At 59.4% G+C, this 57671-nt stretch carries 47 protein-coding genes and 5 tRNA genes (1 of these 52 running past the window's edge); 45 read left to right on the top strand and 7 right to left on the bottom strand.

Annotated elements, in window-relative coordinates:
- From ABG996_RS03365 to proC, 9 genes are all read left to right on the top strand, one after another.
- Nucleotides 1-349: the final stretch of a glycoside hydrolase family 5 protein gene (locus tag ABG996_RS03365; RefSeq protein WP_347478069.1), read on the top strand. 713 nt of this gene lie to the left of the window's left edge; the window shows 349 of its 1062 coding nt (coding positions 714-1062); its start codon lies off the left edge, out of view; the stop codon is at nt 347-349.
- Nucleotides 350-355: 6 nt separating this feature from the next.
- Nucleotides 356-1234, top strand: coding sequence for a 16S rRNA (cytidine(1402)-2'-O)-methyltransferase (gene rsmI / locus ABG996_RS03360; RefSeq protein WP_347478070.1), 879 nt, complete (start codon nt 356-358; stop codon nt 1232-1234).
- Nucleotides 1235-1303: 69 nt separating this feature from the next.
- Nucleotides 1304-2905 carry a methionine--tRNA ligase gene (gene metG, locus ABG996_RS03355; RefSeq protein WP_347478071.1) on the top strand — a complete coding sequence of 534 codons (1602 nt, stop codon included), beginning with the start codon at nt 1304-1306 and terminating at the stop codon, nt 2903-2905.
- A 105-nt stretch (nt 2906-3010) separates the two neighbouring features.
- Nucleotides 3011-3871, top strand: a complete 861-nt coding sequence (rsmA, locus tag ABG996_RS03350; RefSeq protein WP_347478072.1) for a 16S rRNA (adenine(1518)-N(6)/adenine(1519)-N(6))-dimethyltransferase RsmA — start codon at nt 3011-3013, stop codon at nt 3869-3871.
- Nucleotides 3861-4778 (top strand): TatD family hydrolase, encoded by a 918-nt coding sequence (locus ABG996_RS03345; RefSeq protein ID WP_347478073.1) that lies wholly within the window; start codon nt 3861-3863, stop codon nt 4776-4778. Before rsmA ends, ABG996_RS03345 begins: the two co-directional genes overlap by 11 nt.
- 43 nt (nt 4779-4821) lie before the next feature.
- A tRNA-Leu gene (locus tag ABG996_RS03340) sits at nt 4822-4908 on the top strand.
- A 288-nt stretch (nt 4909-5196) separates the two neighbouring features.
- Nucleotides 5197-6135 carry an SPFH domain-containing protein gene (locus ABG996_RS03335; RefSeq protein WP_161115708.1) on the top strand — a complete coding sequence of 313 codons (939 nt, stop codon included), beginning with the start codon at nt 5197-5199 and terminating at the stop codon, nt 6133-6135.
- Nucleotides 6136-6141: 6 nt separating this feature from the next.
- Nucleotides 6142-6612 (top strand): 23S rRNA (pseudouridine(1915)-N(3))-methyltransferase RlmH, encoded by a 471-nt coding sequence (gene rlmH, locus ABG996_RS03330; protein WP_035136824.1) that lies wholly within the window; start codon nt 6142-6144, stop codon nt 6610-6612.
- Between the two features lie 73 nt (nt 6613-6685).
- Nucleotides 6686-7456: a pyrroline-5-carboxylate reductase gene (gene proC / locus ABG996_RS03325; RefSeq protein ID WP_055285927.1), complete on the top strand. Its 771-nt coding sequence runs from the start codon at nt 6686-6688 to the stop codon at nt 7454-7456.
- Nucleotides 7457-7615: 159 nt separating this feature from the next.
- On the opposite strand, the gene ABG996_RS03320 is transcribed toward proC, so the two are convergent.
- Entirely contained in the window at nt 7616-7789 is a 174-nt protein-coding gene (locus tag ABG996_RS03320; protein ID WP_006235069.1) for a DUF6724 family protein, read from the bottom strand.
- 111 nt (nt 7790-7900) lie between these two features.
- On the opposite strand from ABG996_RS03320, the gene serS reads away from it, so the two are divergent.
- From serS to ABG996_RS03285, 7 genes are all read left to right on the top strand, one after another.
- A complete protein-coding gene (serS, locus tag ABG996_RS03315) occupies nt 7901-9184 on the top strand; it encodes a serine--tRNA ligase (protein ID WP_148345518.1) in 1284 nt (427 codons plus the stop codon).
- A 173-nt stretch (nt 9185-9357) separates the two neighbouring features.
- A complete protein-coding gene (locus ABG996_RS03310; RefSeq protein ID WP_347478074.1) occupies nt 9358-9735 on the top strand; it encodes a hypothetical protein in 378 nt (125 codons plus the stop codon).
- Between the two features lie 77 nt (nt 9736-9812).
- A tRNA-Arg gene (locus tag ABG996_RS03305) sits at nt 9813-9889 on the top strand.
- A 353-nt stretch (nt 9890-10242) separates the two neighbouring features.
- A tRNA-Arg gene (locus ABG996_RS03300) sits at nt 10243-10319 on the top strand.
- Between the two features lie 348 nt (nt 10320-10667).
- Nucleotides 10668-10744 (top strand) — tRNA-Arg (locus ABG996_RS03295).
- A gap of 185 nt (nt 10745-10929) precedes the next feature.
- A complete protein-coding gene (locus tag ABG996_RS03290; RefSeq protein ID WP_347478075.1) occupies nt 10930-13371 on the top strand; it encodes a tetratricopeptide repeat protein in 2442 nt (813 codons plus the stop codon).
- A gap of 92 nt (nt 13372-13463) precedes the next feature.
- Nucleotides 13464-13554 (top strand) — tRNA-Ser (locus ABG996_RS03285).
- 133 nt (nt 13555-13687) lie between these two features.
- On the opposite strand, the gene ABG996_RS03280 is transcribed toward ABG996_RS03285, so the two are convergent.
- Nucleotides 13688-15028, bottom strand: coding sequence for a D-alanyl-D-alanine carboxypeptidase family protein (locus ABG996_RS03280; RefSeq protein ID WP_347478076.1), 1341 nt, complete (start codon nt 15026-15028; stop codon nt 13688-13690).
- Between the two features lie 197 nt (nt 15029-15225).
- Between ABG996_RS03280 and ABG996_RS03275 the strand changes: the two genes are divergently transcribed.
- The 19 genes from ABG996_RS03275 (at nt 15226) to larD (ending at nt 40915) form a co-directional block, all read left to right on the top strand.
- Entirely contained in the window at nt 15226-15921 is a 696-nt protein-coding gene (locus tag ABG996_RS03275; protein WP_055285941.1) for a response regulator transcription factor, read from the top strand.
- Between the two features lie 26 nt (nt 15922-15947).
- Complete coding sequence (locus ABG996_RS03270; RefSeq protein WP_195503859.1) at nt 15948-17186, top strand: sensor histidine kinase; 1239 nt, start codon at nt 15948-15950, stop codon at nt 17184-17186.
- A 103-nt stretch (nt 17187-17289) separates the two neighbouring features.
- Complete coding sequence (pstB, locus tag ABG996_RS03265) at nt 17290-18165, top strand: phosphate ABC transporter ATP-binding protein PstB (RefSeq protein WP_347478077.1); 876 nt, start codon at nt 17290-17292, stop codon at nt 18163-18165.
- Nucleotides 18166-18229: 64 nt separating this feature from the next.
- Nucleotides 18230-18958, top strand: coding sequence for a response regulator transcription factor (locus ABG996_RS03260; RefSeq protein WP_089572665.1), 729 nt, complete (start codon nt 18230-18232; stop codon nt 18956-18958).
- A 3-nt stretch (nt 18959-18961) separates the two neighbouring features.
- Nucleotides 18962-20386 carry a sensor histidine kinase gene (locus ABG996_RS03255; RefSeq protein WP_347478078.1) on the top strand — a complete coding sequence of 475 codons (1425 nt, stop codon included), beginning with the start codon at nt 18962-18964 and terminating at the stop codon, nt 20384-20386.
- A gap of 195 nt (nt 20387-20581) precedes the next feature.
- Nucleotides 20582-21238: a YveK family protein gene (locus tag ABG996_RS03250; protein ID WP_055309656.1), complete on the top strand. Its 657-nt coding sequence runs from the start codon at nt 20582-20584 to the stop codon at nt 21236-21238.
- 2 nt (nt 21239-21240) lie between these two features.
- Nucleotides 21241-21978 (top strand): CpsD/CapB family tyrosine-protein kinase, encoded by a 738-nt coding sequence (locus ABG996_RS03245; protein WP_055309657.1) that lies wholly within the window; start codon nt 21241-21243, stop codon nt 21976-21978.
- A gap of 17 nt (nt 21979-21995) precedes the next feature.
- Nucleotides 21996-22646 carry a tyrosine-protein phosphatase gene (locus tag ABG996_RS03240; RefSeq protein ID WP_022094060.1) on the top strand — a complete coding sequence of 217 codons (651 nt, stop codon included), beginning with the start codon at nt 21996-21998 and terminating at the stop codon, nt 22644-22646.
- 39 nt (nt 22647-22685) lie between these two features.
- Nucleotides 22686-23186 (top strand): GNAT family N-acetyltransferase, encoded by a 501-nt coding sequence (locus tag ABG996_RS03235; protein ID WP_099432637.1) that lies wholly within the window; start codon nt 22686-22688, stop codon nt 23184-23186.
- Nucleotides 23187-23388: 202 nt separating this feature from the next.
- Nucleotides 23389-25413, top strand: a complete 2025-nt coding sequence (gene htpG, locus ABG996_RS03230) for a molecular chaperone HtpG (RefSeq protein ID WP_347478079.1) — start codon at nt 23389-23391, stop codon at nt 25411-25413.
- 345 nt (nt 25414-25758) lie between these two features.
- Complete coding sequence (locus tag ABG996_RS03225) at nt 25759-28533, top strand: YhgE/Pip family protein (protein ID WP_347478080.1); 2775 nt, start codon at nt 25759-25761, stop codon at nt 28531-28533.
- Nucleotides 28534-30723, top strand: coding sequence for a YhgE/Pip domain-containing protein (locus ABG996_RS03220; RefSeq protein WP_347478081.1), 2190 nt, complete (start codon nt 28534-28536; stop codon nt 30721-30723).
- Between the two features lie 200 nt (nt 30724-30923).
- Complete coding sequence (locus tag ABG996_RS03215; protein ID WP_195362011.1) at nt 30924-31907, top strand: DMT family transporter; 984 nt, start codon at nt 30924-30926, stop codon at nt 31905-31907.
- A gap of 115 nt (nt 31908-32022) precedes the next feature.
- A complete protein-coding gene (locus tag ABG996_RS03210) occupies nt 32023-33318 on the top strand; it encodes a M20 family metallopeptidase (protein ID WP_347478082.1) in 1296 nt (431 codons plus the stop codon).
- 122 nt (nt 33319-33440) lie between these two features.
- Nucleotides 33441-33860: a hypothetical protein gene (locus ABG996_RS03205; RefSeq protein ID WP_347478083.1), complete on the top strand. Its 420-nt coding sequence runs from the start codon at nt 33441-33443 to the stop codon at nt 33858-33860.
- A 192-nt stretch (nt 33861-34052) separates the two neighbouring features.
- Nucleotides 34053-35366: a histidine--tRNA ligase gene (gene hisS, locus ABG996_RS03200; RefSeq protein ID WP_035136843.1), complete on the top strand. Its 1314-nt coding sequence runs from the start codon at nt 34053-34055 to the stop codon at nt 35364-35366.
- Between the two features lie 258 nt (nt 35367-35624).
- Complete coding sequence (locus ABG996_RS03195; protein ID WP_430733180.1) at nt 35625-38438, top strand: phosphoenolpyruvate carboxylase; 2814 nt, start codon at nt 35625-35627, stop codon at nt 38436-38438.
- Nucleotides 38439-38856: 418 nt separating this feature from the next.
- The gene (gene larA, locus ABG996_RS03190; RefSeq protein ID WP_117647964.1) at nt 38857-40134 is read left to right on the top strand and encodes a nickel-dependent lactate racemase; all 1278 of its coding nucleotides are present in this window, start codon (nt 38857-38859) and stop codon (nt 40132-40134) included.
- 49 nt (nt 40135-40183) lie between these two features.
- Nucleotides 40184-40915, top strand: coding sequence for a D/L-lactic acid transporter LarD (gene larD, locus ABG996_RS03185; protein WP_195362315.1), 732 nt, complete (start codon nt 40184-40186; stop codon nt 40913-40915).
- Between the two features lie 278 nt (nt 40916-41193).
- Here the strand turns inward: larD and ABG996_RS03180 are convergent, their stop codons facing one another.
- The 4 genes from ABG996_RS03180 to serB form a co-directional block, all read right to left on the bottom strand.
- Nucleotides 41194-41733, bottom strand: a complete 540-nt coding sequence (locus ABG996_RS03180; RefSeq protein ID WP_347478084.1) for a TetR/AcrR family transcriptional regulator — start codon at nt 41731-41733, stop codon at nt 41194-41196.
- Nucleotides 41734-41735: 2 nt separating this feature from the next.
- Nucleotides 41736-42647 (bottom strand): nickel pincer cofactor biosynthesis protein LarC, encoded by a 912-nt coding sequence (gene larC / locus ABG996_RS03175; RefSeq protein ID WP_347478085.1) that lies wholly within the window; start codon nt 42645-42647, stop codon nt 41736-41738.
- Nucleotides 42648-42657: 10 nt separating this feature from the next.
- A complete protein-coding gene (gene larB, locus ABG996_RS03170; RefSeq protein WP_347478086.1) occupies nt 42658-43440 on the bottom strand; it encodes a nickel pincer cofactor biosynthesis protein LarB in 783 nt (260 codons plus the stop codon).
- A gap of 114 nt (nt 43441-43554) precedes the next feature.
- Nucleotides 43555-44190, bottom strand: coding sequence for a phosphoserine phosphatase SerB (gene serB / locus ABG996_RS03165; protein ID WP_347478087.1), 636 nt, complete (start codon nt 44188-44190; stop codon nt 43555-43557).
- Nucleotides 44191-44446: 256 nt separating this feature from the next.
- On the opposite strand from serB, the gene aspS reads away from it, so the two are divergent.
- Entirely contained in the window at nt 44447-46234 is a 1788-nt protein-coding gene (aspS, locus tag ABG996_RS03160; protein WP_347478088.1) for an aspartate--tRNA ligase, read from the top strand.
- A 307-nt stretch (nt 46235-46541) separates the two neighbouring features.
- On the opposite strand, the gene ABG996_RS03155 is transcribed toward aspS, so the two are convergent.
- Nucleotides 46542-47558, bottom strand: coding sequence for a LacI family DNA-binding transcriptional regulator (locus tag ABG996_RS03155; protein ID WP_347478089.1), 1017 nt, complete (start codon nt 47556-47558; stop codon nt 46542-46544).
- A gap of 376 nt (nt 47559-47934) precedes the next feature.
- On the opposite strand from ABG996_RS03155, the gene ABG996_RS03150 reads away from it, so the two are divergent.
- The 9 genes from ABG996_RS03150 to ABG996_RS03110 all read left to right on the top strand — a co-directional run.
- The gene (locus ABG996_RS03150; RefSeq protein ID WP_347478090.1) at nt 47935-50943 is read left to right on the top strand and encodes a glycoside hydrolase family 2 TIM barrel-domain containing protein; all 3009 of its coding nucleotides are present in this window, start codon (nt 47935-47937) and stop codon (nt 50941-50943) included.
- Nucleotides 50944-50946: 3 nt separating this feature from the next.
- The gene (locus ABG996_RS03145) at nt 50947-51402 is read left to right on the top strand and encodes a NanQ anomerase/TabA/YiaL family protein (RefSeq protein WP_161145099.1); all 456 of its coding nucleotides are present in this window, start codon (nt 50947-50949) and stop codon (nt 51400-51402) included.
- Between the two features lie 153 nt (nt 51403-51555).
- On the top strand, nt 51556-53019 hold the full coding sequence (locus tag ABG996_RS03140; protein WP_196031474.1) for an amino acid permease: 1464 nt from the start codon (nt 51556-51558) through the stop codon (nt 53017-53019).
- Between the two features lie 422 nt (nt 53020-53441).
- The gene (locus ABG996_RS03135; RefSeq protein ID WP_022094361.1) at nt 53442-53690 is read left to right on the top strand and encodes an HPr family phosphocarrier protein; all 249 of its coding nucleotides are present in this window, start codon (nt 53442-53444) and stop codon (nt 53688-53690) included.
- A 186-nt stretch (nt 53691-53876) separates the two neighbouring features.
- Nucleotides 53877-54119, top strand: coding sequence for a FeoA family protein (locus tag ABG996_RS03130; RefSeq protein WP_022094360.1), 243 nt, complete (start codon nt 53877-53879; stop codon nt 54117-54119).
- Nucleotides 54120-54159: 40 nt separating this feature from the next.
- Nucleotides 54160-54381 (top strand): FeoA family protein, encoded by a 222-nt coding sequence (locus tag ABG996_RS03125; protein ID WP_006234774.1) that lies wholly within the window; start codon nt 54160-54162, stop codon nt 54379-54381.
- 123 nt (nt 54382-54504) lie between these two features.
- Nucleotides 54505-56832 carry a ferrous iron transporter B gene (gene feoB, locus ABG996_RS03120; RefSeq protein WP_347478091.1) on the top strand — a complete coding sequence of 776 codons (2328 nt, stop codon included), beginning with the start codon at nt 54505-54507 and terminating at the stop codon, nt 56830-56832.
- A gap of 202 nt (nt 56833-57034) precedes the next feature.
- The gene (locus ABG996_RS03115; protein ID WP_035136858.1) at nt 57035-57235 is read left to right on the top strand and encodes a hypothetical protein; all 201 of its coding nucleotides are present in this window, start codon (nt 57035-57037) and stop codon (nt 57233-57235) included.
- Nucleotides 57236-57379: 144 nt separating this feature from the next.
- Nucleotides 57380-57671 (top strand): LacI family DNA-binding transcriptional regulator (locus ABG996_RS03110; protein WP_347500967.1); only part of this gene is annotated, 292 nt, incomplete at its 3' end.

The following is a 57671-nucleotide window of genomic DNA, read 5'->3' as shown; positions in this document are numbered from 1 at the left end:
CTACATGGACCTTCACCTGTACCATTACCGTGACGAGCATGCGCTCGATATCACGAGCCCCCGCGGGCTGACGACGGCGATTTCGCGCAACAAGCGCGAGCTCAAAGAAGCGATTTCGACTGGGTTCCCCGTGCTGGTGGGCGAATGGTCGGGCGCGGCGATCTTTGCCAACTCGTCGGTTACGCCCGAGGGCCGCAATGCCTACGAGCGCGTGTTTATCGCCAATCAGCTGGCTTCGTTTGCGCCGGCTGCCGGTTGGTTCTTCCAAACGTGGAAGACCGAGAAGCGCATTGCAGCATGGGACGCCCGCGCGGCGCTCGGTACGCTCGAGCGCGGCATGATTGAATAGGTTGATATGACGCAAAACAGCGCCCATACGGGCAAACTCTATGTGGTCGGCACGCCCATCGGCAACCTGGGCGACCTGTCCCCGCGCGTTGGCGAGGCGTTTGCCGCCGCCGATGCCATCTGCTGCGAAGACACGCGTGTGACGTCAAAGCTGCTGATGCACCTGGGCATTTCCAAGCCGCTTGTCCGTTGCGACGAGAATGTGATCGCCAGCCGCGCCGCCGGCCTAGTCGACCGTCTGCTGGCGGGGGAGACCCTCGCCTTTGCCTCGGACGCCGGCATGCCGAGCGTGTCCGATCCCGGCCAGGCGCTAGTTGAGGCGGCGCGTGAGGCCGATGTGCCCGTCGAAGTTATTCCCGGGCCCTCCGCTTGCGTCACGGCGCTCGTTTCGTCCGGCATTCCCTGTGAGCATTTTTTCTTTGAGGGCTTTTTGGGCCGAAAGCACGGCGACCGCGTGCGTCGTTTGCAGCGCCTTGCCGTGGTTCCCGGCGCACTCATCTTCTACGAGTCTCCACATCGCATCGTGGCGACGCTCGAGGCCGTGGCAGAGGTTTTTCCCCAGCGTGAGGTTGCCGTCTGCCGCGAGCTCACCAAGCTGCACGAGGAAGTCTTGCGCGGGCCCGCTGCCCAGCTTGCTGAGGAGCTGCGTGCTCGCGGCGAGGTAAAGGGCGAGATTGCGCTGGTCATCGCGCCGCCGAGCGAGGATGAGGAGGCCGGTATCGTGCCGGTTGGCGCCGCGGCAGCGGATTCCGACGAGGCCCTGCGCGAGGATATCCGCGCCGCGCTCGAGGAGGGGGAGCCCGCGTCTGCGGTGGCCAAGCGCCTGTCTCAGAAGTATTCGCGCCGCAAGCGCGATGTCTATGCCATGGTGCTCGATATGCAATAGATGGAGGATATCCAGCCCTTGCGCTAGAATCATCCTCTGTATGCAACGTTTTTCTGGAGGACAAACCCCATGGATCAAAGCAAGCCTTCGTTCTTTATCACGACGCCCATCTACTACGTCAACGCCGATCCGCACCTGGGCACGGCTTATTCCACCATCATCGCCGACGTTCAGGCTCGCTATCGCCGCTCCGCCGGCTATAACGTCAAGTTCCTGACCGGCATGGACGAGCACGGCGAGAAGGTCGCCGAGGCCGCAGCCAAGCACAACATGACGCCTCAGGAGTGGACCGACAGCCAGGCTCCGCACTTCAAGGAGCTTTGGAACAAGCTCGAGATCTCCAACGACGACTTCATCCGCACCACCGAGCCGCGCCAGCATCATGCCGTGCAGTACCTGTGGGAGCGCATGAAGGAGTCCGGTTACCTGTATAAGGGCAGCTACGACGGCTGGTATTGCGTGCCTGATGAGACCTACTTCACCGATACGCAGGTCCAGAAGGGCGACGAGGAGTACGACAGCGTCGGCCAGCACCTGTGCCCCGACTGCCACCGTCCGCTTGAGCGCGTGCAGGAGGAGTCCTACTTCTTTAAGCTTTCCGCCTTCCAGGACAAGCTGCTCAAGCTCTATGACGAGCACCCCGACTTTGTCGAGCCTGCGTTCCGCATGAACGAGGTTCGCAGCTTTGTCGAGGGCGGCCTTAACGACCTATCCGTGAGCCGTACGAGCTTTGACTGGGGCATTCAGGTCCCGTTTGACGAGGGCCACGTGACGTATGTGTGGTTCGATGCACTGCTCAACTATATGACGGCCGTCGGCTACGGTGTCGACACCGACGAGGCGCGTGCCGAGCTGGCCTATCGCTGGCCCGCGCAGTTCCACATCGTGGGCAAGGACATCATCCGCTTCCACTGCGTCATTTGGCCCGCCATGCTCATGGCCATCGGCGAGGCCCTGCCCGAGCACGTTTTTGCCCACGGCTTCCTGACCGTGCGCAATGCCGAGACCGGCAAGGCTGAGAAGATGTCCAAGAGCCGCGGCAACGCCATCGCTCCGCAGGACGTTATCGACATGTTGGGCGTCGAGGGCTATCGCTACTACTTCATGACCGACGTCGTCCCCGGTACCGACGGCGCCATCAGCTTCGATCGCATGGAGCAGGTCTACAACGCCGACCTGGCCAACAGCTGGGGCAACCTCATCTCGCGTTCGCTCAACATGAGCGCAAAGTACTTTGATGGTTGCGCGCCCGCCAAGCCCGCGTCGTTCGATGCGTTCGACAACCCGCTGGCAAAGATCGCCGATGGCCTGGTCGAGCGCTACATGGCCAAGATGGACGTGCTCGATTACGGCGGAGCCAAGGATGAGGTCATGGAGCTCATCCATGCTGCCAACCACTACATCGAGGACTCCGAGCCCTGGGCACTTGCCAAGGACGAGGCCAAGGCTGACGAGCTGGCGTTTGTGATCTACAACCTGCTCGAGGCCATCCGCATTGCCGCTCACCTGCTGATGCCGCTCATGCCCCAGACTTCTGTCGAGGCCCTGCGCCGCCTGTCCTGTGAGGGCGAGGCCGCGAGCGACGACCTCAAGGGCATTTGCGCTTGGGGCCTGCTTGCCGGTGGTCAGCCCGTTGAGAAGGGTGAGCCGCTGTTCCCGCGTCTGGGCTAAGACGCCGCGCCATATCGGCAATTTGCTGTTTAGATGTAAGGGCATGGCCGCAACGGTCCATGCCCTTTTGTTTCAAGACGCCGCCATCATGCTAAGGAGGCAACTATGACAACTTCGCCTTTGGCAAACCCCACGGCAACAAGGGAGCTGCTGGAGGAGTTTGGCCTTGCGACCAAGCATCGCCTGGGCCAGAACTTTCTGATCGACAACCATGTGATTGAGCGTATCTGCGAGCTTGCCGAGCTTGCAGGTGACGAGCGCGTACTCGAGGTGGGTCCGGGTTGCGGTACTTTGACGCTTGCACTGCTGCAGGAAGCGGCGTGCGTCACGTCGATCGAGGCCGACCCCGAGCTCGAGCCGGTGCTCGACGCCCACGCCGCCGACTATGCCAACTTCCGCTTTATCATGGGCGACGCGCTCAAAGTGACGCCGGAGCAGATTGAGCAGGCCGCCGGTGGTGAACCCACGGTGTTTGTCGCGAATCTGCCCTATAACGTGGCAGCGACGATCATCCTTCAGTTCTTCCAGATGATGCCCGCGCTTAAGCGTGCTGTCGTCATGGTGCAAAAGGAAGTTGCAGATCGTATTGCCGCAACGCCGGGCAACAAGACCTATGGCGGCTACACGACAAAGCTCGGCCTGTATGCGCAGGTTACGGGTCGCTTTGAGGTGCCGCCGCGTTGCTTTATGCCGGCGCCGCACGTGGACTCGGCCGTCGTGCGTATCGACCGTGTTGACGGCGTGGTGCCCGAAGGACTCGACCGCGAGTTTGTGGCCCGCGTGATTGATGCTGCATTTGCTCAGCGTCGCAAGACCATTCGCAACTCCATGAGCGCCAACGGCTTTGCCAAGGACGTGCTCGATGCCGCCTTTGAGGCTTGCGGTATCGCATCCACCACGCGCGCCGAAACGCTTGATGTTGCCGACTTTGTCCGCCTGGCCCAGGAGCTAATCCATGACGCTTAATGCCGAACGCGTGACGTTTACCAAGAAAAAGAAGACGGTTGCTTGTCCCGTGCCCTTGGCGCCGCTTGCCGACACGCATGCGCATCTGCTTTCGTTTTGGGGCAAAGAAGTGCCCGAGACGCTCGTGCGCGCCAAAGCTGCGGGCGTCGACCTGTTGGTGACGATGTTCGACCCCATCGCTGACAAACGCAGCGTGGCGGACTATAGCGACTGGCTGGTGCGCGAGATTCTTCCGATGCAGGATATCCCGCAGATCAAGTATCTTGCCGGCGTGCATCCGTATGGCGCGCCGGACTATACCGACGACGTTCATGCACAGGTCGTTGCGGCACTTGATGACCCCTTATGCGCCGGTATTGGCGAAATCGGCCTGGACTACCACATGGACTATGACGACGATATCGCGCCGGCACCCCATAACGTGCAGATTGATTGCATGGCGCGCCAGCTCGAGCTTGCCGTGCGCCGCAATGTGCCGGTGGAGCTGCACCTGCGTCACGAGGACTCGGATGGGGAGCGCACCTCGCACGTTGATGCGTACAACGTGCTTCGTGAGGTGGGCGTGCCCCAGGCCGGTTGTGTGCTGCACTGTTTTGGCGAGGACCGCGCCACGATGGAGCGCTTTGTGGAGCTGGGCTGCTATATCGCCTATGGTGGTGCGGCTACCTTTAAGCGCAACGACGACGTGCGCGAGGCATTTGCGGCAACCCCACTCGATCGAATTTTGTTCGAGACGGATTGCCCGTATATGGCTCCAGAGCCCATCCGCGGTCTTGAATGCGAGCCCGCAATGATCTCCATTACGGCAAACACGCTGGTCAACGACCGTGTCGATCGTACCGGCGAGGATGCTGAGGCAATCGCGCGAGCAGCTTGGGAAAATGCCTGTAAACTTTTTCAAAAATAGTTCTTGCGTTCGCGATGGCGCTCCGTTATTCTAATTCCTGCACGCGGGCGTGGCGGAATTGGCAGACGCGTACGGTTCAGGTCCGTATGGGGGCAACCCCATGAAGGTTCAAGTCCTTTCGCCCGCACCATTAAATGAAAGAGCTCCCAGCAATGGGAGCTTTTTTGTTATGGGCCCATCACAGGGACTTGAACCTGTGAAGGAGCGAGCGTAAAGAAAACGCGGAGCGTTTTTAGCGAGCTGGCGAGGACGCCGGCAGGCGGCCGAAGCCGGTGCGGATCCGCGAAGCGGATACGCGGACGTCCTTTCGCCCGCACCATTAAATGAAAGAGCTCCCAGCAATGGGAGCTTTTTTGTTATGTACGATCTCCTTGTGCGGGTATCCTAGTGCCAACGTATGCCTATCAGAGGAGAGACCATGCTGTTGTCCGGTATCATCGCCGCCCTTACCAGCCTTTTGATTCCCATCATCATTTTGTTGTTACTGCTTCCCAACGCCTGCTATGTCGTTGAACAACAGCATGCCGTGATCATCGAGCGTCTGGGCAAGTTTAACCGCATCGTCAACGCGGGCTTCCACATGAAGGTGCCCGTGATCGACCGCAAGGCCGCCACGGTGAGTCTGCGCACCATGAAAAACGGTTTTGGCATCGACGTTAAGACCCAGGACAACGTGACCATCGGCCTTGAGGTCTCTGCTCAGTACCACGTGAGCTATGACATGGGCGCCGGCCCGGCAGATTCGGGTATCTACAAGAGCTACTACATGCTGCAGGAGCCCGTCGACCAGATGCGTGACTTCATCACCGACGCCCTGCGCTCTTCGATCCCCGTCTACACACTCGATGAGGTCTTTGCCAAGAAGGATGACATCGCCAAGGATGTCAACGCTACCGTTTCCGAGCAGATGGCCGCCTACGGCTTCACCCTCGTGTCGACGCTCATCACCAAAATCGCACTGCCGACCGAGGTCGAGAACTCCATGAACGACATCAACGCCGCCCAGCGCAAGCGCGCTGCGGCACAGGAGCTCGCCGAGGCAGACCGTATCAAGCGCGTCACCGAGGCGACCGCCGAGGCCGAGGCTATGGAAAAGGCGGGCGAGGGCATCGCCAACCAGCGCAAGGCCATCGCGCTGGGCATCAAAGATTCACTCGAGATCATCCAGGAGACGGGCGTCGGCAACGACGAGGCCAACCAGCTGTTCATGTTTACGCAGTGGTCCGAGATGATGACGGAGTTCGCTCGCACGGGTAAAACTTCGACGGTCGTACTGCCGAGCGATTTCTCGCAGTCGGCCTCGATGTTCGAGCAGATGCTGACCGCCGGCAAAGTTCAAAACGGTTCGAAGGAGTAGGCGCGCGTGAAATACACCGTCGTTTGCGTCGGTAAGCTCAAGGAGCGCTTTTGGAAGGACGCGTGCGCTGAGTACACCAAGCGCTTAGGTGCCTATGCCAAGGTGGATATCCGCGAGGTGGCCGATATCGACCCGGCTAAGGCGGGCGGCGTGGATGCCGCGCGCGACAAGGAGGGGGCGGCAATTCTTGCTGCATTGCCGTCTCGGGCGCATGTGATCCTGCTGGCTATCGAGGGCAAGGAGCGTTCGAGTGAGGAGCTCTCGGCGCGGCTCGACGATCTTATGCTGCGAGGCAGCAGCGACATTGCCTTTGTAATCGGCGGTTCGGACGGCGTGAGTGATGAGGTGCGCGCCCGCGCCGACGAGATGCTCAGCTTTGGACGCATTACCTTGCCGCATAACCTGGCGCGTGTGGTGCTGCTAGAGCAGATTTACCGTGCCTGCAAGATCAGCCGTGGCGAGCCGTATCACAAATAGGTCGGCAATACGAAACAATGGCGTGGGACAATACCTTTCGTTTTGAGGAATGTGTCTGAAAGGACTATGAGATATGAAGATTGGATTTGTCGGTTTTGGCAATATGGCGAGCGCTATGGCCGATGGCTGGATCGCTGCCGGTGTAGCTGCGAGCGACATGTGCGCCTGCGCGGGTCGCTACGACGCACTGGTTGAGCGCTGCGAGGCGCGCGGCATGGTCGCCTGCCACGATGCCGCCGAGGTTGTCGCCGCATCCGATATCGTGGTCGCTGCGGTCAAACCGTACATGATCGAGAAGGTATTCGCCCCGCTCAAGGATGCTCTTGCCAAAAAGGTCGTTCTGTCGGTTGCCTGGACCTGGGACAGTGCCAAGTGGGAGCAGGTCCTGCCGGGCGTCGCGCATATCTCGACGGTGCCCAACACACCGGTTTCGGTGGGCGAGGGCGTCATCGCTTGCGAGAAGGCTTCCACGCTTAGTGATGAGCAGAGCGCCGTGGTGCTTGATCTGCTTGGCAAACTCGGTGCGGTGGTCGAGCTCGATACGAGTCTGCTGTTTGTGGGAGGCACGGTGGGTGGTTGCGCTCCGGCATTTGTCGCCATGGCAATCGAGGCCCTGGGCGATGCGGCGGTCAAGCACGGTATCCCGCGTGCCGATGCCTATCGCATTGTGAGCCAGATGGTGCTAGGTACGGCAAAGCTGCAGCTTGCAACTGGCCAGCATCCTGCGGCGATGAAGGATGCCGTATGCTCGCCCGGTGGTGCCACCATCAAGGGCGTCGTTGCGCTCGAGGACGCCGGCATGCGCAGCGCCCTGGTCAAGGCAATCGACGCAACTCTCCAGTAAAACCGACCAAAAAAAGGACGGGTTTATTTTTGGCAGGTATTTTCTGCGGTTTTGTCCTTTTAGCGAAAAGCGCCCCGCAACTGGCTCAATTCCAGTTGCGGGGCGCTTGCGTTTGCCCAGATAAAACAGACCAAAATAAACCTGTCCCTTTTTGGCAGGTTAGTCCCAGAAGCTGTCTTCCTCATCCTCGGACTTGGGTCCGCGGTCGACGTACATCTTATGGGTACGCTTCTCCATTACAAAGGCAAGAATCGCAAATAACAGGATGCCGCCAGCGAAAAGGATGGCAAAACCGGTGCGGGTGCCAAACAAAAAGGAAAAAACTGCGTCCATTGGGTGCCTTCTTGCGTAGTTGAGTTGGGTCGTAAACGCTCATAAGTATATACTTGCCCATACATGTACAAGGTTGCAACCTAAATGGAATGTATATCGCCGGAGGATCTAATGCTTGATATCAAGTTTGTTCGCGAGAACCCCGATGCCATCGATGTCGCCATGGCTAACCGCCAGACGTCTTGGGATCGCGAGAAGTTCTTTGAGCTCGACGACGAGCGTCGTGCCGTCATCACCGAGGTCGAGGAGCTCCAGGCTACGCGCAATGCCGAGTCCAAGAAGATCGGCGCCCTGATGAAGGAGGGCAAGAAGGACGAGGCCGAGGCCGCCAAGGAGGCCGTGCGCGCCGTCAACGAGAAGATTGACGGTCTGGCCGAGCGTCGTACCGCCCTCGAGCAGGAGCAGTACGACTTCATGGCTCACCTGCCCAACATTCCTTGCGATGCCACGCCGTACGGCAAGGACGAGGACGAGAACATTGAGCGCCGTCGTTGGGGCACCCCGCGCGAGTTCGACTTCGACTTTAAGCCGCACTGGGATCTGGGCACCGATCTGGACATCCTCGACTTCGAGCGCGGCAACAAGCTCTCCGGCAGCCGCTTCACCGTTCTCGGTGGTGCCGGCGCCCGCCTGGAGCGCGCCCTCATCAACTTTTTCCTCGATACGCACACCAGCCGTGGTTTTAAGGAGTGGTGGCCGCCCATCGTCGTCAAGCGTCAGACCATGTTCGGCACGGGTCAGCTGCCCAAGTTCGAGGACGACGCCTACCACGTCTCGGGCGACAACTTCCTGATCCCCACCGCCGAGGTCGTGCTCACCAACCTGCACGCCGGCGAGGTCCTCGACGCCGACACCCTGCCGCGCCGCTACACCGCCTTCACCCCCTGCTTCCGCGAGGAGGCCGGTTCCGCCGGTCGCGACACCCGCGGCATCATCCGTCAGCACGAATTCGACAAGGTCGAGATGGTCAAGTTCGCTAAGCCGGAGGAGTCCGACGAGGAGCTCGAGAGCATGACCGCCGAGGCCGAGTACCTGCTGCAGCAGCTGGGCCTTCCGTATCGCGTGATTAGCCTGTGCACCGGCGACTTGGGCTTCTCTGCCCGTCAGACCTACGACGTCGAGGTCTGGCTGCCGAGCTACAACGCCTACAAGGAGATCAGCTCCTGCTCCAACTGCGGTGACTTCCAGGCTCGCCGCGCCAACATCAAGTATCGCGACCCTGAGAACTTTAAGGGTTCGCGCTACCTGCACACGCTCAACGGTTCCGGCCTGCCGGCCGGCCGCACCATGGCCGCCATTCTGGAGAACTACCAGAACGCCGACGGTACCATCACGATCCCCGAGGTTCTGCGTCCTTACATGGGCGGTCTCGAGAAGATCGAGCCGGTCGCGTAACTTGGCTGCATAGGGGATATGCAAGGGCGCTCCTTCGGGGGCGCCCTATTTCGTGCGCAGGTCCATACCATGCCGTACGGACAGCTCAATAGAAAACACACGAACAACTGTTCTGTATACAGCCATCTACCTGCTATGCTTTTGCTAAATAAGAGCGAGAGAAAGGGGACGCGATGGAGCTGTTTGATGATCGGGTGGTTTTGTTTGAGAGCGACGAGGGCGGGGAGTACCTGCTTGTAACGTCTGAGCCGTCTGGCATGGGTGGCCTGGTGGTTCGACAGACGAGCGAGGGACCGTTGACGCAATGGTGCTACGAGGAGTCGCCGCATGTGGTCGAGACCTTTGTGACGCACGAGGGGCTTGTGGCCCTGGAGCATTTCTATGGGGTCCGGACATCTAACCAGGTTGCGCGCATGCTGAGCATCTCGTTTGCCGATTATGACTGTGCCCAGCGGGTGAGATCGCTCCTGAGGGAACTTGATGCTAAGTTTGACGTGATCGAAAAGCCAATCGATCGTACGGGGAACGGCGGTATATGCGGAGCAGCATGACAAAACTGCGTTCCACAAAAAAGTTTGAGATTGTGCTTGACTCCAATAAGCTAAAGTGGTTTTATATGTCTTGCGCTGCGGCGTTACCTCAGCTGGATAGAGGGTCTGACTACGAATCAGAACGTCATAGGTTCGAATCCTATACGCCGCACCAATCGAACTTAAAGCCTCCGGCAACGGGGGCTTTTCTTTTATGGCAACACCGCATGGATTCGAACCTCAGTCGAGGCGCGGGCGTAAAGAAAACGCGGAGCGTTTTTAGCCCGCGGGCGAGCACGCCGGCAGGCGGGCGAAGCCGGTGCGGATCCGCGCAGCGGATGCGCGGAATCCTATACGCCGCACCAATTGAACTTGAAGCCTCCGGCAACGGGGGCTTTTCTTTTACGTCGGCACTGCATGGATTCGAACCTCGGCCGAGGCGCGGGCGTCTTAATCATCACTTCGTAAAAATTTTCCAAATTGTCGCTTGACCCATCGAGGGGTCACGTGCATAATAATCCGTGCGTTGCGGCGTTACCTCAGCTGGATAGAGGGTCTGACTACGAATCAGAACGTCATAGGTTCGAATCCTATACGCCGCACCAACTGAGTTTTAAGCCTCCGGCAACGGGGGCTTTTCCTTTACGGGGGCATTGCGGAGATTCGAACCTCGTTCGAGGCGCGAGCGTCAAGAAAACGCGGAGCGTTTTTAGCGAGCGGGCGAGTCCGCCGGCAGGCGGGCGAAGCCGGTGCGGATCCGCGCAGCGGATGCGCGGAATCCTATACGCCGCACCAATTGAATTTTAAAGCCTCCGGTAACGGAGGCTTTTCTTATATCGCGATGCGTCGAAGATCGCATCAAGTGGTCAAAATGAGTAAAAATCAAATTCAATAACTTTTTTCGAAAAATGCTTGACCTTTATTCAGTCGATGTGCATAATAATCAACAAGTCGCGGCGTTACCTCAGCTGGATAGAGGGTCTGACTACGAATCAGAACGTCATAGGTTCGAATCCTATACGCCGCACCATTTGAGATTAAAGCTCCCGGCAACGGGGGCTTTTCTTTTATGTCGCCGCTGCATGGATTCGAACCTCGGTCGAGGCGCGAGCGTGAAGCGGACGATTTCCTGTCGACTCGTGTAAGATTCCGAGTAGATGTCGCGACTTTTTCGCGACCACTCCTTCTTCAAGCGACCGATCAGGGTGATACTTCGTGGCAGAGCGTCCGACATACAAGCTCAGGTTTCTCGATACCAAGAAGCGCTTTCCGGCGATGCCCGAGCAGCCTGCGGGACGCTCATATGGCGTGGTCTGGAAACTCTTTGGCGAGGATCAGCTTGAATCTTGTTATGTCGTCGAATTCGTTGGCAAAAGTCATGTGTCGCTTTTGGGCTACGTAAGCGTTTCGGGTGAGGTGTACAAGGTGGACCGCCCCGTCAGCGAGGCTCCGCTGCCCAACGATCCCGACATGGAACTGGTCCTTGACGAGTCGGATTCCAGTATTGGTGAGATTATGGTAAGGGAAGCCAACGGTGCAATGCGCGCGTGTGCGCAAACTGCCGGCTCTCCCGAAGGCCCCATGCGCGAGCAGTCCGACCACGAGACATGGAATTCGACCCGCGCCCTTCCTTACGGCGAGTTCATGGCCTCGATGTTCTTGCGCTACGTGATATTTGCCAACTCCGAAAGCGCTATTGTGAACACGGCGGACGCCGGCGGACTCGACGAGGGTATGCAAAACGTTGTCGACAAGATCAAGCTCGTAAAGTTGCCCGAGCCGGTCGAGGTGTTTTTGGGCTTTAACACGGCACCGCTCCCCGATGCTATCGAGACGCTGCTCTACCGCGTTGACCATGCCGAGAATCCGAGCGGTATCGAGCGCTATGCCGCCGCCCTTATGAGCGAAATTGACTTGCCCCGCCTGCGCACCATCGCTGCCAAGTCCGAAATGAGCCTGGCTCGCATTGATCGCTCAAAGATTTTCTATCTCAATTTTGATCGTAGCCTGTTGGACCAGGACGAGATTGACATGCTGCTTGCCATCGAGTGCCGTCTCAACCGCCTCTCCGGCATCCTTGAGCGCATCGGGGCCGGATTGGTCCCTGCGGCATCCTCGCCGAGCCTTGAGGGCTGCGCGCTCTTTGATGCGTGGCATATCGCCAAGACGACCAACGATGTTCCCCGACTGCTCGATACGGCTTCGAGCGATAACCCGTGGGGCAAGTCGGGTACGGTGGCTTGCCAGCCGGGCGGCGAGTGGGACGTGCGCACCCGTTTTGCGCGAATCGTTGAGGCGCTTAACGTGGTCACACGGCTCGACTATACCTATCGGGCAAACGTTGCCGAGGGGATTATGCTCGTTCGGTTTGGGCGGTCTGTCGTTGATGCCATGCCGCAACGTGAATACGACGCTCAGGATGACGCCTGGCGCGAGCTGGACGAGGACATGCGCGCGATCTGGGCCGCGGAGCACGATGCGCGCGTGGCACTTACGCTTGCGGCAGCGTGTTTTGCCGCGGGCACCTGCATCACGCGCTGCTATGTGCAGATTGCTGCTCCCGACAGTGAGCAGGGCGAGCGCGTTGTCGCAACGTATTTCTTTGGGCGCGCGGCCTATCTGGCCGATTGCGTGCCTGTCGCCAAGGATCTTGAGAGCATGGACATGGACGATATGCCGTGCAAGCGTGTGCTTGAGGCGTATGAGTCAACCGCTCCGGAGACGATTGAGCCTGCGGAGGTTCATGCTCGTCCGCGTGATGACCATCGCACACTGCCGCCGGCGCTGCGCGATCTGCTGCTTGCCGATACGGCTGACGAGTTGGAGGTCATGGAAGAGGACGACGACCCATACGTGGCCCGTGTTGTTGAATTGCGCGAGCAGGCAAAAGTCGACCGTACAGGTGCTTTTGAAGGCTTTTCTCGTCTTGTCGAGGAGTTGGAGGCTAAGTGCGCCGTCGCCGAGCTTTTGGCGACAGGTCCGGTTCAAACGCAGTTTTGCGATAACCAGCTGGTGCGCATGGTGCTACCGGTGTTGGAAGAAGACCGCTCTGTGCGAATCCTTCGTGCGCCCGATGCACTGTACTTTGCCCAGCACGAGATCTGCAGCTTTTACGCCGAGCAAGAGGACTTTGAACGAGCACTGCCCGAGGTGCGCCATCTTTACGATCTGGCACGCTCGTCCATGCAATCGCACTTTGCGCTCATCAACGTGCTTGCGCGTCTGGAGCGCTTTGACGAGATTATCGAGGTGGCGCGCCACGGCCTACGTATTGCCAGCGATCGTTCTGCAATCGGCTACCTGTTCTATCGCTTGGCGTTTGCCTATTGGAATTGCGATCAGCTCGACCTAGCGCTGGCTTGTTACCGTCTGGTGCCGCGCGGTGAGGAATCGGGCAGTAGTGCGCTGGAAGAAATGCAGGGCCTTATGAATGAGATGGGCGTCAGCGAGCCTCCGACGTTCGAGGAGGCGGTCGAGACCATCCGCAAGGCTGGACTCGAGCTGCCGCCAGTGTCCGCCGTGACGAATCAGCTGGCAGATGCCGCTGTGCAACTGGTCGACAACGGCTTCTTTTTCCTGGCACGCGGTTGCATCTTCCAAATGTGGCGCACCATGGGCAACGACGAGCTCGGCTCCCTCAACCGCTCGCTGGGGTAGGCGAAGCCTCCAAGGAGGAAAGGATGCTAGGCAATTAGAAAATTTCCTCTTGCCCATCCTTGGCTGTTTGGTTACTATAGAACGGCTGTTACGGAGAGCTGACCGAGAGGCCGAAGGTGCTCGCCTGCTAAGCGAGTATGCCCCAAAAGGGCATCTGGGGTTCGAATCCCCAGCTCTCCGCCAGTTTAACTTTAAAGAAGGGTCCCATCGGGGGCCCTTTTTTATTATCGAGAAAGGGCGCTGGGGATTCGAACCCTCAAAAAAAGGAGGCATCCTTTCGGACACCTCCTTTCAGCGAGTGTATTGTTCTTCGATCTTACATCTCGGGCGCCTTGGCTACGGTCTCGCTCTCGGCTGTGAGCGGGCGGTTGTCGATGCGGCGGCCCAAGCGATCGAGCTTCACGAGCAGCCATTCAATGGGATTCGGCCCTGCACCTTCCTCGTCGGCAACTAGGTCCATGACGGCGATCTTGGTGCCGTCCTGCTTGAGCGTAACGCTGCCCACCTTGTCGCCCACATGCACCGTGCCCGAAAGATCGTCGTAGCTAACCTTTTCGGTCACCTCGCCAGCAAGGGAAAACACGGTCGCTTGCGCCGTGGGGTCGGCGAGCGTGGCGTCGATCGTCTTGTCCGTCCAATCTGTCTGGCTAATGCGTGCCATAAGCGGGTTGCCGTTGGCGGTCTTTTCCTGCGTGTTGGCGATTGCGACCGTCACCTTGTGACCGTAGTACCAATTGGCAAGGGTGGCGGTATCGGTAAAGCGCTGATCGGTGGTGGTGGAGTTCAAAATAACGGTGTAGATCTCGTCGCCGTCGCGGTTGTAGGCGCTCGTAAAGCAATAGCCCGCGTCGTCGGTGGTGCCGGTCTTGCCACCGATGTTGCCATCTTGACCCAGCAAATAGTTATGCGTGTCCATGGAATGCGAATGGTCGGTGCCGTCGGCGCCCGTGACCTCGATCCAGGAATCCTCGCTCGCTACGACCTCGCGGATCGTGTCGTTTTTCATGGCCTCCTGCATCATCAGCGCTACGTCGTGTGCGGTTGAGTGCATATTGCCAGCCCACTCATCAAAGTCCAGACCATGCGGGTTTTCAAAAAGCGTACCGGTGCAGCCGAGCTTCTTAGCGCGCTCGTTCATGGCCTTCACAAATGTGGCCTCGGCGTCTTTGGTCTTAGGGTCGATCTTCTTGCCCACATATTCGGCGAGAACGATGGCGGCGTCGTTGCCCGAGGGAATCATCAGGCCGCGCAGTGCCTGCTCCACGGTAAGCTCGTCGCCTTCGAGCAAGCCAGCGGTCGAATTACCCACGGTGGCTGCGGCGTTGCTCACCGTGACCTTCTCGTCCATCTTGCAATTCTCGACGGTTAGGATTGCGGTCATGACCTTGGTGATCGAGGCAATCTTGACCTGCTCATCGGCGCCGCGGGCATAGTAGACGGTACCGTCTTTGCCCATGACGAGGGCATTGGTCGCATCGATATCGGGCAGGTTTTCGGCCGTGATGCCGCGCGCATCGGCGGTTTTGCCGCAAACATTGTCGGTCGTGAGCACTTGGGCGCCGGCGACGGTGGGCGCGCCAGCGGCAAGGGCGATAGCGCAGACAAAGCCGGCGGCAAGCTGGGCTGAGCGCTTTGCAAAAGAGGTGAGGGACTTCACGGATTTCGCTTTCGACGGGATGGTCTCTTCTGGAACTAGAGTATATCGTTTGCCGGCGTCGGCGATCATCGCGTGCGTGCGTGGCCCACATCCGCGCTCGAACGGGCACAAGGGTGCTTAAGGCCGACTTAATCACCCACGCTTGTTGTGTGTGGCGTGCGTCGCCTCGGGCATAATGGAGCGCGAGAGGAGCACGCATGAACGAGCGCATACTGGTAGTTGATGACGAGAAGGCCATCGCCGACTTGGTTGGTATCTACCTTACAAAAGAGGGCTTTGATGTCCAGATTGCCTATAGCGGGGCCGATGCTGCCAAGGCAATCTTGGAGCAGGAGTTCGATCTGGCGCTGCTGGATGTCATGCTGCCCGATATCGATGGATTTGAGCTGCTGCGTACGATCCGTTCCAGCCATACCTACCCTGTGATTATGCTGACGGCGCGCGATGCCCAGCAAGACAAGATCGAGGGCCTTTCGCTTGGCGCGGACGATTACGTGGTCAAGCCGTTCCGCCCGCTGGAGCTCATCGCGCGTGTGCACGCTCAGCTTCGCCGCTACACCAGCTACGGTAGCCGTGCGCAGGCGGCCGAGTCGCCGACCATTCAGCTCGACGGCTTGGAGATCAACCGCGATGCTCGTTCCGTGACGGTGGACGGTTCACCGGTACGCCTCACGCCCACCGAGTATTCAATCTTGCTGTATCTGGTCGAGCATCGCGGCAGCGTGGTGGCCGTGGAGGACCTGTTCCGCGCAGTGTGGAACGAGGACTTTATGCCCGGCTCCAACAATACGGTGATGGTACACATTCGCCACCTGCGCGAAAAGATCGGCGATGACGCACAAAAGCCGCGCTTTATCAAAAACGTCTGGGGCGTCGGCTACATCATCGAATAACGCTTTTCGCTTGTGAGGATCTTGATATGACAAAAGACGATAGGCAAGCGTTCGAGGTGCCCGATCGGCTCTTTGAATACGTGAGGTCGGTCGTCGACAACCGCGCGCTTGCAACGGTGCTGCTCTTTTTGCTGAGCCTGCTGCTGATTGGCATCGACAACATCGTCGGAATCTTGGCGGTGCTGCTTGTCGGCTTTTTGCTGATCGATCGATTTGAGATCGTGTGCCGCTGCGTGGTGATTGGCGGCGCCGCGTGGGCCATGACGTTGGCGATTGGCGCCATGGCGCTCGGCGGCATCGAAGGGCCGGTGCTGTTCGATGCCGGCTTTGTATTCAACATGCTTGGCTTTGTGCTGGCGCTTGCCGCGTGCGTGCTGTTCTTGTGTGGCCGCGCCCTGTACTACCAGGGCTACGAGCAGGGCGAGCAGCATGCCGATTGTGTGCTGGCCGCTCGTATTCAAGATCGCCTGATCGATCACCCCGACACCTGGGATAACATCGACGGCGACTTCTTGGAGGTCGAGGGCGCCCTTAACCGCGTGCGTGACCGTGAGCGCAAGGTGCAGCAAGCTCTGCGTGACGAGTCGCATCGCAAGGACGATTTGGTCACGTACTTGGCACATGACCTACGCACCCCGCTTGCCAGTGTGGTGGGCTATCTTTCGCTGCTGCAAGAGGCTCCCGAGCTGCCGGTTGAGCAACGTGCGCACTTTACGGGCGTGGCGCTCGACAAGGCGCACCGGCTCGATACGCTCATCGAAGAGTTCTTCGATATCACGCGCTTTGACTTCCACGATATCGTGCTCACGCGCGGCTATGTTGATCTGGGGTTGCTGCTGGCTCAGGTGACTGACGAGTTCTATCCCATCCTCAACGAGCAGCATAAGGAAGTCCAAGTTGATATTCGCGAGGACCTGACGGTGCTCGTGGATGGCGACAAAATGGCTCGCGTGTTCAACAACATCATGAAAAACGCTATTGCCTATAGCTATGAGGGCTCGACCATCACGATCGAGGCCAGACGCCGGGACGGCGGTGGCGTGCGCGTGCGCTTTATCAATCAGGGCGATCCCATCCCTGAGGCAAAGCTCAAGGTGATCTTTGAGAAGTTCTATCGCCTGGATGCGGCGCGTGCGACCAATCGCGGCGGCGCTGGACTGGGGCTTGCCATCGCCAAGGAGATCGTATGCGCGCACGGCGGTACCGTTGCATGTGAATCGACGCCCGAACACACGATATTCACCATCGAGCTGCCCGCCGCATAGCCAGTGTGCCCTTACAAACACTTGACAATGCGCTCACGTGCATATGAGCCGCGATTCCTACTATCGATACTGCTGAATTGATATCGATGTGGAGGTATGCGGTATGACGGCTGCTGCGGCTGTGGAGCCCACGGAGCTTGAAGAACTCATGAAAGCGCAGGCCGAGGCCGCGCGCGAGCGCGAGGTTGGGGATGCGACTCGCCCCACGGCAGAGGATCTTGCCGCCTCGCCGACGCGTATCGATGTCGAGGGCCTCGACCTGTTCTATGGCGACCACCATGCGCTCAAGGACGTGAATATCAAGATCCGCGACAAGCAGATCACCTCGTTTATCGGGCCTTCGGGCTGCGGAAAGTCCACGTTGCTGCGCTGCTTTAACCGCATGAACGACGGCATCAAGGATTGCCGCATCGAGGGCAAGATTGCGCTCGATGGTCAAGATATCCTGGGCGACTACGACATCTGCCGCCTTCGCCAGCGCGTGGGCATGGTGTTTCAGCGCCCCAACCCGTTTCCCATGAGCATCTACGACAACGTCGCCTACGGTCCTCGCGGCATGGGAGTGCGCGACCGCGTCGTGCTCGACGAGCTGGTCGAGGATTCCATTCGTCGCGCTGCGCTATGGGACGAGGTCAAGGACAAGCTCAACGAGTCGGGCCTGGGTCTTTCGGGCGGCCAGCAGCAGCGTCTGTGCATCGCCCGTGCGCTGGCCGTGCAGCCCGACATTCTGCTGATGGACGAACCGACCTCGGCGCTCGACCCCGTATCGACGCTGGTGGTGGAGCAGCTGGCCTGCGAGCTCAAGGAGACCTGCACGCTCGTGGTCGTGACGCACAACATGCAGCAGGCCGCGCGTATTTCCGATTCGGTCGCGTTCTTTTTGCTGGGTGAGCTGGTGGAGCACGCGCCCACCGCGCAACTCTTCAAGAATCCGACTGATCCGCGCACGGCGGATTATTTGACGGGCCGTTTTGGCTGATACCATCTAGTGCAGGCACCTTTAGGGTTAAGATGCGGTCATGCCGGCCGCAAAGGGGTTCAACATGATCTATTACGTCGAGGACGATGACAACATCAGGGATTTGACGGTCTATGCGCTGCGCAAGCAGGGAATCGAGGCCGAGGGCTTTTCGTGCGACGGCGAGTTTAAGGCCGCCGTGGCGCGACGGGTACCCGATGCTGTCCTGCTCGACATCATGCTGCCCGATACCGATGGCTTGGCGATTATGCGTCGCCTGCGTGCCGATCGCCTGACGGCGACGGTGCCCATTATGATGCTCACCGCCAAGGACACCGAGCTCGACAAGGTGATGGCGCTCGATGGCGGTGCCGACGATTACCTGACTAAGCCGTTTTCGCTCATGGAGCTCGCCAGCCGCTGCCGCGCACTGCTGCGTCGCGGCGGCATGGTCAAGCAGGCGAGCGATGTGCTCAGCGTGGGCGACATCGTGCTCTCGCCCAGCCATCGCGAGGTGACCGTTGCCGGCGAGCCGCTTAAGCTCACCCTGCGCGAGTTCGACCTTCTCGAGTACCTCATGCGCAAGCCCGGCGTGGTCTTTACCCGCGAGTCGTTGCTGCAGAGCGTGTGGGGTTGGGACTTCGACGGCGGTTCGCGCACCGTTGACGTGCACGTGCAGACGCTTCGCCAAAAACTGGGCGAGCATGCCAGCGCCATCGAGACCGTGCGCGGCGTGGGCTACCGCTTGGCCGAGCCTTCTGCCGGTGATGGTGCCGAAGGTGACGACACCGCGGCCACCGCATCGGAGGAGTAACCCGTGGTCTTTACCCCCCAGGGAAAACATACGCTGTCGCACCGCGTTTTTGTGACGATCTTTGTCTGTGCCATGGCGGTTATCGTGGCGTTTACGGTGCTGGGTGCGTTCTTTGTGCAAAACACCTTGGCGGATGCCACGAGTGCCAATCTGGCGCAGGAAACCGAGCTCATTGCTGCCGCCCTCGACGAGCAGCAGGAGCCCATCCCGTTCTTGCGTAGCCTCGATCGCGAGGACTTGCGCATCACGCTGATTAACAAGGATGGATCGGTTGCCTACGACAACGAGGCGTCGCCTTCCACACTGCCCAACCATGGCGATCGCCCCGAGGTCATCGAGGCCTTTAAGAGTGGTTTGGGTTCCGCGGAGCGCGCAAGCTCTACGCTCGACGAGATTATGCTGTATCGCGCCGTCGCCCTTGATAACGGCCAGGTTGTCCGCTTGGCGCAGGCCCAGCCTGGCGTTGCGGCGATTTTGCTGTCGATGGTGGCGCCGATGCTGCTTATCGCGGCAGCGGGTGCGGTACTCTCGTTTTTTATGGCGCGCCGCGAGTCCCGTGCCATCATCGCGCCGTTGCAAGAGGTGGATTTGGACCACCCACGCCGTAGCTATGAGCACGCCTATGCCGAGATGGTTCCCATGCTTGAGCGTATCGAGTCGCAGCGCCAGGAGCTCAAGCGCCAAATGGCGGTGCTGGCGGACAACGACCGTATGCGCCGCGAGTTCACGGCGAATATCACCCATGAGCTCAAGACGCCGCTTACGGCGATTTCGGGCTATGCCGAGCTCATCGCAAACGGTATGGTCGAGGGCGAGGACGACCTGCGCAACTTTGGCGGTCGCATCTATCGTGAGGCGGGCCGTTTGGCGGCGCTTGTCAACGATATCCTTACGCTGTCTAACTTGGACGAGGCCGAGCGTGCAGCTGAGGGCGAGGCGGTGCCCATTGGGTCCACGGAGCCTATTGAGCTCTCGCGTGCCATCTACGCGGTCGAGCAGCGTCTTGAACAGGTCGCCCGTCAGGCGAATGTGACGATAAGTCATGAGACCAAGCCTGTGGTCATCGAGGGCGTGTCGCGCTTGATTGACGAGCTCATCTATAATCTGGCAAGCAACGCCATCCGCTACAATCGACCCGGCGGTACGGTTACGCTGCAGTGCGGCACCAACGACGAAGGCCATCCGTTCCTTGCGGTCGCCGACACGGGAATCGGTATCGCGCCTGAAGAACAGGGCAAGGTATTTGAGCGGTTCTATCGCGTGGACAAGAGTAGGTCCAAGGCACGCGGCGGAACCGGTCTGGGGCTTGCCATTGTCAAGCATGCGGCCCTGTATCATCACGCCACGCTCGATCTGTCGAGCGAGTTGGGCGTGGGAACCACCATTACGGTGACGTTTCCCATACGGCAGGACGAGCCATTCGCATAGCGATACAACATAGATATTGATGCAGACGCCGCATTTGACTTTCGGGTGCGGCGTTGTTGTGCAATTTTACGATTGCTTCCGACATTTTTACAGGAGAGCCTGTTTCTTATGTATAGAGTTTGGTCTCGGTAAAAAGATGCGATAACATACGGACAGTTTTGTCAATCCGAACTGGGGAAATGAAAGGCAAGCTGCATGACCCTTCTCGAACTGTTCCAGCTGCTGAAGAAGCACCTTCAGCTGGTCATCACCCTTCCGGTGGTCTGCGCGATCGCCATGGGCATCGTGTCCTTCGTTGCGATGGACAACACCTATACCGCGACGACGAGCATGTACATTCTCGCCAAGACCGACGATAGCGGTCAGATGAGCTACAACGATCTCTCGGCGAGTCAGATGCTTTCCAACGATATCGCCACGCTGCTGGATAGCGATAGCGTTAAGAGCGGCGCAGCCAATGAACTGGGCCTCACCGATCTGGATGACTACAAGGTGTCTGTTTCCTCCGAGACCACCACGCGTGTCATTACGCTTTCGGTTACCGGCACCGATGCCAAGGAGACGGCTAAGGTCGCAAAGGCCATGGCCAGCTCGGTGAGTACGGTCGCTCAGAACGTCGGCGCTGCCCAGAGCATCAACGTTATCGACGAGGCTAAGACCCCCGAAGCCCCCAGCGGCCCCAAGCGCACGCTGTATATTGCCGTCGCGTTCCTCGCCGGTATCTTTATCGCAGTCGCCTATGTCGTTTTGGCAGACATGCTCAATACCCGCATCCGCGGTGCCGAAGAGGCAGAAGAGCTCCTGGGCATTCCCGTTGTTGGCCGAATTCCGGCTATGAAAGGTGGTAAATAGGCATGGCTAAGGCAAAGAACACCGACAAGCTCGTTGTACAGAATGCCGCCAAGACCCTTCTGGCCAACATCCGCTTTGCGAGCGTGGACGACCCCATCCGCACCATCACCGTTACCTCCTCGATTCCCAACGAGGGCAAGTCTACGGTTTCCATTAACCTTGCTCAGGCAATCGCCACGAGCGGCAAGTCCGTGCTTCTGGTCGAGGCCGATATGCGCCGCAGGTCCCTTTCCGATATGCTCGGCGTTCGTTCGCGCGGCGGACTCTATGCGGTCCTTTCCGAGCAGATCTCCATTGACCAGGCAATTGTCGAGACGGGTCAGAAGAACTTCTACTTCCTCGATGCCGAGCCGCATATTCCCAATCCTGCCGACATCATCGTCTCTCACCGCTTTGCCAAGCTGGTAAAGGCGCTGTCCGCCAAGTTCCAGTACGTCATCTTTGATGCTCCCCCGGTCGGCACCTTCATCGATGCTGCCGAGATTGCCAGCCTGACCGACGGCACGCTGTTCGTGGTGCGTGAGGATTTCACCAAGCGCGAGGAGGCGCTCAACGCCATCGGTCAGCTTAAAAAGTCCGAGAAGGTCAAGCTCATCGGTACCGTTATGAACTACTGCGAGACCGAGACCAGCGAGTACTACTACTCCTACTACACCAAGGACGGTAAGAAGGTGAAGAAGGGCTCCGACGATCAGGGGACTTCCAAAAAGGGCATCTTCACCAACCGAGCAAACGTTTAGTTGATTAAGGCTGACCTATGCGTGACATTCATTGCCATATCTTGCCGGGTGTAGACGACGGCGCCGCCGATCTCGATGAGAGCTTGGCGATGCTCGAGGCTGCCAAGCGGGCTGGTGTAACCAGAATTGTTTGCACTCCTCACTGCCGTGATCCCTATTTTGATTACGACAAGATGTGGGATGCCTTTGAGCTGCTGCGCGATAACGCTGACGGTTTTCCGCTCCAGATGGGCTTCGAGGTCAACCATCGAAAGCTCGTTGAGCTTGGTATCGATGCCGCGGAGCACTTGCATTTCGATGGGACCAACGAGTTTCTGCTCGAGCTTTCGACGCATGCCGATGCGTATGCGTTTAGAGAGTACGAGAACACGATTTACGATTTGCAGTGCCGTGGCTACCAGGTGATCATCGCTCATCCTGAGCGCTATCGTGCGGTTCAAAAGGATGTAAGCGTGGCGGAGCGCCTGGTCGATATGGGCTGCAAGCTGCAGGCTTCGGCGGACTTTATTGCCGGCGGTCGCTTTGGTCGCGAGAAAAAGCCGGCACAGCGCCTGTTCGATCAGAACCTGTACAGCTTCATCGCGAGCGATGCCCATAACGTGGGTCATTACGATTGCCTGGCGAAGGCTCGCGCGAAGTTTAGCGTGCGCGGAGCTCATTTTCGCTAAAATCTGTCCCTAACGTTCGCATTGAATGAAAGGGCAGCCATGGATATCCAACTTAAGACGGGATGCTTTGATGACGCGGCGTTGGTGCGCCGCGTCATTTTTATGGACGAGCAGGGCTACGAGAATGAGTTCGACGCTATCGACGAGGATCCGAACTGCATTCATGTGACGCTCTATGTAGACGGCGAGCTTGCCGGTTGCTCGCGCGTGTTTCCCGAAGAGCTTGAGCGCGCGGCTGACGCAGAGGCTCCGGTGTCGCCGGCGTGCGACTTGGACGAAGGTGTCGCGGCGGGGGAGACCTACATTATGGGGCGCGTGGCCGTGCTGCCGAGCATGCGCCGTCGCGGTTTGGCGAGCAAGATTGTCGAGGCCAGTGATACGTGCGCGCGTGATGCCGGCGCCAAGCTCATTAAGCTGCATGCTCAGGAATATGTGCTGCCGCTCTATGCCAAGGCGGGCTACACGCAGATTGCCCCGGTGGACTACGAAGACGAGGGCCAGCCTCATGCCTGGATGGCCAAGCGCGTAGATGGCAGATAGGGACGTTCCTTTCCTGCCGGCAGTTTGGGACACTCCTTGGCAATTGGCGCATCAGAGCGCTCGGACATACAGTTTTTCGATTCCGTATGTATATATGCGCGTTAATGGGTTATAAAATCTAAGTCTGAACATAGCAGGTCTGCGATGCGGCTCGGGCGACCGAGCCGTTTTTGCGGACAGGGGTAGCGCGAAAGGACTGCACATGCGTCAATTTAAGACCGAGAGCAAAAAACTGCTCGACCTCATGATCAACTCCATCTACACCAATAAAGAAATCTTCCTGCGCGAGCTTATCTCTAACGCGAGCGACGCCGTCGACAAGCTCAACTTTAAGAGCCTGCAGGACCCGAGCGTCAAGATCGACCAGGGCGACCTGGCCATTCGCGTCTCCTTTGATAAAGACGCCCGCACCATTACCATCTCGGATAACGGCATTGGCATGACCGCCGAGGAGCTCGAGCGCAATCTGGGCACCATCGCCCATTCCGGCTCCGAGGAGTTTAAGACCGAGAACGCCGAGCAGCAGGGTTCGGATGTCGACATCATCGGCCAGTTTGGCGTGGGCTTCTACTCGGCTTTTATGGTCGCCAGCCATGTGAAGGTCGTCAGCCGCGCCTACGGCGCGGATGTCGCCCATGTGTGGGAATCCGACGGTCTTGAGGGCTACACCATCGAGGACGGCGAGCGTGCCGAGCACGGTACCGATGTCATCCTGACGCTGCGCGAGAACGAGAAGCTCGATGCCGACGGCGAGGCCGAGACCTACGATCGCTTCCTGACCGAGTGGGGCCTCAAGAGCCTAATTCAGCAGTACAGTAACTATGTGCGTTACCCGATCCAGATGATGGTGTCCAAGAGCCGCCAGAAGCCCAAGCCCGAGGATGCTGGTGACGACTACAAGCCCGAGTACGAGGACTATCAGGAGCTCGAGACCGTCAACTCCATGACGCCGATCTGGAAGAAGCGCAGCTCCGATGTTGAGCAGAAGGACTATGACGAGTTCTACAAGTCTACGTTCCACGACTTTGACGATCCTGCGCGCACCATCAGCTTCCACGCCGAGGGCACGCTCGAGTACGACGCCCTGCTGTTTGTGCCGGGCCGCGCGCCGTTCGATCTGTACAGTAAGGACTACGAGAAGGGCCTGGCGCTCTACAGCTCCAACGTCCTGATCATGGAGAAGTGCGACGACCTGCTGCCCGACTACTATAACTTTGTCCGCGGCGTCGTGGATTCTGCCGACGTGTCGCTTAACATCTCGCGCGAGACGCTGCAGCAGAACCGTCAGCTCAAGGCCATTGCCAAGCGTGTGGAAAAGAAGATCACCGCTGACCTTGAGGATATGCGTGACAACGACCGCGAGGCCTACGAGAAGTTCTTTGAGAACTTTGGCCGCGGCCTTAAGTACGGCATCTACTCGAGCTATGGCATGAAGGCCGATGAGCTCGCCGACCTGTTGCTGTTCTGGTCTGCCAAGGAACAGAAGATGATTACACTGGCCGAGTATGCCAAGGGCATGCCCGAGGATCAGAAGGCCATCTACTACGCCGCCGGCGATTCGCGCGAGCGCTTGGCCAAGATGCCCGTGGTAAAGGGCGTGCTCGACCGCGGCTATGACGTGCTGCTTCTGACGCAGGACGTGGATGAGTTTACCTTCCAGGCCATGCGTGAGTACGTTGCCGCCGATATGCCCAAGATCTACGAGGACGATGCTGCCCGCGAGGCTGCCGAGAAGGCTGTGGCCGACGGTGCCGAGCCCGAGGTCGAGGACCGTCATCTGGAGCTCAAGAACGTCGCGACCGGTGATCTTGACCTGGCGACCGAGGATGAGAAGAAGGAGGCCGAGGACGCCACCAAGGAGAACGAGGACCTCTTTAGCGCTATGAAAGAGGCACTCGGTGACAAGGTCGAGAAAGTTGCCGTCTCCGCGCGCCTGACCGATGCCCCCGCTTGCATCACCACCGAGGGTCCGCTTTCGCTTGAGATGGAGAAGGTACTCCAGAAGGGACCCGAGGGCGCGCCCGACGGCATGCCCAAGAGCCAGCGCGTGCTCGAGCTCAACGCCAAGCACCCGGTCTTTGACAAGCTTGTCGCTGCCCAGAAGGCAGGCGACGCCGACAAGATCAAGCAGTACTCTGGTCTGCTCTACGATCAGGCCCTGCTGGTCGAGGGTATCCTCCCCGAGGACCCCGTTGCCTTCGCGGCGGCTGTTTGCAACTTGATGTAGTTCGGGGATACGGCACCGTAACTAGATTAGAACGAGAGTGGATAATCTCCCGCTTTTGGCTCGAATGCGGGCTTGAAGTGGGAGATTTTCCACTCTCGTTTCCTTTTGTACGGAGTAGTCGTTGGGGACGTTCTTAAATGACTATTTGAATTGCTAATTTGTGCGGGTTGTGGTTTTGTGACCTGCAGAAATTTAGGATACTGTACATCTGTACGTTAACTCATCTTCGTAGTATATTGCTACCCGCAAAACTCAGTACCATTGTGCCGCGAGGCACTAAAGCGCTTACGTACAATGGTTATCGATAGTACGATTCGATTCAACGACAGGATGGATGGTCCAAGCGTGAGTCTCGGCAGCAAACTATCCAATGCAAAGGTCTCCTTTGCGATATTTAAGCGCGACATTAAGCGACTGCTTGTGAACCCCGTCGCCTTGGTGGTTACCCTTGGCGTGTGCGTTATTCCCTCGCTGTATGCCTGGTACAACATCGTGGCCAACTGGGATCCGTACGGAAACACCCAGGGCATCAAGATTGCCATCGCCAACAACGATCGGGGCACCCAAAACGACCTGGTGGGCGAGCTCAACGCGGGCGATCAGGTCGTCGATCAGCTCAAGGAGAACGATCAGCTGGGCTGGACGTTCGTCGACTCGACGGCCGATGCCAAGGAGGGCGTCGAGAGCGGCGAGTACTATGCCGCTATCGTGATTCCCAAGAACTTCTCGGATAACCTGGTTTCGATGCTCGACGGCAACTACCATCAGCCCAAGCTCACGTACTACGTCAATGAGAAGAAGAGCGCCATTGCGCCCAAGGTTACCGATACCGGTGCAAACACCATCGAGGAGCAGATCAACTCGGAATTTGTCTCTACGGTAGGCAAGACTGTTGCCGGTATCGCCAAGGATGCCGGTGTCGATTTAAAGGACAAGGCAACCCAGACTCATGACTCGCTGGCAAGTTCGGTGTCCGAGGCGTCCGACACCTTGGGCGAGGTGCGCGATTCGATTGGCGATATGAATGCCGCCATCGATAAGACGAGTGGCGCTATCGCCTCGGCTGATGCGGCACTTGCCGGCTTGCAAGGCCAGGCACCGTCGCTGACGCAGGCGATCTCCCAGGGCAACGATCTGCTGAGCGAAGCTCGCACCACGGCGGGCAACTCCATCACCTCGCTCTCCAAGGCGCTCTCGGAAGGCAGCCTTGCGCTCACCAAGACGTCGGCCTCTGCGAACGCTGCCATCGGCAAGCTGACGGGCGCGGTCACATCTACGACCACCCGTATCGACAACTCGCTCGAGTCTCTTCAAGCGACGATCGACCACAATAAGGCCGTTATCGGGCACTTGGAGATTCTCGCCAATGACACGTCGACAGGTTCCGAGGAAATTGACGCGCGCATTGTATCGACCATCGATTTGCTTCGAGAGCAGAATGAAAAGCTTCAGAGCATCAAGGACGGTCTGTCCGCGCAGTCGAGCGCCATGGCGAATGACGCAGCGGCTGTTTCGGGTGCCAGTGACGCTATCAATAACGCAATTCATACCGGTGCGACCAACCTTGGCCAAGCCCAGACGGACTTGGGCCAAAACGCGCTGCCGAAGGCCTCGAGCGCGCTCGACTCTTTTGCTGCCGTTTCGGGCGACCTGACCGGTATCGTCTCGGGTATGACACCTACACTTGCAAATGCGCGCGGCACGTTGGCGCAGCTTAGCGCTACGCTCGGCCAGGCCAAGACCACGCTGTCCCAGACCGATTCCTCGCTTGCCAAGGTCCAGGACAAGCTTGCAACCGCCGCCAATGACATCGCGGCGCTGCAGACCTCCGAGTCCATGGGCGAGCTGGCCGATCTGATGGGCGTCGATGTCAATGACGTGGCAGATTTCATGGCGTCTCCGGTTGAGTTGACGTCCAAGTCAATCTATCCGGTCAAGAGCTTTGGCTCGGGCATCGCTCCCTTCTACACCAATCTGGCGCTTTGGGTGGGCGGCTATGTGCTCATCGCCATTTACAAGCTCGAGGTCGACCGTGAAGGTGTTGGCAGCTTTACGGCGCGCCAAGGCTACTTTGGCCGCTGGTTGCTCATGGTGATCCTGGGCGCATTGCAGGCCATCATCGTTACGGTGGGTGATCTGGTTATTGGCGTACAGTGCGTCAACCCGTTGCTGTTCGTGCTGGGCGGCATCGCCATCTCGTTCACCTACGTCAATATCATCTATGCGCTGTCCACCACGTTTAAGCATATCGGCAAGGCTATCGGCGTCATTCTCGTCATCGTGCAGATCCCGGGTTCGTCGGGCATGTACCCCATCGAGATGATGCCCGGCTTCTTCCAGTGGCTGCACCCGCTGCTGCCCTTTACCTACGGCATCAATCTGCTGCGCGAGACGGTCGGCGGTATGTATTCGTTCAACTACCTGTTTAACCTGTGCATTCTGGGCGTGTTCTTGATCGTGGCGCTCTTTATCGGCCTGCAGCTGCGTCCGCTGCTGCTCAACCTTAACCTGCTCTTTGATAAACAGCTTTCCACGACCGGTATGATGATTTGCGAGTCCAACGACCTGCCGCGCCAGCGCTACTCGCTGCGCACGGCCATGCGTGTCATGCTCGATTCCGATTCGTACCGTCGCGAACTGCTCGATCATGCGGTCGCCTTTGAACATCGCTACCCGTACTACATCAAGGGCGGTTTTGCCGCCGTGGTAGGCGTCCAGGTCCTGCTCTTTGTACTTTCGACGGTGCTCGATATCGACAATAACGGCAAGATCATCCTGCTTGTTATCTGGATCATTTCGGTCATCGCCATCTGTGGCTGGCTCATCAACATCGAGTACATCCGTGCGAGCCTCAATACCCAGATGCGTATCTCGGCGCTTTCGGACGAGGACCTTCGCCGCGAGATGCGCGAGCACACGGCTGCCATCCCTGCCGCCCGTCGCATGTTTGGTCTCAACGCCAGCGAGCGGGGCACCAAGGACAGCGAACAGCCCACGAGCCGTCTGCCGCATATCGGTGCGCATCGTAAGGCTCAAGATGTCGACAACGTTGACAACGTAAGCGGAAATGACGGGGATACCACCCCGCTTGGCAAGCACTCTAAAGGAGGTGAGGCATAAATGAAAAACATCCTGCACCTGTTTAAGCGCGATGTCCAAAACGTGTCTCACTCCGTGATCGGTATGGTCGTCGTGATGGGCCTGATCATCGTGCCATGCCTGTACGCGTGGTTTAACATCGCCGGAAGCTGGGATCCCTACGGCAATACCGGCAACCTTAAAATTGCAGTGGTCAACACTGACGAGGGCTACGAGAGCGATCTGATTCCCGTCGAGGTCAATGTGGGCGAAAACGTGACCGCCACCCTACGTGGCAACGAGAGCTTCGATTGGGTTGTGCTTAACGATCGCGAAAAGGCTATCGAGGGCGTTAAGTCGGGCGCGTACTATGCTGCCGTCGTTATTCCCAAAACGTTTAGCGCTGACATGATGACGCTTTTCTCGACCGACGTGAAACACGCCGATATCGAGTTTTACGAGAACCAGAAGGCCAACGCCATCGCGCAGATCGTGACCGAGAAGGGTTCGAGCGCCGTTCAGAACCAGGTTAACGAATCTTTTACCGAGACCATTACGAGCATCGGTCTTAAGACGGTGTCCAGCCTGCTCGATTACATGAGCACCGACCAGGTCAGCAACTTTATCGCCAACCTGTCCTCGACGCTTGGCGATTCGATTGAGGACCTGCGAGACGTTCAGGCAAATGCTTCGTCGCTGGCGGGCATTTTGAGCTCCACGTCCGATTCGCTGACGTCGGCGAGCGGCATGCTCAAGCAGACCGGTGCCGTCGATGAGTCGACAAAGCAGCTCATGGAACATGCCAAAAGCGGCATCGATGATTCCAAAGAAGCGCTTAAGGCGGCAAACGATGCCATCGATGCCGCAATCGATGGAAGTGCGGGTTCGTTCGACAATGTGTCTGCCGAGCTCGCGAAGGCGTTCGACACCGCAAACCAGCATGTCGACCTTACGGTGTCCCAGCTCAACGATGCCGCGGCGGCGCTCAATACGCGCGCCAAGGATATCGATGAGATGGCCGATCAGCTCCGCAGCCTTGCCGACCAGGTGAGCGATGAGAATTTGAAGGGCGGCCTCAAGTCCGCCGCGACGTCGCTGGACAGAATCGCCGTTGAGTACCGCAACAATGCCGAGGATCTGGCGGCCACCGCGAAGTCTCTCTCCGATAGCATGGCCGAGGTCAACAACTCGCGTGCCGAGGTCGATCAGGCCATCGCCGATGCCAAGGCCGGTATCGCGGGTGCCAAATCCGATTACGATTCCACGTTCTCGGTTAAGGCCAAGGAGCTCAAGAAGACCGTCTCGGGGGTTCTGGATTCACTGAATGGTATTTCGGGCGATCTGGATAGTGCCGTAGACGACCTGACCGACGCATCCGGTTCGCTGGCAAAGGGCCTCTCTAAGGCTGCAAAGCTGGTCAACAAGGCTTCCGATCAGCTGGGCGAGGCGTCGGACAAGATCAGCGCGTTTAAGGACGAGCTCGACGGCGCCTTGATGTCGGATGACCTCGCTACGATCAAGACGATGATTGGCAACGACCCCGAGGGCCTTGCCGTGTCGCTTTCCGGCCCCGTCGCGCTCGACCGCAAGCCGGTCTATCCGATTCGCAATTACGGTTCGGCCATGGCGCCGTTCTACACGATTCTGTCGCTCTGGGTCGGCTCGATCGTACTGGCGGCCATGATGAAGGTCTCGGTTGACGATGAGCTCATCAACGAGCTCATCCCCGTGCGCCTGCACGAGATCTACCTGGGTCGTTACCTGTTCTTTGGCGGTTTGGCCCTGCTACAGGCGACGCTCGTGTGCGCGGGCGACATCCTGTTCTTTGGCATTCAGTGCGACAACCCGCTGCAGTTTGTGTTGGCGGGCTGGGTCGCGAGTCTCGTGTTCTCCAATATCGTCTACACGCTTACGGTGTCGTTTGGCGATATCGGCAAGGCGCTCGCTGTCGTGCTGTTGGTCATGCAGGTCGGTGGTTCGGGCGGCACATTCCCCATCGAGATGACCGGCCCTGTGTTCCAGGCGATCTATCCGTTCTTGCCGTTCACCCATGGCATCAACGCCATGCATGCTGCCATGGCCGGCGCCTACCATATGGAGTACTGGGTTGAGTTGGGCATTCTGGCGAGCTATCTGATTCCGTCGCTGGCCCTGGGCGTCGTCTTCCGTCGCCCGGTTATCAAAGCCAACGACTGGATCATCGAAAAGCTGGAGAGTACTAAATTAATCTAGCGCAACAGCGTGGCGTTACCGGAACATCGAGGTGTACTCTGCCGATGCTTTAGCGCAGTGAATTGCGTGTGCCGCTTGGTTGTTGATACAGTAGCGGGGCGTACCGGGGGTCCGGTGCGCCCTGTTTGTATTTGACCATGAGGCGGCACGCAGCCATACGCGTGCGGACACCACGCCCAGATTGAGTGTGAGGACGTTCCATGGCCCAATACGCTGCCAACGAAATCGAAAACTTGCCCGACAGCCCTGTGGCCCGCGAAGACTTGGGTGCCGGCGGCGCCTCTCGCGGTGCCGGCGCACGCTCGCCGCTGTTCTGGAAGGTCTTGCTGCTTTCGATAGCGGTCATCTGGGGCTATTCCTTCACCACCATGAAGGATGCGCTCGATACCATTCCGGTGTTCGAGCTGCTCTACGTTCGCTTCCTTCCGGCTTCGCTGGTTATGTTCGTCATCTTCCACAAACGCATCATCGCTCATTTCAATGCCCGCAACCTAATCGTCGGGCTTGGCATGGGCGCGCTCATGTGGGGTGCCTACGGTTTGCAGACGATTGGCCTGGCACAGACCACGGCAGGCAAGAGTGCATTTTTGACGGGTACCTATTGCATCCTCGTGCCGTTTGCGAGCTACGTCCTAAGCGGCGAAAAGCTTACCCGTTACAACTTGGGCGCCGCGTTGCTGTGCCTGGCGGGCATTGGTCTGGTGGCGCTCGATAGCGTCGAGTTCAATGTCGGCGATGTCATCACACTGGGCGGTGCGGTCTTCTTTGCCATCCAGATGGCGGTGACCGCCAAGTATGGCCGCAAGATGGACATCAACGTCATCACGTTTTGGATGTTTGTGGGCAACGGCGTGCTGAGCCTGATCTCGTCGCTGTTATTCGAGACCCAAGCGCCGCTGTCCGTGTGGACGCCGAGCTTTATCGGTGTGATGGCGTTTCTATCGGTGGGCTGTACGTGTGTGGCTCTGCTCATCCAAAACGTCGGCCTGGCGCATGTCCCGGCCTCAACGGGCTCGCTGCTCCTTTCGATGGAGTCGCCTTCGGGTGTGCTGTTCTCGGTGCTGCTGATGGGGGAGGCGCTCACCTCGCGCCTGCTCGCCGGCTTCGCGCTCATCTTTCTTTCGATTATCTTGAGCGAGACGCATTTCGATTTTTTGCGTCGAAAGCCGCGTCCGCAATTGTAAACAATTTGTTGCGCCGCCTCCCGGGGCGGCATTTTTTATGCGTCGCCCTTAAAGTAGTACCTTGCACTTTACGCTATCAAAGTGCTTGCTGCAAAAACGTTACTGGAGGGCATCTATGGCACCAGCTCTGTCCGATTTTCAACCGCAATCAGCGCCCAAGGCCACCGCGGCGGCGCAGGCCGCTATCGGTGACGGTCTTGTTGCAGAGGCTCAGGCTTTTGCAGGCGAGCTCGCTGCGTGGCGACACGATTTACACCAGATGCCCGAGCTGGGTAATAGCCTCCCGCAGACCTCTGCGTATATCCAAGCGCGCCTGACCGAGATGGACATTCCATTTGCCACGCTCGTCGACGGCTCCTGTGTCGTGGGCCTTGTCGGTGCCGGTGCCACCGCGGCCCAAGGCAATGGCGTCTGCACGGACGAACAGGCCGGAACGGTCGTTATGTTGCGTGGCGACATGGACGCCCTGCCCGTTGTCGAGGAATCCGGCGAGCCCTTTGCATCCACCAATGGCTGCATGCATGCTTGCGGTCACGATATGCACGCGACGGCCCTGCTTGGTGCGGCGCGCCTGCTCAAGGCCCGCGAGGCCGAGCTTGTGGAGGCCAACGCTACCGTCAAGTTGCTGTTCCAGCCGGGCGAGGAGACCTTTGAGGGAGCACGCGCTGCCATCGCCGACGGCTTGCTCGAGAACCCGCGCCCTCAGGCGGCCTTTGCCATGCATGTCAACAGCCAGTCGCCGCTTGGCCTGGTGCTCTACGGCAGCCCGGCGCTCTCGGGTGTGTACGGTTTCCGCATCACGCTCCAGGGCAAGGGCGGCCACGGTTCCAGCCCCGAGATCTGCATCGACCCCATCACGGCCGGCGTCCACGTGCACCTGGCGCTCCAGGAGCTTATCTCCCGCGAGGTGCCGGCGGCCAAGGAAGTCGCACTTACCGTTGGTAAGTTCGCCGGCGGCTTGGCGGCCAACGTCATCCCCGACACCTGCGTGCTCGAGGGAACGCTGCGCGGCTTTGATGTTGAGCTCATGGCTCACCTAAAGACCCGCATCGCGGAGGTCGTTAACGGCGTTGCTACGACCTATCGTACGCCGGCGACCATCGAGACGCTTTCGGATGTTCCGCCGCTTGTACTCGACAGCGATATGACTCAGGCGTCGCTTGGCTACGTGGGCGCAGTGCTGCCCAAGACGGCTTTCTTGCCGCTTTTCCATGCCATGGCGAGTGAGGACTTCGCGCTTATCTCGAGCAAGATCCCAAGTGCGTACTTTACCGTGGGCGCGGCCGTAACCGACACGGACGAACACTTTGCCCAGCACCATCCCAAGGCACGTTTTAACGATGCCGAGCTGCCGCTCGGTGCCGCGGCCTATACCGCCGTCGCTTTGGGCTATATCGCCGACCACCGGTAGCACCCAACCTTGCCTTTCAAGCCTGCGGGCATGGCCGTAAGGCCTATGCCCTTGTCTTTCAAGGCAATCTTGGGCACTACCGGCGCCCGGCGCAGGCTATTCGTTTGTCTAAAAGGAGCAGTATGCCCCAGCAGCGTAAGTTCTTCCCCGGCTGGCTCGTGGTGGCCTCCGGCTTCGTGATCATGGCCACGTGTTACACGATTTTCGTCAACTGCATGAGCCTGTTCCAGCCGCTGATCGTCAGCAACCTGGGTATTTCCCTTGCGCAGTACAACGTCTCCAATGCCATCTCCACCGTGGTGAGTGTCGTGGGTTCGCTCGTTATCGGTCATGTTGCCGATAAGGTGAGTGGCCGCGTATTGGGCTCGCTTACCGTTATCGCTACCTCGGCGGTGCTTGCCGGCATGAGCTTTGTCGGTGAGCTGTGGCAGGTCTACGTGCTCTTTTCTGTTCGCTCCGTTCTGTCCGTGGCTGCCCTGGAAGCCGAATGGATGCTCGTACCATCATTCGGTTTCCAAGGCGGCCACGGGCCTACGAAATGATCCGTTTTCCTCCGTCCCCAACAGATCACGTGATTCGAAGGGGACGGAGGAAAGCGGATCACAAACAGCGGCGGCGCGTCTGGCCGAACGAGTCCCCATACCCTCGTTCGGTCAGACGCGCCGCCGCGGTTTGTGTTTGTGCCGTATAATGTCTACTACCTATGACGCGATACAAAAGAAAGGTGTTTGCCCATGCAGGCACAGAAGGCGGAGGGAACCCGCGACCTTATCGGCGCCGAGATGCGCGCCTGGCAAAAGATGCAGCAGATTGCGGCCGGCGTGTTCGAGCCGTTTGGTTTTAAGCCCATCGAGACGCCCGCGATCGAGCAGGTGGACGTGTTTGTCCACGGTATCGGCCAGTCGACCGACGTCGTGCGCAAGGAAATGTTCCGCGTGTTCAGCGGTGCCAACCTTGAGCGCGTCTTTACCGAGGGTACCGATACCAAGCTCAAGCCCAAGCAGCGCCTGGCGCTTCGCCCCGAGGGCACGGCCGGTGTGGTGCGCGCCGTTGTGGAGAACAACCTGGTGCCCCAGGGCTCCACGCCGTTTAAGGCTTACTACGCCGAGGCTATGTTCCGCGGCGAGCGTCCCCAGAAGGGCCGCCTGCGCCAGTTCCACCAGGTGGGCATCGAGTGGCTCGGCGCTCCCGATCCGGCGGCAGACGCCGAGTGCATCATCATGCTCATGGAGTTCTACAAGCGCCTGGGCTTCGATCTGTCCAAGCTCCGTCTGCTTATTAACTCGATGGGCGATGCGCAGTGCCGTCCGGCATACCGCGAGCAGGTCAAGCAGTTTATCCTCGACCACGCCGACGAGATGTGCGACGAGTGCCGCGAGCGCGCCGAGCTCAACCCACTGCGCGCCTTCGATTGCAAGAACGACCATTGCCGCGAGATCATGGCCGACGCCCCGCTGATGGGCGACAACCTGTGCGACGAGTGCCGCGAGCACTACGAGCAGGTCAAGCGCTATTTGGACGCCGCCGGTATCGAGTATGTCGAGGATCCCACTCTGGTGCGTGGCCTGGACTACTACACCCGTACTGTCTTTGAGGTCGAGGCTCCCGGCGCCGGTGTCGGCTCCATCGGTGGCGGCGGTCGCTATGACGGCTTGGTCGAGCTCGAGGGTGGCAAGCCCACGGCCGGTGTCGGCTTCGCTGTCGGTTTTGAGCGCGCCCTGCTGGCCCTGCAGGCCTTTGGCAGCGACCTGGGCGCCGAGGAGGTCCCGTGCGTCTACGTCGCCAACGCCGGCAAGGAGCTGCGCCAGAACGTCTTTGCCATTACGCAGCAGCTTCGCGCCGCAGGTATCGTGACCGAGGCAGACTATCAGGGCCGTTCGCTCAAGGCCCAGTTTAAGCAGGCCGACAAGGTGGGCGCCAAGCTCATTTTGGTCTTGGGTGGCGACGAGCTTGCCGCCGGCAAGGTCAAGGTGCGCGACATGCAGAGTCACGACGAGGTTCTCGTCGATTTGGCCAACGTGGTCGAGGCGGTTCGCGAGCGCCTGTAGCGCATGTTTTTTGAGCTGCGGGCCTTCTAACGTGCCCTGCTCATGGAGAGCGATTGTTACGGGGGTGTTTCGCATTTGTGCGGAATGCCCCCGTTTGCATATGCCGTTCACCGAGAAATACGACCATTTGGGGCAAAAAGCCTTGCAATGCAGAAAATACTTTTGTGTGGTAAAGCGCAATCAGCTTCGAAAGTTTTTGCCGAGTGCCTATAATAAATACCGCATGTTACGTGCATAGAAGGAGGAATGGGAGGAAACGTGGCTGAGAACCTAAGCAACCAGTCTGTACCCGAAGCCGCGGCGCGTGTCGCTGCCGTGGTCAACCGCCTCGTTAACCGAATCGGCTCGAATGCCGAGTCCAGGGAGCGTCTCGCCGAGATCGAGATCCCCGAGGAGCTGCGCGATAATCTGGCGCTGTTCCTGCGCCTGGAGCGCCGCGTGCTTAGCGAGTATGATCCCGAGATCGCGGACCTGTTCGACAAGATTTTGACAGCCGAGATTGTGGCCAATGCTGGCAACCCCGGTAGCCGCGCTGCCGACGAGTCCGTTGACGAGCAGGGCGTGCCCACTGCCGACGAGCCCACCGCCGTGGCGTTTCGCGAAGTCGTCGATCTGATCGACAGCCTGCCGCTCGATAAGCAACAGGTCATCGTTCGCGCCTTTACGAGCTTCTTCCATCTGGCAAACCTGTCGGAGGAGAACTACCGTGTGGCGCAGCTGCGCGAGCGCGAGGCCGGCGCATCGACCGATACCGAGGTCGATCCCGCTAACGAACTCACCGTCGCCTATCACCAGTTGGTAAACGAGATGGGTGTCGAGGGTGCCAACGAGCTGCTCGGCAAGCTTGAGTTCCACCCTGTCTTTACCGCACATCCCACCGAGGCCCGTCGCAAGGCCGTCGAGGGCAAGATTCGCCGTATCTCCAACCTGCTGGAGGAGCGTCCGCGTCTGGGCGGCTCCGACCTGGTGGAGAACGAGCGCCATATGCTGCAGGAGATCGACGCCCTGGTACGCACGAGCCCCATCGCGTTGAAGAAGCCCACGCCGGTCGAGGAAGCCGATACCATCATCGACATCTTCGATAACACGCTGTTCGACGTTATCCCCGTCATCTATCGTCGTTTTGACGACTGGGTGCTGGGTGATAAGGCCGGTACCGTGCCGCCGCTGTGCCCGGCATTCTTCCATCCCGGCAGCTGGATCGGCTCCGACCGTGACGGCAACCCCAACGTCACCGCCAAGGTGAGCCGCGAGGTCGCTGCTAAGTACTTTACGCACATGGTGCTCAAGCTCGAGGACAAGTGCCGCCGCATCGGCCGCAACCTCACGCTCGAGGCCACCTACAGCAAGCCGTCTGCCGAGCTCATCAACCTGTGGAACCATCAGGTCGAGATGAGCACCCAATACACCGCACGTGCCGAGCTGATCTCCGAGCACGAGCCGCATCGCGCCGTCATGCTCGTCATGGCCGACCGTCTGAACGCCACCGTGCGTCGCATCACCGACACCATGTACCACAGCGCCGATGAGTTCTTGGATGACCTGCGCGTCGTCCAGCGCTCGCTGGCCGCCTGCGGTGCCGTCCGTGCTGCCTACGGCCCGGTCCAGACCATCATCTGGCAGGTCGAGTCCTTCGGCTTCCATATGGTCGAGATGGAGTTCCGTCAGCACTCCGTGGTGCATGCCCGCGCTCTCAAGGATATCCACGAGAACGGTATCCACGGCGACCTGCAGCCCATGACGCGCGAGGTCATCGACACCTTCCGTGCCATCGGCTCCATCCAAAAGCGCTACGGCAAGAAGATGGCGCACCGCTATATCATCTCGTTCACAAAGAGCGCCCAGCATGTGGCCGACGTCTTTGAGCTTGCCCACCTGTCCTTTGCACACGAGGAGGATGTCCCCGAGCTCGACGTGATCCCGCTGTTCGAGCAGCTCGAGGACCTCGAGGGCTGCGTTGACGTGCTCGACCAGATGCTTACGCTGCCCGTGGTGCAAAAGCGCCTTGCCCAGACCAACCGCCGCATGGAGGTTATGCTGGGCTATTCCGACTCTTCCAAGGATGCCGGTCCTACCACGGCCATGCTCGCGCTGCACTCCGCGCAGGAGCGCATCGCCAAGTGGGCAGAGAAGAACGATATCGACCTGGTGCTCATGCACGGTCGCGGCGGTGCCGTGGGCCGTGGCGGCGGCCCGGCCAACAAGGCCGTGCTGGCGCAGCCCAAGGGTTCGGTCAACTGCTTCTTTAAGCTTACCGAGCAGGGCGAAGTCATCTTTGCCCGTTACGGCAACCGCACGCTGGCTCAGCGCCATGTTGAGTCCGTTGCCGCCGCAACGCTTTTGCAGTCGGCCCCGAGTGTCGAGAAGACCAACACCGAGACCACGCAGAAGTTCTGGGATATGGCCGAGAAGCTCAACACTGCAAGCCACGAACGCTATCTGGACCTGCTGAACACCGAGGACTTTACACCGTGGTTCTCGACCGTGACGCCGCTGACCGAGGTCGGTCTGCTGCCGATCGGCTCGCGTCCCGCCAAGCGCGGCTTGGGTGCCAAGTCGCTCGACGACCTGCGTACCATCCCGTGGATCTTCAGCTGGAGCCAGGCGCGCATTAACCTGGCCGCTTGGTACGGTCTGGGCACCGCCTGCGAGCAGCTTGGCGATCTTGACCAGCTCAAGGCTGCCTACCAGGAGTGGCCGTTCTTCCGCACCTTTATCGACAACATCGAGATGTCGATCGCCAAGACCGACCAGCGCATCGCCAAGATGTATCTGCACCTGGGCGACCGCGATGATTTGTCCGAGAAGGTCTTCACCGAGATGCAGCTCACGCGTAAGTGGGTCCTTGCCATCGTCGGTGATGAGTGGCCGCTGCAGCGTCGTCGCGTGCTCGGCTGCGCCGTTCGCGTGCGTAACCCCTACGTCGACGCTCTGTCCATCGCCCAGGTCCGCGCCCTTCGCGAGGTGCGCATGAATCAGGACGAGATGGCCGAGGAGAAGAAGGCCGAGTACATGAGCCTGATTCTTTCGACTGTGACCGGCGTCTCGGCAGGATTGCAGAACACGGGGTAATCGATAGCCCTGTAGTCGTCCGGGCCCGCCATTAGTTTACTTTTAGGCACGTCCTCGGACATGCAAGAAGCCCTCGCTGTGCACTTCGTGCGGCGAGGGCTTCTTGCGTCCTGCGGAGTGTGCCTAAAAGTAAACTAATGGCGGGCCCTGCGATGTCCGGTCTTCGGCGGATTACTGCTGGGGGGATAATGGCGCGCTCCGCGCGTTTTGGATGGGGTCTATCCCGGTGGCGCATTTGGCGCTTCTCGCCTTACAACTGTAGCGGCTGCGGTTCCGTTTGGGGTCGCGGCCGTTTTGTTGTGGGTCAAATATGAACGTTGTGTTAATGAGTCGGTGGACGGTGGTGTTTTTCGGTGAGCGGCGTATCCTTCCAACGGTTTATCTAGTGTGTCAGTTGAAAGGAAGAGGGCGCTCGTCATTGTTTGAATGTGAACTGCCGTTTGACCACAAGACGTTGCATCTGGAGCTCGAGGATAAGAACTTCGCGGGTGTGATGGAAGGTCATCAAAACGAGTTTAAGACTACAAAATCGCAGGAAGAGCTGGTGGAGGAGTCGCTTGCCAACCCTTATGGCTCGCCTTCGCTCGAGGAGCTTTGTGCTGGCAAGAAGGATATTGTCATCATTAGCTCCGACCATACGCGTCCCGTTCCCTCGCGTGTGACGATGCCTATTCTGCTGCATCACATCCATTCCGCTGCGCCCGAGGCTCGCGTGCGTATTTTGGTTGCTACGGGTATGCACCGTCCGTCGACGCACGAGGAGCTCGTCAATAAGTATGGCGAGGAGATCGTTGCCAACGAGGAAATCGTTATGCACGTCGCGACTGACGACAGCATGATGAAAAAGATCGGCACCCTGCCTTCTGGCGGCGAGTGCATCATCAACAAGATTGCTGCCGATTGCGATCTGCTGCTTGCCGAGGGCTTTATTGAGCCGCACTTCTTTGCCGGTTTCTCTGGTAGCCGCAAGTCCGTCCTGCCTGGCATTGCCAGCTACAAGACCATCATGTACAACCACAACGGCCAGTTCGTGAACGATTCTCATTCGCGCGCCGGCAACCTGTGCCATAACCACGTGAGCGAGGACATGTTTGCCGCTGCCGAGATGGCTCACCTTGCCTTTGTGCTGAACGTGGTGCTCAACGGCAAGCATGAGGTCATTGGTTCCTTTGCCGGCGACATCCACAAGGCACACGAGGCTGGCTGCGAGTTTGTGAAGAGCCTTGCCGGCGTTGAGCCCGTCGAGTGCGAGATTGCCATCACCACCAACGGCGGCTACCCGCTCGACCAGAACATCTACCAGGCTGTGAAGGGCATGTGCGCTGCCGAGGCCACGCTTCCCGAGGGCGGCGTGATCATCGACGTCGCCGGTTGCGCCGATGGTCACGGCGGCGAGGGCTTCTATCACAACATCGCCGACAACGATCCGGCAGAGTTTGAGCGCGCCTGCATCGACCGTCCTAAGGACGAGACCCTGCCCGACCAGTGGACGAGCCAGATTTTCGCCCGCATCCTGGCGCATCACCCTGTGATTATGGTCACCGACCTGTGTGATCACCAGATGCTCAAGGATATGCACATGACGCCGGTCAACACTATCGAGGAGGCGCTCAAGCTCGCCTTTGAGATGAAGGGTGCCGATGCCAAGGTGGCCGTCATTCCTGATGGCCTGGGCGTTGTCGTCGCTCAGCACTAGTACGCGGCCTAAACGAATCGTTTATAACCGACAAGAAAGATAAGGTTTTATGCTTACCAAACTCCTCTGCGAATTCGGCGCAACGGCCCTCATGATCATCTTTGGCGTGGGCGTACACTGCGATACCGTGCTCAAGGGCACCAAGTATCAGGGCTCTGGTCATATGTTTGCCATCACCACTTGGTCTTTTGGCATCTCGGTCGCCCTGTTTATCTTTGGCGGCGCCGTGTGCATGAACCCCGCCATGGTGCTTGCCCAGTGCATCGTCGGCCTGGTGCCGTGGAGCAGCTGCATCCCCTTCATGGTTGCCGATATGCTCGGCGGCTTTGCGGGTGCCGTGATCGCGTGGTTGATGTATGCCGATGAGTTCAAGGCTTCCGATGGTGTCATCGATCCCATTGCCCAGCGCAACATCTTCTCGACCAACCCCACCACCGAGGGCACGAACTATGCCCGTAACTTCTTCTGCGAGGCTATCTGCACCTTTGTGTTCATCAGCGCCATCCTTGCTGCCGCTAGCCGCGCCGGCGAGAACGTTTTGATGCTCGCTATCTGCGTCGGTCTGATCGTTTGGGCTGTTGGCATGGGCATGGGCGGCATCACCGGCTTCGCCATGAACCAGGCTCGTGACCTTGGTCCTCGCATGGCCTATCAGGTGCTGCCGATTAAGAACAAGGCTGACAACAACTGGAAGTACGGCCTGCTTGTTCCTGGCATCGCTCCGTTTGTCGGTGCCGCTCTGGCCGCGCTGTTTGTGCACGGTTTCTTGGGCATGTTCTAGTCTGAGGCTACATAGTTGTCCGCTGGCCGCATGGGGTAACTTCCCAGCGCGTCCTCGGACATGCAAAAAGGCTCGCTGCGCACTTCGTGCGGCGAGCCTTTTTGCGTCCTGCGGAATGCGCTGGGAAGTTACCCCATGCGGCCAGCTGCGGGATCTTAGTCGCGTCGGAACAGGCAACCCAACATATATCTGAAATTGGGTGTGAGGGGCGCTTTGCTGTTGGGGCGTTGAGATGAGGGCGACACTTTGGGAAGCGACGACGCCTTGGGAGGGGGCGTCTATCTGAAGAGGGGCTTTATGGCCGAGAGATAGTCTTTGGCTACGTCCTCTTTTGGGGCTTGGAAGTTGTGCCAGGCCCACCATTGGACCATTCCTACGAAGCTTGAGGCTATGTGGTGGAGGAGGAAGCTGCGGTCCATGGTGCCGGCGGGGCCTGCGGGGTCGGCGGGGACGGTTTCGGCTGCGCGCGACATGATGGTCTTGCGGAGACAGTCGGCGAAGACGCGCGAGCCGGCGCCGGCTACGAGGGCTCGAACGCCCTGGTGGCGCTCCCAGAGGTTGTTAAGGATATGCTCGACCTGCACGAGTGGGTCGTCGAGCGGTGTGCCATCGTCGTCGAGGACGTGGGTGCAGATGTCGCTCACGAGCTCGGACAGTAGGTCGTCCTTGCTCTTAAAGAGACCGTAGAATGTCGCACGGCCTACGTGAGCGCGCGCGATGATGTCGCCGACGGTAATCTTGCCGTAGTCCTCTTCGCGTAGCAGCTCGGAGAACGCCGCAACGATGGCAGCGCGGCTTTTTTCTTTGCGGGCATCCATGGCTATGCATCCACGTGAACGAGCAGACAGCGGAGCGTGCCGGAGCAACCCTCGTAGGGGCGCTTGCCGGCGCCGTAGCCGACGGCTTCGATGTGGTAGCGTGAGGGCAGTTGGTCGGACGTACGCAGCGCGGTGACGATGGCGGCGCCCGTGGGCGTCACGAGCTCGCCAGCGACTGGTGCAGGCATGAGGGCGATATTGCCCGCCTGGCACAGGTTGACGACAGCGGGGACGGGAATGGGCATAAGGCCGTGGGCACAGTGGATGGTTCCGTGGCCCTCGGAGAGCGACTCGACCACGATATCCTCAATACCCAGGTCGTCGAGGCAGATGGCGACAGAGCAGACGTCGACGATGGAGTCGACGGCGCCCACCTCGTGAAACAGGACGGTGTCGGGCGTTTTGCCGTGAGCCTTTGCCTCGGCATCAGCGAGTGCGGAAAAAATGGCGAGGGCACGACGCTTGGCACCATCGCTTAGCTGCGAGCCATCGATGATGGCGGTGACGTCCGCCAAAGAACGGTGGTGATGGTGATGGGCGTGATGATGGTCCTCATGGCCATGACCGTTGCCCTCATGGCCATGCTCGTGGCAGTGCTCGTGTTCGTGCTCGCCATGATCATGATGGTGGTGCTCGTGCGTGTGCTCGGCAGCTGCTTCGTTGCCGTAGAGCCAGGCCATATCGTGATCGTGGTTCTCGAGCTCCTCTGCAAGCTGGACATCGAAATCGCAGGCGTCGATGCCGTGCTTGTTTACGCGCGTCACGGCGATCGAAAAGCCGTCGATCGGCAGCGTGGCGAGCTGTTCGCGCAGGTGTTCCTCGCTGGCGCCCAGGTCGAGCAGGGCCGCGACGGTCATGTCGCCGCTGATGCCCGAGGTGCCGTCGATGATAAGCGTATGCTGATGGTTGGACATGGAATGCTCCTTAACGGGCGCGGGATGTGCCGGCGCTCAGATGATTGATAAGACTTGCCTGGTAGGCGGCACCAAAGCCGTTGTCGATATTGACGACCGAAACGCCGCTGGCGCAGGAGTTGAGCATGGCGAGCAGTGCAGCTACGCCACCAAAACTTGCGCCGTAGCCAACGCTGGTGGGAACGGCGATGACCGGACAGCTCACCAGACCGCCGATAACGCTCGCCAGCGCGCCCTCCATGCCGGCGATGGCGATGACCACCTGCGCCTGGGCAAGTTCCTCGGCATGCGCGAGCAGGCGGTGCAGGCCGGCGACACCTACGTCGTAGAGGCGGTCGACCTCGTTGCCATAGAACTCGGCCGTCAACGCGGCTTCTTCGGCGACGGGTAAGTCGCTCGTGCCGGCGCAGGCGACGACGATGCGTCCGTTGCCGGTGGGGGAGGGCTTGCCGCCCACGAGGGCGAGCTGTGCGTCCGGGACATATCCCAGGTCGATGCCGTTGTCGAGGAGCTCCGAGGTACGGGCTGCTTTTTCGGCATCCAGGCGCGTGACCAGGATGCGCTCCTGGCCGGCATCGCGCAGCGCTTCGATAATGGCGGCAATTTGCTCGGCGGTTTTACCGGCACCGTAGACAACCTCGCCGGCTCCCTGGCGCACTCCGCGCGAAAGATCGAGCTGTGCAAAACCCAGATCGGCGGTTGGCGCCGTTTGGATGCGCGTGAGGGCGACTGCCGGGGTGACTGCTCCGCCGGCAACATCGCTCAGCAATTGCTCAAGATCTTGCTTATCCATATATGTTCCCTTCGACGGCGCAAAGTCTAGCACTCAAAGGGTATGTTTCCGAACACTAAGACAAAATTGTTCGGAAACTATAGGACAGACTGATTCAATTGTTAGACGGATCGGCTAGTCACGCAGGATGATGTCCATGGCGAGCATCAGGTTGCGCTCGTCGATGGCAAACGGGGCGGCTTCGCGCGTCTTGGGCTTGGCGCAAAACGCGATGCCCGTGCCCGCAGCCTGAATCATGGGGATGTCGTTGGCGCCGTCGCCGATTGCCACGGTATGGGCCATGTCGACACCGCACTCAACTGCCCAGTCCAGCAGCTGGATGAGCTTGGACTCCTTGGTCACAATGTCTGCCGCCAGCTTGCCCGTGAGCTTGCCGTCTACGACCTCCAAGCGGTTGGCCAGGCAAAAATCGATGCCCGCGGCAGCCACGATCTTGTCGGCGACCTCGTGGAAGCCGCCACTCACGACGCCGACCTTCCAGCCCTTGCTGTGCGCCGAGCGCACAAGCTCCAGCGCACCGGGGGTAAATGTCACGCGCTCAAAGGTGCGCTTGAACACGCTCTCGTCCAGGCCGGCGAGCAGCCCCACACGCTCCTCGAGCGCCTGCTTAAAGTCGAGCTCGCCGCGCATGGCGCGCTCGGTGATCTGCGCTACCTGCTTGCCCACGCCGGCTTCCTCGCCCAACAGGTCGATGACCTCCTGGTTGATGAGCGTAGAGTCGATATCCATAACGATGAGGCGTGCAGTCATGGCAGGCCTTTCCTAGTGCAGTTGTATTGGGGCACATTGTCGCACGCGGCGCGCCTGGGCGACGGCCAGGCCGCGTCAATTGTTTCGTCTCCGTCAAGTCTTTGGGCAAGAGTTACTTTTTCGCGGTACATCGACGTGGGTGCGATAAGATAGAACGCCATGTCCGGCTGCGCGGTTTACGCAGGCTGGGCAAATCTGTACGACGCCGCCCGGAACGACACGGGGCGGCACAGATCCATAAAGGAGGATCACTGGTATGAGCCAGACCCGTCCCATCGATGAGCATTCCATGCACACCCGTACCTGCGGCGAGCTTCGCTTCGAGAACGTGGGCGAAGAGGTCACCCTCACCGGTTGGGTGAGCCGTCGCCGCGACCACGGCGGCCTTATCTTCTGCGACCTTCGCGACCGCGAGGGCATCACGCAGCTCACCTTCGACCCCGAGCACTCCGATGGCGATGCCTTTAAGATCGCCGAGACCATGCGTCCCGAGTGGCCCATCAAGATCCACGGCGTCGTGCGCGCCCGTGGCGAGGAGACCACCAACACCAAGCTCGCGACCGGCGAGATCGAGGTCCTGACCGACCACGCCGAGGTGCTCAACAGGTCCGTCACCCCGCCGTTCCAGATCGAGGACGGCATCGAGACCAGCGAGGACACCCGCCTGCGCTACCGCTATCTGGACCTCCGCCGTCCCGAGATGATGGCCAACCTCAAGCTGCGCTCCGACTTCACCTTTGCCATTCGCGAGGCGCTGCACAACCGTGAGTTCATGGAGGTCGAGACGCCCTCCCTGTTTAAGTCCACGCCCGAGGGCGCCCGCGACTTCATCGTTCCCAGCCGCATCCAGCCGGGCAACTTCTACGCCCTGCCGCAGTCCCCGCAGCTCCTGAAGCAGCTGCTCATGGTCGGTGGCGTCGAGCGCTACTACCAGGTTGCCAAGTGCTTCCGCGACGAGGACCTGCGTGCCGACCGTCAGCCCGAGTTCACTCAGGTCGATATCGAGATGTCCTTCGTGGACCAGAACGATGTCATGAGCGCGCTCGAGGAGGTCCTGGCCGATGCCTTCGGCCGCATGGGTGTCGAGATGCCCACGCCGCTGCGTCGCATGGACTACTGGGAGGCCATGGACACCTATGGCTCCGACAAGCCCGATACCCGCTATGGCATGCACCTGGGCGACCTGACCGACATCTTCGCCAACTCCAAGTTCAAGGTCTTTGCGACTGCCGCAAACGAGGAGGGCTCTGTCGTCAAGGCCATCAACGCCAAGGGCGCCGGCGCCTGGGCACGTGCCAAGATCGATAAGCTTGCCGGCGTGGCCTCCACGTTTGGCGCCAAGGGCCTGGCCTGGATCGCATTCCGCGAGGACGGCTCCATCAACAGCCCCATCGTCAAGTTCTTCTCGGACGAGGAGATGGCGGCTCTGCGCGAGCGCATGGACGTCGAGCCCGGCGACCTTGTGATGTTCGCCGCCGGCCCGCGCCTGCTCTCCGACGAGATCCTGGGCGGCATGCGTTCTCACATGGCCAACGCACTCGAGATCAAGCGCGAGGGCCACGACTTCCTGTGGGTCGTCAACTTCCCGCTGTTCCACTGGGATGAGGACCGCAAGGCCTATGCCGCCGAGCACCAGCCCTTCACCCTGCCGACCGAGACCGACATCGCCAAGATCGAGGCCGACCCGTTGGCAGCCGGTTCTTGCACCTACGACTTTGTCATGGACGGCTTTGAGGCCGGCGGCGGCGGTATGCGTATCCACAACGCCGAGATGCAGATGTCCATGCTCAAGCTCCTGGGCTTTACCGAGGAGCGTGCCGAGTCTCAGTTCGGCTTCCTCATGGAGGCCCTCAAGTTTGGTGCGCCCCCGATGGGCGGTTTCGCTCTGGGCCTGGACCGCGTGTGCATGCTGCTCACCGGTTCCGACTCCATCCGCGACGTCATGGCGTTCCCCAAGACGGCCAGCGGCTCCGACCTTATGTCGGGCGCTCCGGGTGCCGTTAGCGGCGCCCAGCTCAAGGACGTCAGTCTGCGCCTGATGTAGGGAAGCGGCTACATATTGCCTGTAACGAGGGAAGGACACGTGCCTTCCCTCGTTTTTTATGCGCCGAGATTGTGAGGGTATATAGGGTGACCGGGCGTCGCGGAAAGTGCGTCCCGGAATCTGCGTCCAGAAGGGGTCGCGCTTTCCCAAAGGGGGTCCTCTGGGAAAGTGCGACCCAGAATTCGGCAAAATAATGGGGCATAGTTTCCGGTTGAGCTGTCTAACGGAAACTGTGCCCCAGAATGAGCGCTCAAAACGGGGCAGACTTTCCGCAACAACTGTCTGGCGGAAAGCCCGGCCCAGTTTCTTATAGCGAGTCTCTCTGAACGAGCTGCATGTGCATGACGGTGGTGGTTGGCTCGGCACCCTTGATCATGTCGAGCGCAACGTTGGCGGCCATGTGGCCTTCTTCGCGCAGGGGCTGGCGGACGGTCGTGAGCGCGGGGACGCAGCGCGTCGCAATCTCGTGATCGTCGAAGCCGACGACAGAAACGTCCGCCGGAACGGATAGGCCTGCCTCGTTGAGTGCGGTGATGACGCCAGCCGCGATACGGTCCGATCCGCAGAGCACGCCATCGAAAGCGATCTCGCGCGCGAGAATCTGGTGCATGGCCTGATAGCCGTCTCCGCTGTTCCAGCCGGTATAGATAACGTTTGCGTCTGGGAGGTCTTCGCCCAAGACGGCGCGGTAGCCGCGCAGGCGGTCGGCAACAGCGGGGTTGTCTTGCGGTCCCAACACGGCGACGATATCTTTGCGCCCGCGATCCTTTATGGCGAGTGCCGCAAAGCGTCCGCCCTCTTCGTCGTCAGAGTAGACTGTCGAGAACACATCGCGATAGGGGTGGCCCTCGAGCTGGCCGCACAACACGGTGGGTACGCCCAGCTCGCACAGTACCTCGAGCAGCTCGCTGCCCTTGTAGGGGGAGACGTCGATCACGGCGTCGAACGAGCGGCGCTCAAAGTGCTCGCGTGCGCGGTTGCGCTCATGCGTAGAAGACGCCTGCAAGATAACGGGCAGATAGGACGACTCCGACAGTTCCTCAGTAATGCCGCTCAAAAACTCGCTATAAGTGGGGTCGCTGAAGAGTTCACTTAGGGGCTCGGTCACGAGCACGGCGATGATTTCCGTGCGCCCGACAGCGAGCGCTCGGCCACGAGCGTTGGGGACAAAATTGACTTCCTTGGCCGCCGCGCGGACGCGCCTTTTGGTTTCCTCGCTAATGCGGGGCGAATCGTTGAGAGCGCGCGATGCCGTGGAGCGCGACACGCCGGCAGCTGCGGCAACCTCGGCAAGCGTAGGTGCGGTGCGAACTGGTTGTGTCATGGCGTCTCCTGGAAAATGCGGTCGATGTTGTCGCTGATACGGGCTGGTGCGGATACAGCTTACTATAGTGCGCCTGAACAGCGTTCATGATATCCGGTGACCGGTGTCGTTTTGCAACCAAGCCGCAATCGAATACGTCTCGTATGGGTGAGATATCAGCGGGCGTGGCGGTTGCCTACGAGCTTGAGAACGATGTCTTGCGCTGAGTTTCGATACTCAGGGTGACATAAGTGTCGCGGTTGTACAACCGGTTGCACCGTTAACCCGGCCAAATCGACCGTTCAGCGGACAACCGGTTGCACAGTTTTTTGCATCGCCCGTAAGATAAGGACAACCGGTTGCACAAGAATCACTACGATGATGAAGGAGCATCACCATGGACGCCATTAACGATTGGGAAAACCAAGCGCTCACCCACAGGAACCGCCTGGCACCCCATGCGTACTTTATGGGTTACGAGACCGCCGATCTCGCTGCAACGTACAGCCGCGAGCTGTCGCGCGGGTTTGTCCAGCTGTCCGGCTCGTGGCAGTTCCGCCTCTTTGAGGGCCCCGCTGCCGTCTCCAACGAGGAACTCTCCACGTACAAGCCCGAGTGGGATCACGTGGAGGTTCCGCACCTGTGGCAGGTGGACGGCTATGGCAACCTTGCCTACACCGACGAGGGTTTCCCGTTCCCGGTTGATCAGCCGTTCGTTCCCTCCGACGACCCCACGGGCGTCTACCAGCGCATCGTCAACCTTCCCGCCGTTCCTGCCGGCGCTCGCGAGATCATTCGCTTCGACGGCATCGAGAGCTATGGCGAGCTGTACGTCAACGGTCAGTTTATCGGCATGACCAAGGGTTCGCGCCTGTCTGCCGAGTTCGACGTGACCGACGCGCTTGTCGAGGGCGACAACCTGTTTGCGGTCAAGGTCCTGCAGTACAGCGATGGCAGCTATATCGAGGACCAGGATATGTGGTGGGCCTCGGGCATCTTCCGCGATGTGTACCTTATGCAGCGTCCCGCCGCGCACCTGGTCGACTTTAGGTTCCGCACGCACCGCGAGGGCGATACCGCTCTGATTACGCTCGATACGGTTGCCGAGGGCTCTTCCCGCGTTGTGTTTACGCTCAGCGATGGCGAGAACGTGGTGGCTACGGGCGAGTGCGTCGACGGCCATGCCGAGTGCGGCGTGACCGATGCCCACTTCTGGAATCCCGAGGACCCCTTCCTCTACGACCTTACGTTTGAGGTCTACGACGGTGACCAGGTCAGCGAGTACGTCCCGCATCGCCAGGGTCTTGCCGAGGTGACGGTCGAGGGCAATCATATCTACCTCAACGGCACTTACTTTAAGATGCATGGCGTCAACCGCCACGATCACGACGATCACAAGGGCCGCGCCGTGGGCCTCGATCGCATGCGCCGCGACCTGGAGCTCATGAAGCAGCACAACATCAACGCGGTGCGCACGTCCCACTACGCCAACGACCCGCGCTTTTACGAGCTGTGCGACGAGTATGGCATCATGCTGGTCGCCGAGACCGATATGGAGAGCCACGGCTTCGAGAATATCGGCAATATCGCCCTGGTCACCGACGACCCGGCATGGGAGCCGGCCTACGTCGACCGTATTGAGCGCCTGGTGATGCAGGAGCGCAACCACGCGTGCATCATCATGTGGTCGCTGGGCAACGAGAGCGGCTATGGCTGCAACATCCGCGCGATGTACGCCAAGGCTCACGAGCTCGATGGTCGTCCGGTCCACTACGAGGAGGACCGCAACGCCGATACCGTCGACGTCATTTCCACGATGTACTCCCGTGTGTCGCAGATGAACGACTTTGGTGAGCATCCGTTCCCCAAGCCGCGCATCAACTGCGAGTATGGCCACTCCATGGGTAATGGCCCCGGAGGTCTGTCCGAGTACCAGGAGGTCTTCGATCGCTGGGATTGCATCCAAGGCCAGTTTATCTGGGAATGGTGCGACCACGGTCTGGCTGCTGTGACCGAGGACGGCATTGCCTACGATATGTATGGCGGCGACAACGGCGATTACCCCAACAACAGCAACTTCTGCATCGATGGCATGGTGTTCCCCTGGCAGCAGCCGAGCCCGGGCCTTACCGAGTACGGCCAGGTCATCTGCCCGGTTCGCATGGCTTATGACGCCGAGGCGGGCGAGCTGACTGTCACCAACAAGCGCTGGTTTACCACCCTCGAGGATGTTTGCCTGTCGGCGGAGACCCTGGTGGACGGCGACGTAGTGCGCCGCAAGACGCTCGTGCCCGGTGCGGTTGCCCCCGGTGAGTCCGTCCAGCTTCCGCTGGTGATTCGCGAGGCCGCAGTGGGCGAGACCCTGCTGACCGTGCACGCCTACACTATGGCTGCTCACGTCTGGTGCGAGCCGATGTTCCAACTGGGCGCAAGCCAGTTTGCCATCGCAAACCATCCGGCGCCGGCAATTGTCGCCCCCGTGCGCCCCGAGCTTACGGTCGAGGAGACCGAGCAGGAGATTCGCATTCACTCCCTCAACGGCGAGCTGACCTTCAGCAAGGTAAACGGCACCGTGAGCAAGTGGAAGGCATCCGGCCGTGACGTCATGGCCTCTGGTCCCCAGGTTGGTTTTTGGCATCCGCTCGTCGATAACCACGCTCAGGAGTACGACTCCCTGTGGAAGGATAACTTCATCGATGTAATGCAGACGTCCACCCGCAAGGTTTCTTGGAAGCAGGACGGCAATGCGGTCGTCGTTACCGTGAGCCAGCGTATCGCTCCTCCCGTCCGCGCGTTCGGCATGCGCGTCGAGCTCGTCTATACCGTGCTTCCGAGTGGCCGCGTCGACCTCAAGGTTTCCGGCGAGCCCTACGGCGACTATTCGGACATTATCCCGCGCATCGGCATCTCCTTCGAGGTTCCCGGTTGTGATCGTGCCGTCGAGTGGTATGGCCACGGCCCGGGCGAGAACTATCCGGACTCGCTGCGCGCCAACCCGGTCGGTCATTACCGCACTACGGTCGACGACATGTTCACGCCCTACGTTATGCCCCAGGACTGCGCCAACCGCGAGGGTACCCGCTGGGTCGCCCTGCGCTCCAGCCACGGTGACGGTCTGGTCGTGACGCGTCCGAGCGACGCCGCTTCCAATCCGTTCTCGTTCTCCGCATGGCCCTATAGCTGCGAGGCTATCGATAACGCCAAGCATGTCTACGATCTTGTCCCGGGCGAAACGGTTACGGTCAACATCAACGACCAGCTGCTCGGCCTTGGCTCGAACTCTTGGGGTTCCGAGGTGCTCGATTCCTATCGCACCCGTTTTGAGAGCTTCAGCTTTGAGGTGTCCCTGCGACCGCTGACGTCTGCCGATCTGGCTCAGGCGCTGGCACCCATTAAGGAGGCATAAGTCATGCATATCTTTAACTCGCGTGCCGATTTCGACGCCCAGATGAAGTCCGTCAAGAAGTGGATGCGTACCGGTCAGGCACTCGACGGCGTTTCTGAACTGCAGCACGATGTGGCGTACTCTATCGGCGACTCGCTGGTGTATTGGTGGGTGAACGCCCACGAGGCGGCTACTGCCGATCTGGTCGGTCACCGTCGCTACCATGCCGTGCTCGCCCCGCTCGACGGCAATCTGACCGTTGAGGTGGCTTCCAAGGCCGATCTTACCTGTACGCGCGCCTACAGCGATATCGATGATCGCGAGCGCTTTGAGGGTACGGGGGAGACCGTGACGATTCCCGCCGGCGGCGTTGCCGTCGTCGAAATTGACGAGGCCTACCGTGTCGTGGCCGATGCCGCGGATCCCCGCGTCGTGGTACTGCACGTGACAGTCGAAGGTTATTCCTTCCCCAACAAGTAGTATTCGTCCGCCTGGACGTTTGCTTCGCGCCGTTAAGGGGGATGGCTTTGTTGACTCCCTTTTCCCCATTCCCCTTAGCAGGTGCGCCGTCCGTGTTTGCACTTGCAGCTCGGACGGTTTTAGATGACATTTAACAGATGATTGGGAGGGCTTATGAGCTCTGAAAAACGAGGAACGATTGGTTCGTTCGCTCTGCTGGGCATGACGGTCGCCGCCGTGTTCGGTATCAAGAACATCATCAACAACAACGCGGCCATCGGCTTGGCAGCTGCGCCGTCGTTCTTCTTCGCCACGCTTTTGTACTTTGTCCCCTATACCCTGGTTACCGCCGAGTTCGTCGGCCTCAACAAGGACTCCGAGTCTGGCGTGTACGCATGGGTTAAGACCTCGATGGGTGGTCGCTGGGCGTTCCTGACGGCATTTAGCTACTGGTTTGTTAACCTGTTCTTCTTTGCGTCCGTCCTGCCCAACGTCATCATCTACGCGAGCTACGTGTTCTTTGGTGCCAACGCCGAGCTTTCGCAGCTGTGGATCACCATTATCGAGATCGTCGTCTTTGCTATCGCCACGTGGGTTTCGACCAAGGGCGCTAAGTGGATCGGCTCCATTTCCTCCTTCGGTTCGACCGCGGCTCTCGGCCTGACCGCCGTGTTCATCCTGCTGTCCCTGGCTGCTGCCTTTGGCGGCGTTGAGTTCGCTACGGCTCCTACTCCCGCTAACATGGCTCCCGACATGAGCAACTTCGCAACTGCGTGGGGCTTCTTCGGTACGCTTGCCTGGATCATCCAGGGCGTTGGCGGCGCTGAGTCTGTCGGCGTGTTCCTTAACGACCTTAAGGGTGGCGTCAAGGCCTTCGTGCGCACCGTCGTTATCGCCGGCCTGACCATCGGCCTTCTGTATGCAGGCGCTTCGCTGCTGGTTAACCTGTTCATCCCCGAGGGCGGCGTTGCCATCTCCACCGGTATCTTCGACGTATTCGGCGCTGTCTTTGCCCACTTTGGCATTCCCATGGAAGTGTCTACGCGCGCCATCGGCTTGATCCTTCTCGCCGCCACGCTGGGCTCCCTCATGATGTGGACCTCCGCTCCCATCAAGGTGTTCTTCACCGAGATCCCCAAGGGCGTCTTTGGTAGCAAGATCGTCGAGCTCAACGAGCATGGCATTCCTGCCCGCGCTGCTTGGCTGCAGTTCGCCATCGTCGTCCCCATCCTGATCATTCCGGCCCTGGGCTCCGGTAACCTCGACGACCTGCTCATGATCGTCACCAACATGACGGCTGCCACCGCTCTGCTCCCGCCGCTGCTGATCCTGCTTGCCTACTTTATGTTGCGCAAGAACTTCGACGCTGCTCCCCGTGGCTTCCGCATGGGTTCGCGCACCTTTGGCCTGGTCATTGCTGCATTCCTGCTTGTGGTCTTCTGCTTCGTGCTTATCTGCGGCACCATTCCGCTCGATCAGCCTCTGTGGCTGACGCTGGTCTACAACGTCGGCGGCGTGGTTGTCTTCCTGGGCCTTGCCGTGATGTGGTACAACCGCTACATCAACCGCCTGCGCGAGACCGATCCCGAGGCCGCCGAGAACGAGCTTCGCCCTTCCGTCCTCGATATGATGGAGTAGCGGCTAGGATTAATCTACGGCTGTGGAATAAATCGATTCCCTTTCCTAAGGAGGGGCCTTACGAGGCCCCTCCTTTTGTGTTTTGGGGCATGGTCTTGGCCCCCGTGGTCAAAAAATGCCAAATATGAGTACTGTTGCAAAAGAAGTGCCATATTTTTCGGCCTGCTCTGAGCGAAAATGGGCTCAAAATCGATTTATCTAACTCCCTTTAAAGGGCGTTTGACGGCTTTCAACCTCTTCGAATCGCGCAAATTAGGCAATTTGCTCTCGATTTTGCTGCTACTAAATTGGTGACAGTACTCATATTTGCCACTTTTTGACCACGAGGTGTTCAGAGGAGCTCTCGAGAAGCATCTAACGGTACAATAGCTACCACGTGGCTGGGTTTTGCCGGCCGAATGTGCGATGCCGCGGGAGGGGACATGGTCGAGTTTACAAAGACGATTAAAGATCCGTTGGGACTACATGCCCGCCCGGTTGCGCTGCTCTATGACATCATTGCCAAGCATCGTAGCGACGTGTCAGTCAGCATCGGCGATCGCCACACGGATGGCCGCGATGTCATGGGACTCATGGCTCTCTACGGCGAGTGCGGCGAGGACATCATCTTCCGCGTTTCGGGCGTAGACGAGGCTTCCTGCGTCACGTCGATCAGAAATCTCTCGCTTTAAGCATGACAGGGCGTGGTAAAGGATGGTCCTTTGCGGCGCCTTTGTTTCGTATAGGAAACTTTTTCGAAATCTGAATGCGGACCCTTTCCAAAAAGTTAACCACGTGTTAGTTTACTATAGCGAACATAGGCGTGGTTAACTTTTACCGTGTCGATGTTAAGGACGAACTGACGTTAGGAGCCACTCATGTCTTGCGGACCGCAGATGCCGGCCATGCCGCTTTCGATGGTAAAAGCGGGCGAAACCGTGCGCGTGTCCCGTGTAAAGGGCAATGAGGACATGAAACACCACCTCAAGGACCTTGGCTTTGTCGAGGGCAACGAAATCCACGTGGTGAGCTCGAGTGGCGCCAATATCATCGTCACGGTGCTGGGCGCACGCTTTGGCATCGATTCCAAGGTTGCCATGCACATCATGACCGTCGGTTAGTCGACGGTATTTCTGTACGCACTGAAAGGGGGACAAGTAAATGAAGACGTTGGGTGACGTTAAGGTGGGCGAGAGCTCCACCATCGTCAAGCTTCACGGTGAGGGCGCGCTTCGCCGCCACCTTATGGACTTGGGGCTCATCAAGGGCACTTCGTTCAAGGTCGTGAAGGTTGCACCGCTCGGTGATCCGGTCGAGATCAACGTGCGCGGCTACGAACTTTCCATCCGCAAGGAGGAGGCGGCCGTCGTCGAGGTCCAGTAAGGGCTCACGACGTATATTTCTGCAGATAAAGTTAGGTTTTTCTAACTTAATGCAGCATCTTTGAAGCACATTATCCAGCCCGCGCGGAGAAAGCAGCGCAGGCACACAAGGAAGAAGGATTGAATGGCGGATTCTCAGATCCATGTCGCGTTGGCGGGTAACCCCAACTGCGGCAAGACCACGCTTTTCAACCTGATCACCGGCGCCAACGGCTACGTTGGCAACTGGCCCGGCGTCACGGTTGAGAAAAAGGAGGCCAAGCTCCTAAGCGACAAGAACGTTACCATCACGGACCTCCCTGGCATCTACTCGCTTTCCCCCTACAGCCCCGAGGAGCAATGCTCGCGCGATTACCTCATGAGCGGCGAGCCCGATGTTGTCGTCCAGGTTGTCGATGCCACCAACCTCGAGCGTAACCTGTATCTGGCGCTTCAGGTTATCGAGACCGGCCTGCCCGTGGTCGTTGCCCTCAACATGGCCGACTTGGTCGAGAAGAACGGCGACAAGATCGACACGGACAAGCTCTCCAAAAAGCTCGGCTGCCCGGTTATGATGATCTCGGCCCTTAAGAACAAGGGCATCAAGGAGCTGTTCGAGCAGGTCAAGAAGTCCGCTGCTTCCAAGGGCCAGGTGCCGGAGCACAAGTTCGACTCCTCCATCGAGGACGTTCTGGGCCACATCGAGAATAACCTGCCTGCAAGCGTTCCCGCCAACAAGCGCCGCTACTATGCCGTCAAGCTGTTCGAGCGCGATGCGGACGCCTGCAAGCTCATCAACCTCACCAAGGAGAAGGCTGCTCGCGTGGAGCAGCTGGTCGCCCAGTGCGAGCAGGACTGCGACGACGACGCCGAGTCCATCATCACCGGCGAGCGTTACGGCGTGATTGCCCACATCATTGACGAGTGCCTCACCAAGGCTCCGGCAAAGATGAACACCTCCGAGAAGATCGACCGCGTGGTTACCAACCGTATCCTGGGCCTGCCGATCTTTGTGGTCATCATGTTCTGCGTGTACTACATCGCCGTTTCTACCTTGGGCGGCACGGTGACCGACTTCACTAACGACCAGCTCTTCGGTACCGACGGTTGGTATGTGCTCGGCCAGGGTCGCGACGCCTACGACGCGGCCGTCGAGGCTGCGGGTGACAATGCCGACTCGGTCGACCCGGCACAGTACGGCCCCTATGTCCCGGGTATCACCACCGTGGTGCACGACGCCCTTGTGGCGGGCGGCACCGAGGACGGTGGCCTGGTCGATTCGCTGGTCTGCGACGGCATCGTCGGCGGCCTGGGCGCCATCTTCGGCTTCGTCCCGCAGATGTTCCTGCTGTTCGTCATGCTGTCCTTCCTGGAGGACTGCGGCTATATGGCCCGCGTCGCCTTCATCATGGACCGCGTGTTCCGCCGCTTTGGCCTGTCCGGTAAGTCCTTTATCCCCATGCTCGTGTCCTCGGGCTGCGGCGTCCCCGGCGTCATGGCCACCAAGACCATCGAGAACGAGAAGGACCGCCGCATGACGGTCATGACCACCACGTTCATTCCCTGTGGCGCCAAGCTGCCGATCATCGCCCTGCTCATGGGCTCCATCATCGGCGATTCTTCCACCACTGCCGCGTGGATCAGCCCGCTCTTCTACTTCTTGGGCGTCTTTGCCGTCATCGCCTCGGGCCTCATGCTCAAGAAGACCAAGCTCTTCGCCGGTCGCCCGACGCCGTTTGTTATGGAGCTTCCTGCCTACCACTTCCCGGCGATCCGCTCTTGGGCGCTGCACGTGTGGGAGCGCTGCTGGGCCTTTATCAAGAAGGCCGGCACGGTCATCTTCGCCTCTACCGTCGTGGTATGGTTCCTCTCCAACTTTGGTAGCTACAACGGCGCCTTTGGCTTCCTGCCTGCGATGGACGGCATCCCCGAGGAGTTCATGGACTACTCCGTGCTTGCCATGCTCGGCAACCTGATCGCCTGGATCTTCGCCCCGCTCGGCTTTAGCACCTGGCAGGCAACAGCACTGTCCGTCTCGGGTCTTGTCGCCAAGGAGAACGTCGTCGCCACCGCCGGCTCGCTGCTGTCCGTTGCCGATGCCGCCGAGACCGATCCGAGCCTGTGGACCGCGTTCGCCGGCATGTTCCCGACCATGGGCGCTTGCGTTGCCTTTGGCGCTTTCAACCTGCTGTGCGCTCCGTGCTTTGCCGCTATGGGTACCATCCGCAACCAGATGGACTCCGGCAAGTGGACCGCGATTGCCCTCGGCTACGAGTGCGCCTTTGCTTGGGTGATCGGCCTGTTCATCAACCAGTTCTACAACCTGCTTGTTCTTGGACAGTTTGGTATCTGGACGGTTGTGGCCATTGTGCTGCTGGTTGCGATGCTCTTCCAGATCTTCCGCCCCATGCCCAAACATGCATGGACCGACGAGGACGAGACCAACACTGCTTCCGCCGCAGTTTCCGCCTAGTTCCGAATAAGGATTAGCCCCTTTTCATGAGCCCGGGTGTCCCAGCGACCCCGGGCTTTTTGTGCATGGGAGACAGATTGCTTTGCCCCAGAAGTTAAGATGTGGCGTTTCCGCAGATAAAACCGACCAAAATAAACCTGTCCCTTTTTGGTAGGTGGAGAATGGGGTAAAGTAAGTGATGGTTAACTAGAGGAGGCTTGCTATGGCACCTATCGATATTGTTGTACTGGCTGTTATCGGTATTGCGTTTGTTGCCGTGTGCGTGCGCATCTACCGCAAGGGCACCTGCGCCGACTGCGCTCAGGGTGGCGTTTGCACGGGGCATTGCTCCAACAAAAAGACGTGCGCTGCACTTAAGGGCGTAGACAAAATCGCCGAAGACTTGGGTCGCGGTATCAAATAAGGTCCGGACATCCAAGCGCTCCGCGGGCATCCGTTCGCGGGGCGCTTTGTGCATTTGAGGGAGAGCACGGCGAGTCGAAGAGTATTTTTGGGGTATCGTTAACTGGACTATTAATTGGCAACTTATCTATAACGGAGTAACCGCATGAGCGCTCGCGTAACCATGAAGGACATAGCCGCCGAGCTTGGCGTTTCCATCAATACCGTGCACAAGGCCCTGACGGGAAAGGCCGGCGTGAGCGAATCCGTGCGCACCAAGGTGAACATTAAGGCCGAGGCCATGGGCTATCACCGCAACACAAGTGCCTCAAGCCTGCGCCGCAAGGATATCAATCTGGTGTTTTGCCTGCCCCGCGCATCGCGCGAGGGAGCGTACTTTTTCCGTTACCTGTGGGAAGGCTGCAATCGCTTTGAACAGGAGGTCATCGACCGGGGCA

Origin of the sequence: Collinsella aerofaciens (genome assembly GCF_039836695.1) — a bacterium.
Classification (GTDB): Bacteria; Actinomycetota; Coriobacteriia; order Coriobacteriales; family Coriobacteriaceae; genus Collinsella; species Collinsella aerofaciens_BD.
This window is presented reverse-complemented; position numbering and strand designations above follow the sequence as displayed.

Excerpts from the sequence above, each read along its gene's own strand:
- ABG996_RS03205 (WP_347478083.1), top strand. The coding sequence starts at position 33,441 with ATGCCCCAGCAGCGTAAGTTCTTCCCCGGCTGGCTCGTGGTGGCCTCC.
- ABG996_RS03135 (WP_022094361.1), top strand. The coding sequence starts at position 53,442 with ATGGTCGAGTTTACAAAGACGATTAAAGATCCGTTGGGACTACATGCC.
- ABG996_RS03125 (WP_006234774.1), top strand. The coding sequence starts at position 54,160 with ATGAAGACGTTGGGTGACGTTAAGGTGGGCGAGAGCTCCACCATCGTC.
- ABG996_RS03320 (WP_006235069.1), bottom strand. The coding sequence starts at position 7,789 with ATGGACGCAGTTTTTTCCTTTTTGTTTGGCACCCGCACCGGTTTTGCC.
- ABG996_RS03245 (WP_055309657.1), top strand. The coding sequence starts at position 21,241 with ATGGCTAAGGCAAAGAACACCGACAAGCTCGTTGTACAGAATGCCGCC.
- aspS (WP_347478088.1), top strand. The coding sequence starts at position 44,447 with ATGAGCCAGACCCGTCCCATCGATGAGCATTCCATGCACACCCGTACC.
- ABG996_RS03260 (WP_089572665.1), top strand. The coding sequence starts at position 18,230 with ATGATCTATTACGTCGAGGACGATGACAACATCAGGGATTTGACGGTC.
- proC (WP_055285927.1), top strand. The coding sequence starts at position 6,686 with ATGAAGATTGGATTTGTCGGTTTTGGCAATATGGCGAGCGCTATGGCC.
- ABG996_RS03235 (WP_099432637.1), top strand. The coding sequence starts at position 22,686 with ATGGATATCCAACTTAAGACGGGATGCTTTGATGACGCGGCGTTGGTG.
- ABG996_RS03335 (WP_161115708.1), top strand. The coding sequence starts at position 5,197 with ATGCTGTTGTCCGGTATCATCGCCGCCCTTACCAGCCTTTTGATTCCC.
- feoB (WP_347478091.1), top strand. The coding sequence starts at position 54,505 with ATGGCGGATTCTCAGATCCATGTCGCGTTGGCGGGTAACCCCAACTGC.
- htpG (WP_347478079.1), top strand. The coding sequence starts at position 23,389 with ATGCGTCAATTTAAGACCGAGAGCAAAAAACTGCTCGACCTCATGATC.
- ABG996_RS03115 (WP_035136858.1), top strand. The coding sequence starts at position 57,035 with ATGGCACCTATCGATATTGTTGTACTGGCTGTTATCGGTATTGCGTTT.
- serS (WP_148345518.1), top strand. The coding sequence starts at position 7,901 with ATGCTTGATATCAAGTTTGTTCGCGAGAACCCCGATGCCATCGATGTC.
- ABG996_RS03130 (WP_022094360.1), top strand. The coding sequence starts at position 53,877 with ATGTCTTGCGGACCGCAGATGCCGGCCATGCCGCTTTCGATGGTAAAA.
- ABG996_RS03270 (WP_195503859.1), top strand. The coding sequence starts at position 15,948 with ATGACAAAAGACGATAGGCAAGCGTTCGAGGTGCCCGATCGGCTCTTT.
- ABG996_RS03240 (WP_022094060.1), top strand. The coding sequence starts at position 21,996 with ATGCGTGACATTCATTGCCATATCTTGCCGGGTGTAGACGACGGCGCC.
- pstB (WP_347478077.1), top strand. The coding sequence starts at position 17,290 with ATGACGGCTGCTGCGGCTGTGGAGCCCACGGAGCTTGAAGAACTCATG.
- larD (WP_195362315.1), top strand. The coding sequence starts at position 40,184 with ATGCTTACCAAACTCCTCTGCGAATTCGGCGCAACGGCCCTCATGATC.
- serB (WP_347478087.1), bottom strand. The coding sequence starts at position 44,190 with ATGACTGCACGCCTCATCGTTATGGATATCGACTCTACGCTCATCAAC.
- ABG996_RS03145 (WP_161145099.1), top strand. The coding sequence starts at position 50,947 with ATGCATATCTTTAACTCGCGTGCCGATTTCGACGCCCAGATGAAGTCC.
- ABG996_RS03220 (WP_347478081.1), top strand. The coding sequence starts at position 28,534 with ATGAAAAACATCCTGCACCTGTTTAAGCGCGATGTCCAAAACGTGTCT.
- larB (WP_347478086.1), bottom strand. The coding sequence starts at position 43,440 with ATGGATAAGCAAGATCTTGAGCAATTGCTGAGCGATGTTGCCGGCGGA.
- ABG996_RS03155 (WP_347478089.1), bottom strand. The coding sequence starts at position 47,558 with ATGACACAACCAGTTCGCACCGCACCTACGCTTGCCGAGGTTGCCGCA.
- hisS (WP_035136843.1), top strand. The coding sequence starts at position 34,053 with ATGCAGGCACAGAAGGCGGAGGGAACCCGCGACCTTATCGGCGCCGAG.
- ABG996_RS03210 (WP_347478082.1), top strand. The coding sequence starts at position 32,023 with ATGGCACCAGCTCTGTCCGATTTTCAACCGCAATCAGCGCCCAAGGCC.
- larC (WP_347478085.1), bottom strand. The coding sequence starts at position 42,647 with ATGTCCAACCATCAGCATACGCTTATCATCGACGGCACCTCGGGCATC.
- ABG996_RS03275 (WP_055285941.1), top strand. The coding sequence starts at position 15,226 with ATGAACGAGCGCATACTGGTAGTTGATGACGAGAAGGCCATCGCCGAC.
- rsmA (WP_347478072.1), top strand. The coding sequence starts at position 3,011 with ATGACAACTTCGCCTTTGGCAAACCCCACGGCAACAAGGGAGCTGCTG.
- ABG996_RS03345 (WP_347478073.1), top strand. The coding sequence starts at position 3,861 with ATGACGCTTAATGCCGAACGCGTGACGTTTACCAAGAAAAAGAAGACG.
- ABG996_RS03250 (WP_055309656.1), top strand. The coding sequence starts at position 20,582 with ATGACCCTTCTCGAACTGTTCCAGCTGCTGAAGAAGCACCTTCAGCTG.
- ABG996_RS03150 (WP_347478090.1), top strand. The coding sequence starts at position 47,935 with ATGGACGCCATTAACGATTGGGAAAACCAAGCGCTCACCCACAGGAAC.
- ABG996_RS03310 (WP_347478074.1), top strand. The coding sequence starts at position 9,358 with ATGGAGCTGTTTGATGATCGGGTGGTTTTGTTTGAGAGCGACGAGGGC.
- ABG996_RS03180 (WP_347478084.1), bottom strand. The coding sequence starts at position 41,733 with ATGGATGCCCGCAAAGAAAAAAGCCGCGCTGCCATCGTTGCGGCGTTC.
- ABG996_RS03215 (WP_195362011.1), top strand. The coding sequence starts at position 30,924 with ATGGCCCAATACGCTGCCAACGAAATCGAAAACTTGCCCGACAGCCCT.
- ABG996_RS03140 (WP_196031474.1), top strand. The coding sequence starts at position 51,556 with ATGAGCTCTGAAAAACGAGGAACGATTGGTTCGTTCGCTCTGCTGGGC.
- rsmI (WP_347478070.1), top strand. The coding sequence starts at position 356 with ATGACGCAAAACAGCGCCCATACGGGCAAACTCTATGTGGTCGGCACG.
- metG (WP_347478071.1), top strand. The coding sequence starts at position 1,304 with ATGGATCAAAGCAAGCCTTCGTTCTTTATCACGACGCCCATCTACTAC.